The sequence below is a fragment of the Streptomyces sp. NPDC005374 genome (genome assembly GCF_042872225.1).
In the GTDB taxonomy this organism is placed as follows: domain Bacteria; phylum Actinomycetota; class Actinomycetes; order Streptomycetales; family Streptomycetaceae; genus Streptomyces.
In genome coordinates, this window is sequence record NZ_JBIAKA010000003.1 from 390243 (window position 1) to 447913 (window position 57671).

The window sequence follows — 57671 nt, forward strand, 5'->3', positions numbered from 1 at the left end:
TGATCCGGCGCCGTTCGCTCGCCCTGCACCTCACCGTGGTCGCCGCCGTCGCCGTCACCGCGATGCTCGCGGGCACCCTCGCGGTCGCCCAGGCCATGTTCCTGTCGGGGCACGACCTGAGCGTCGTCTGGACGGTCGTCCTGATGGCCGCCGTCGTCTCCCTCGTCACCGCCCTGCTGCTGGGCCGCTGGGTCGCCGCCCGCAGCCGGGCCCTCGCGCTCGCCGCCCGCTCCTTCGGCGACGGCGGCGACTTCACCTCGCCCGGCGGCGCCACGACCGCCGAACTCACCTACCTGAGCCGCGAGTTGGAGGCCACCAGCGCCAAGCTCGCCGAGTCCCGGGAGCGGGAGCGTGCCCTGGAGTCCTCCCGGCGCGAACTCGTCGCCTGGATCTCCCACGACCTGCGCACCCCGCTCGCCGGTCTGCGCGCGATGTCCGAGGCCTTGGAGGACGGCGTCGCCGCCGACCCCGCCCGCTACCTCCGTCAGATCCGCACCGAGGTCGAGCGGCTCAACGACATGGTCGGCGACCTCTTCGAACTCTCCCGCATCCACGCGGGGGCGCTGGCGCTCAGCCCGAGCCGGATCTCCCTGTACGACCTCGTCTCGGACGCGCTCGCGGGCGTCGACCCGCTGGCGCGCGAGTACGGCGTACGGCTGGTCGGCGACCGGGTGGCGGCCGTACCGGTCGAGGTGGACGGCAAGGAGATGAGCCGGGTCCTCGGCAACCTGCTCGTCAACGCGATCCGCCGCACACCGGCCGACGGCACGGTCGCGATCGCCGCCGAGCACCGCGCCGAGGGGGTCGTCCTGTCCGTCACGGACGGCTGCGGAGGCATCCCAGAGGAGGACCTGCCCCGCGTCTTCGACACCGGCTGGCGCGGCACGCACGCCCGGACCCCGCCCGCCGGAGCGGGCCTCGGCCTCGCCATCGTCCGGGGCATCGTCGAGGCCCACGAGGGCCGGGCCACCGTACGCAACGTGCCGGGCGGCTGCCGCTTCGAGGTATTGCTCCCGGCGACGGTTTCCTGAGCCGGCGGCGCGTTGTTTTCGGCTGACGGCCGGTGGGGGCTGGTCGCGCCCGCGCGGCGGAGCCGCATATCGACACAGCCCCGCGCCCCTGGGTTGGACCAGTCGCCCGGAAATCAAGCGGTGGCCGCGAGTTGTGGCAACCGCCGGTGCCTGGGGTGGCGCATGGTTTTCGGCTGCCGGCCGGTGGGGGCTGGTCGCGCCCGCGCGGCGGAGCCGCATATCAACACAGCCCCGCGCCCCTAGGTCGGTCCAGCTGCCCGGAACCAGGCAGTGGTCGCTGTCTGAGCCGTGGCTACTGCGGGCTCTCGGGACGACGCTCGGGTGTCCGGGGCCCCCGGTCAGAGGTGATGCCGCCCGCGGCCGCTTTCTTTCACGGGCGGCACCACCGGTCCACCGCGGGCTACGCGTCCCTCATCCCCGCGCCCGCGAACTCCCGCATTCCCTCGGCGAAGCCGACCTCCGCCTTCCACCCCAGCTCCGCCCGCAGCCGCGCCGAGTCCGCCGTGATGTGCCGTACGTCCCCGAGGCGGTACTCCCCGGTGACCACGGGGGCGGGGCCGCCGTACGCGTCCGCCAGTGCCCGCGCCATCTCGCCGACCGTGTGCGGCTCGCCGCTGCCGGTGTTGTACGAGGTGAGCGCACCCGTGGGTGAACTCGCCTCCAGCGCCGCCACGTTGGCCGCGGCCACGTCCCGTACGTGCACGAAGTCCCGGCGCTGGCCGCCGTCCTCGAAGACGCGCGGGGCCTCGCCGCGGGCGAGTGCCGAGCGGAAGAAGGAGGCGACGCCGGCGTACGGGGTGTCGCGGGGCATGCCCGGGCCGTACACGTTGTGGTAGCGCAGCGCCACCGCCGAACCGCCCGTGGCCCGTGCCCAGGCCGCCGCCAGGTGCTCCTGGGCGAGCTTGGTCGTGGCGTAGACGTTCCGCGGATCGACCGGGGCGTCCTCGCCGACCAGGCTGGGGGAGAGGTCCGCGCCGCACGCCGGGCACGGCGGCTCGAAGCGCCCCGCGTCCAGGTCGGCGACGGCTCGCGGGCCCGGCCGTACGGTTTCGTGCCGGGCGCAGGTGTAGCGGCCCTCGCCGTACACCACCATCGACCCGGCCAGCACGAGCCGCCGTACTCCCGCCTCGGCCATCGCGGCGAGCAGGACCGCCGTACCGACGTCGTTGTGCGAGACGTACTGCGGGGCGTCGGCGAAGTCGACGCCCAGGCCGACCATCGCCGCCTGGTGGCACACCGCGTCCACGCCGGTCAGGGCGCGCCGCACGGCGTCGGGGTCCCGGACGTCGCACGCCGGGTCGGCCCGGACGTCGTACCCGACGGGTTCGTGGCCGTGGGCCGTGAGCGCCTCGACGATCGGGGACCCGATGAAACCGGCGCTGCCGGTGACCAGTACACGCATGTGCCCAAGCTAGGGCCCCGACCGGCCTGGAGAGCCGGTCCGCGCCGTCACGTCACGGCTTCGTAAGACTCAGCGGGAACGACACCGTGAACACCGTCGCGCCCGGCTCGCTGTCCAGCTCGATCGAGCCGCCGTGGGCCCGGACCAGCGAGACGGCCACCGCGAGGCCGAGGCCGCTGCCGCCCCGGTCCCGGCTGCGGGCCTTGTCGACGCGGTAGAAGCGGTCGAAGACCCGCTCCTGGTCGGCGGCCGGGATGCCGGGACCCGCGTCCGCGATCCGCACGCGCGCGTGACCGTCCCGTACCCGTACCCCGACCGACACCTCGGTGCCCGGCGGGGTGTGCATGGCCGCGTTGGTGAGGAGGTTGTCGAGGACCTGCCGGACGCGCTGCGGGTCGAGCCGCAGCTTCAGGGCCTGAGGGCCCGGCGTCACCGTCAGCGGATGGTGCGGGTGGCTCGCGCGCAAGGCGTCGGCCGCCTGCTCCACCAGCTCCACCAGGTCCACCTCGACGGGCCTGAGCGGCGTCTCGACCTCCGCCGCGTCCAGGCGGGCGAGCAGCAGCAGGTCGTCCAGGAGGAAGCCCATGCGGGCGGCCTCGGCACGCAGCCGGGCCAGGTGCTTGTCGCGCTCCTCGGGAGCGTTCGCGGCGGCGTACTGGAAGAGGTCCGCGTAGCCCCGTACGGACATCAGCGGCGTGCGCAGCTCGTGCGAGGCGTCCGCGACGAACCGGCGCAGCCGCTGCTCGGCCTCCGCGCGGACGGCGAGGGAGTCGTCGATGTGCTCCAGCATGGTGTTGAACGCGGTCCGCAGCTCCTCGACCTCCGGTCCGCCGCCCCGCTTGTCCGCGCGCAGCGGCAGCCGGGACGCCGTCTCGGTGAGGTCGTGCAGGGCGATGCCGTGCGCGGTGTGCGCCATGTCGCTCAGTGGCTTCAGCCCGCGCCGCAGCAGTTTGCGGCCGATCACCACGAGCACCAGCAGGGCCAGCCCGAAGGCGACGACCTGGACCGTGATCAGCCGCCGTACGGTCGCGTCGATGTCGTCCATGGGGGCAGCGCTGACCAGGACCACCCCGGGCTCGACCTCGCAGGCCCGCAGCCGGTAGTCGCCCTGGCCCTGGAGGTGCTCGGTGGCCAGCACCTCGGTGTGCGCGACCGTCTGCGCCTTCGCCACGGTGGTGAACTCGTCGACGTCCGTCGGCAGGTCGGTGGGATCCTCGGGCTTGCGCAGCTCGGGGACGCCGTCCTTGATGTCGTACACCGCGTAGTACCAGGCCCAGTACTTCTTGCCGGCGAGCGTGCCGGAGTCCGCGATGCTCTTCGACTGGGCGCCCTGCGCGAGCGACAGCTGGTCGTTGAGCTGCGCCGACAGGTAGTCCCGCATGTACGTCGTCAGGGCCGTGCCGACGACGCCGAACACCATCAGGGCCAGCACCCCGAGGCCCAGCGCGAGGCGGGTGCCCAGCCGCATCCGCCGGTAGGTGGAGCGCAGCCGGCCGAGGAGGGATCTCACCCGGCCGCCTGCCGGATCACGTACCCGAAGCCCCGCACGGTGTGGATCAGCGGCTCGCCCGTGTCCTCCAGCTTGCGGCGCAGCCGGCTGACGACGAGCTCGACGACGTTGGAGCGCCCGCCGAAGCCGTACTCCCACACATGGTCGAGGATCTGCGCCTTGGTCAGCACGGTCGGTGACTTGCGCATCAGGTACCTGAGCACCTCGTACTCGGTCGGGGTGAGCGTGAGCAGTTTGTCGCCGCGGCGCACCTCGCGGGTGTCCTCGTCCATCGTGAGGTCGGCGACCTGGAGCACCGAACGCTGGAAGCCCGGTCCGGAGCTGCGCCGCAGCACCGTCCGCAGCCGTGCCATCAGCTCCTCCACGGCGAACGGCTTGACGAGGTAGTCGTCGCCGCCCCGGGTCAGCCCGGCCACCCGGTCGGCGACCGCGTCGCGCGCGGTGAGGAACACCACGGGCACCATCGTCCCCGAGCGCCGCAGCCGGTCCAGGACGCCGAACCCGTCGATGTCGGGCAGCATGAGGTCGAGCACCACGATGTCGGGACGGAACTCCGCGGCGCGGCTCAGGGCCTCCTCGCCGGAGTTCGCGGTGACCGCCTCCCAGCCCTCGTAGCGGGCGACCGTCGCCACGAGATCGGCGATCGGCGGGTCGTCGTCCACGACGAGGAGTCGTACTTTTTCCACCTGCTCATAGTGCTTCACGGCGACCGGAAAACCAGAGCGGGGTGGCTCCCGGGAACACATCGATAAGCTCTTGAAAGTTGTACGACAGCGAATCGACAGCTCCCCCCGGAGAAGCTCGGTTACCCAGGCCCCCATCAAGGAGCTAGTCCGTGACGACCGTCCAATCGCCCCCTGCGCCCCCCACGGCGATAAAACGCCCCAGGGTGGTGGCCCGCACCGGCCTGTACGCCGTGCTGGCCGCCAACGCGGCGGTGGTCGCCTGGTTCTTCGCCCAGGCCGGCTTCGCCTCCAGCGCGCTCATCGTGCTCGGCCGCCTCACCGGCCTGTACGCCGCGCTCGTCATGGCCTTCCAGCTGGTCCTCGTGGCCCGTCTGCCCTGGCTCGACCACCGCATCGGCATGGACCGGCTCACCTCCTGGCACCGCTGGACCGGCTTCGCCCTCCTGTGGACGCTGCTCGCGCACGTCGTCTTCATCAGCTTCGGCTACGCCGACGGCACCGACGTGGGCCCGATCGGCGAGATCGTCGACCTCGCCGAGACCACCGAGGGCGTCTTCCGCGCGGTCGTCGCGTTCTTCCTGATCCTCGTGATCGGCGCGGTCTCCGCCCGCTACGCCCGGCGCCGCCTCGCCTACGAGACCTGGCACTTCATCCACCTGTACACGTACGTCGCCGTGGTCCTGGCCTTCACCCACCAGGTCTCCGTCGGTACGACCTTCACGTCCTCGTCCGTCGCCACCGCGTACTGGTACTGCGTCTGGGGCGTCGCCCTCGGCTCGATAGCTCTGGGCCGCGCGGTGCTGCCGCTGTGGCGGAACTGGCGCCACCAGTTCCGGGTCACCGCCGTCGTCCCCGAGAGCGACAACGTCGTCTCCGTCTACATCAGCGGCAAGGACCTCGACCAACTGCCCGCCCGCGCAGGCCAGTTCTTCCTCTGGCGCTTCCTGACCGCCGACCGCTGGTGGCAGGCCAACCCCTTCTCGCTGTCCGCCGCCCCCGACGGCAGGACACTGCGCCTGACCGCCAAGGCCGCAGGAGAGGGCAGCGCCGCCCTGCGGCACCTCAAGGTCGGCACCCGCGTCTTCGCCGAGGGCCCCTACGGCGCCTTCACCGCCCTGCACCGCACCCGCCCCGAGTCCGTCCTGATCGCCGGCGGCGTCGGCGTCACCCCCATCCGGGCCCTCCTCGAGGAACTGCACGGCCACGCCGTCGTCATCTACCGCGTCGGCTCCGACCGGGACGCCGTCCTCTACGACGAGCTGCGCGACCTCGCGCTCGCCAAGGGCGCCGAACTCCACCTGGTCACCGGGCCTCCGGTGCCCGACAAGCTGGCGGCGGGCGAGCTGGCACGGCTCGTGCCCGACATCGCGGAGCGGGACGTCTTCCTGTGCGGACCGCCCCCGATGATGAACGCCGTGCTGGGCAGCCTGCGGGAGCTGAACGTGCCCAAGGCGCAGACCCATTTCGAGCGCTTCAGCCTGGCTGGATGAGGAAGACACCGTGAAACGAGCCATACCTGTCGTCGTCCTGAGCATCGCGGGTCTGGTCCCCGTGTGGCTCTACCAGCCCTCGGCCGCCACCTCCACCGTCCAGACCACCACGCCGGCGCCCTCGACGTCCTCCTCCGGGACGTCCGGTACGAACGTGGTCACCACGACGACGATCGACACGGAGAAGGGCCCCGTCCAGCTCCAGGTGACCTTCGCCGGTACGAAGATCACCGCCGTGAAGATGCTCCAGCAGCCGGACCACCCGCAGACCACGGCCGCCGTGCCGCAGCTGGTGTCGGAGACCCTGGAGGCGCAGAGCGCGGACATCGACACCGTCTCCGGCGCCACGATCACCAGCGATGCCTACAAGGAGTCCCTCCAGGCCGCGATCGACAACAACGCGAAGACGGCGGCCAAGGCCTCGTCCTCCCCGTCCGCGTCGGCCACCGAGGAGTCGGCCAAGACTGTCGACGGCACCGCGGTCGACACGGAGAAGGGCACCGTCCAGGTCCAGGTGACCTTCGAGGGCGACAAGATCAGCGCCGTCACCATGCTCCAGCAGCCGAACCACCCGCAGACGACGGCCGCCGTGCCGCAGCTGGTGTCGGAGACCCTGGAGGCGCAGAGCGCGGACATCGACACCGTCTCCGGTGCGACCATCACCAGCGACGGCTACAAGGAGTCCCTCCAGGCCGCGATCGACGCGAAGGGTTGATCTCCGCGATGCACCGCGTCGAACACGTCATGAGCTTCCCCGTCTCGCTCCGGGTCGACGACGACAACGTCTCCGAATCGGCGGCGGACGCGGCCTTCGGGTGGCTGCGCGAGGCGGACGCCCGGTTCAGCCCGTTCAAGGAGGACAGCGAGGTGTCGCGGTACGACCGCGGCGAGCTGTCCTGCGAGGACCTCAGCGCGGACCTGCGCGAGATCCTCGCCCTGAGCGAGCACTACCGGCAGGCCACCGGCGGCGCCTTCGACGTACGGCCGCCCGGTCGCCGTCTCGACCCCTGCGCGGTGGTCAAGGGCTGGGCGGTGCAGCGGGCGGCGCGGCTGCTCACGACGGCCGGCGCGACGCGGTTCGTCCTCAACGCGGGCGGTGACGTGCTCGCCGGCGGCGGCCCCTGGCGCGTGGGCGTACGGCACCCCGAACACGCCGACAAGCTGTGCACGGTCCTGGAGCTGACCGACGGAGCGGTCGCCACCTCCGCCCGCTACGAACGCGGCGACCACATCCTGGACGCCCGCACCGGCCGCCCGGCGACGGGCCTGCTCAGCCTGACGATCGTGGCGGCGACGCTGACGGAGGCCGACTCCGTCGCCACGGCGGCCTTCGCCATGGGCCCCGAGGGAGTCGAGTGGGCCGCCTCCCTGCCCGGCTGCGAGGTGTTCGCGGTGGACGCCGGGCGACAGGTGCTGCGTACGCCGGGGTTCCCGGCAGCGGCCTGAGGAGACCCGTGACGAGGGCGGGCCGCCGGTGTGTTCACCGGCGGCCCGCCCGCTGTGCACCCGCGCGGGTTCGTCAGCCGACGTCGGAGGCGTCCAGGCGGTACAGGCCACTGTAAGCGGAGACCGCGGTGCCGTTCTTCTTGACCCAGGTGGAGATCTCGGAGTTCGAGGAGCCCTGGCCGGAGTCGCTCACCACGATGTAGTGCAGCTTGCCGGACTTCACGAGGCTCTTGAGCCCCGCGAGGGTCATCGCGTTGTCGGAGCCGGACCAGCCGCCCATGGAGATCACCGGCTCACCGGAGTCCAGGATGAGCGAGGAGGCGGTCTGGTCGGTGGCGACGGCGACCAGCCAGGTGGCGCCGTCCTGGTTCTTCTTCAGGTACGAGACCATCGCGGAGGAGACCTGGGTGTCGCCGCCCATGCCGCCACCGGCGGCCTTGGAGTCGGACGCGGCGGCGGACCCGCTGCCCGATGGCGGCTGAACCATCGACTGGCTGCCGGAGTTCGTGGAACCGCTCGGGCGCCGGCCTCCGCCGCCCATGCCCCCGCCCCCGCCCATGCCGCCGGTGCTGGGACCGGCCGTCGGGTTGGTGCCGTTGGTGGAGGAGGTGGCCGCCGACGCCGAGTAGGCGGCGGGACCGGCGAGCAGGGCGACGACCGCAGCGAGGGCCGCGATGCCCGTCAGCCGCTGCCGCTTGGTGAACCGGCCGAGCAGCAGCCCGGTCACCGCGACCGCGCCCGCCGCCCCGGCCACGATCTCGGCGACCGTGTACAGCGTCCCGGAGCCGGAGACCCGCTGGAGCAGGACGACCGACCACACCGTGCTGACCGCGATCGCCGCGGGCAGCACCCAGCTCCACTTCGCCGCCGAACGTTCCTGGAAGGCCTTGTAGAGCATCACGCCGCCGATACCGGCCAGGGCCGCGATGCCGGGCGCCATGGCGGTGACGTAGTACGGGTGGAAGGTGCCCTCGGCGAGGGCGAAGGTCAGGTAGTGGAAGACGAACCAGCCGCCCCACAGCATCAGCGCCGCCCGCTCGGCGTCCGTGCGGGGAGCCCGGCCGCGCAGCACCAGACCGCCGACCAGGGCGATCAGGGCGAAGGGGATCAGCCACGAGATCTGGCCGCCCACGATGCTGTTGAACAGCCGGTACAGGCCCGCCTCACCGCCGAAGCTCGCGCCGTTGCCCTGCGAGCCGACCGAGGAACTCGCGCCGAAGATCCGGCCGAAGCCGTTGTAGCCGATGACCAGGTCCCACACGGTGTTGTCGGTCGAACCGCCGATGTACGGCCGGGAGGAGGCGGGGACGAGGTCGACGACCACCATCCACCAGGCACTGGAGACGACCAGCGCGACGGTGCCGACGGCGAGGTTGCGGACACGGCGGCCGAGCGAGCCCTTGGCCGCCCACAGGTAGACCAGGAAGAACGCCGGCAGGACGACGTACGCCTGCATCATCTTCGTGTTGAACGCGAAGCCGATCGCGACACCGGACCACACCAGCGGCATCAGCCGCCCGGTGCGCACGGCCTTCATCAGCGCGGCCGCGCCGAGCAGCATCAGGAAGACCAGGACCGGGTCGGGGTTGGTGTCCCGGGTGATGGCGACGGTGATCGGCGTGAGCGTCAGCGCGAGCGCGGCGACCGTGCCCGCGACGGCTCCGAAGTCCCGCTTGACCATGCGGTACAGCAGGGCCACCGAGCCGGTGCCCACGGCCACCATCGGCAGCATCAGCTGCCAGGTGCCGTAGCCGAGGACCCGGGCCGACAGGCCCATCACCCACAGGGCGAACGGCGGCTTGTCGACGGTGATGAAGCTGCCGGAGTCGAGGGCGCCGAAGAAGAAGGCCTTCCAGCTCTTCGTGCCGGAGTACACGGCCGCGTCGTAGAAGGTGTTTCCGGTGATGGACGACAGGTTCCAGGCGTACAGCGCCGTGGCCAGCACCAGGACGGCCCAGAGGGCGGGGCGAGCCCAGCGGGGATCCTCCGGGGCACCGGTGAACAGTCTGCGGAGCCGGCTGCTCGCGGCGGGCGGCACGGCCCGGTGCCTGCCGTCCTGGGCGGTCGGCGCGGGCGGCGGGGCGAGGGTCGTCATGGCATGTACTCCAGGTCTCCGAGCGGTGGTTGTGACGACCGTCGGGTCCGGTGCTGGGTGATCCCTGTGCCTGCGCTGAACGAGGGATGAGAATCAGGGGATTCACAGGAGGCCCACAGCCCCGCTCTCTTCGTCGCCGTCGTGGCTGCTCGCGGGCCTGACGGGTGGACGGCCTCGGCGCGACGGCGTAACACAAGCCGTCTAGACTCTGGCGGACGACCCGCTGAGCTGGTCGAATGCGGACAATTTCTGCCAGACCCGAAGGGTATTCGGCGCTTTGATACGGATAGATTCAGTCACCAAGCGGTACCCGGACGGAACGGTGGCGGTCGACCGCCTCTCGTTGGACATTCCCGACCGCTCGATCACCGTCCTCGTCGGCCCCTCGGGCTGCGGCAAGACGACGACCCTGCGCATGATCAACCGGATGGTCGAACCCAGTGAGGGAACCATCCTGATCGACGGCAAGGACAGCAGGCAGCAGTCGGTCAACACGCTGCGCCGGTCCATGGGCTACGTCATCCAGAACGCCGGGCTCTTCCAGCACCGCACGATCATCGACAACATCGCCACCGTGCCCCGGATGCTCGGGTGGGGCAAGGACAAGGCGCGGGCGCGGGCACGGGAGCTGATGGAGCGGGTCGGTCTCGACGGCTCGCTCGCCAAGCGGTACCCCTACCAGCTGTCCGGCGGACAGCAGCAGCGCGTCGGTGTGGCCCGGGCGCTCGCCGCCGACCCGCCGGTGCTGCTGATGGACGAGCCCTTCTCGGCGGTCGACCCCATCGTGCGCAAGGGGCTCCAGGACGAACTCCTGCGCATCCAGGGCGAGTTGGGCAAGACCATCGTCTTCGTCACCCACGACATCGACGAGGCCGTCAAGCTCGGCACGATGGTCGCCGTACTGCGCACCGGCGGCAAGCTCGCCCAGTACGCGCCGCCCGCCGAACTGCTCTCCGACCCCGCCGACGCGTTCGTCGAGGACTTCCTCGGCAGCGACCGGGGCATCCGGCGGCTCTCCTTCTTCTCCTCCGCGGACCTCGCACTGCTCACCGGACCGGTCGTCGCGGTCGACGCCACCGCCGAGCAGATCGCCGCGCGCGGTGCGGCCGAGGCTCCCTATCTCCTCGTCACCGACGTGGAGGGCAGGCCCCTCGGGTGGAGCGAGCCGCGGGACCTGACCGCCGGGAGCGTCGACACCGGGCGGCTGCTGCCGTACGGGCGGCCCTTCGTGGCCGGTACGGACTCGCTGCGGGCCGCGCTGGACTGCGCGGTGCTCTCGCCCACCGGCTGGGCCGTCGGGGTCGACGCCGAGGGCCGGGTGGCCGGTGTGGTCTCCCAGCAGTCCATCGGCGAGGCGATCCGCGGAGCGCACGCGGAGGCGACCGTGAGCGACCAGGCCTCCAAGGCCGCCGGATGAACGGCTTCTTCGACATCCCCAGCGACCTCCAGCACAGCTGGCTCGGTCTGATCGGCCTGCACCTCAGGGAAGCGCTGCTGCCGGTGCTCGCCGGACTGGTGATCGCGCTGCCGCTGTCCCAGCTGTGCGTGCGCTTCCGGTGGCTGTACCCGCCGGTGCTGTGGGTGACGACCGTGCTGTACGCCATCCCCTCGCTGGCCTTCTTCGTGGTCCTCATCGACTACACCGGCCAGACCGAACTCACGGTGATGATCCCCCTCACCGTGTACACCCTCGTCATCCTGGTCCCGGCGATCGTCGACGGCGTCCGCTCGGTGCCCCAGGAGACCCTGGCCGCCGCGACGGCGATGGGCTTCGGGCCCGTACGCCGATACGTCCAGGTCCAGTTGCCGATCGCCGTGCCCGCCATCATCGCCGGGCTCAGGGTGGCCACCGTGTCGAGCATCAGCCTCGTCAGCGTCGGCGCCCTCATCGGCAACCAGGGCGCGCTCGGCAACCTGCTCAACGACGCCACCATCTACAACCGGCCCGAACTCGCCTGGAACGCCGTGCTCACCATGGCCGTCCTGGCGCTCCTCGTCGACGGCCTGCTGGTCGCCGTACGGCTGCTGCTGACGCCGTGGATGCCGCGGCGGGCGCACTCGACACCGAAGGCCGGCCGGCCCGACCCGGCCGCCCTCGCCCTGGAGGACACGGCCCGGTGAACATCCTCAACTTCATCAACAGCTTCTTCAGCGACAGCGCCCACTGGCACGGCTACGACGGCATCCCCACCCGGGTGTGGGAGCACGTCCAGTACACCCTGGAGGCGCTCGCCCTCGCCGCCGCGATCGGGCTGCCGGTCGGGCTGGTCACCGGGCACTACGGTCGGGGCGGCAACACGCTCTCCCTCATCGCCACCGCGGGACGGGCGCTGCCCACGTTCGGTCTGCTGGTGCTGATGACCCTGTCCCTGGGGTTCGGACTGATCAACGTGATGATCCCGCTGGTCGTCCTCGCCGTACCGCCGATCCTCGTCACCACCTACGAGGCGATGCGGTCCGTCGACCCGTCCCCGGTGGACGCCGCGCGGGGCATGGGGATGCACGAGGCGGAGATCCTGCTGCGGGTCGAACTGCCCGTCGCGCTCCCGCTGATCCTCGGCGGACTGCGCTCGGCGGCCATCCAGATCGTCTCCACCGCGACCATCGCGGCGTACGTCTCGCTCGGCGGGCTCGGCCGGTACATCGTGGACGGGCTGTACCAGCGCAACTACGAGAAGGTCGTGGGCGGCGCGACGCTGGTCGCGCTGATGGCGCTGGTGACCCTGGCGCTGTTCTGGGGGATCACCAGGCTCACCGTGTCGCGCGGTGTGCTCAGGAGCAACTGAGTGACGGGCCGGGGGAGTTCCCCCGGCCCTCCTCACGCCCGGGTGCGTGCCAGCGCCTGTTCCAGCACGACCAGCAGGGCGTCCCGCACCGAGCCGCGTTCCCTCGCGTCGAAGACGATCACCGGGATGCGCTCGTTGACGTCGAGGGCCCAGCGGACCTCGTCCAAGGTGTGCTCGACCCTGCCGTCGAAGGCGTTGACGGCGACCGCGAACGGTATCTGCTTGTGCTCGAAGTAGTCGACCGCCGCGTAGCAGTCGTCCAGGCGGCGGGTGTCGACGATGACGAGACCGCCGAGGGCCCCCTCGACGATGTCGTCCCACATGAAGCCGAAGCGCTCCTGCCCGGGCGTGCCGAACAGGTACAGCTTCAGGGTCGGGTCGACGGTGATGCAGCCGAAGTCCATCGCGACCGTGGTCGTGGTCTTGCGCGGGGTGTGGCTGAGGTCGTCCACGCCCGCGGCGACCTCGGTGATGGCGGCCTCGGTGGTCAGCGGCTCGATCTCGGAGATCGAGCCGACCGCGGTCGTCTTGCCCACCCCGAAGCCGCCCGCGATCACCATCTTGACCGGCAGCGGCGGTCGTACGGCGGCGGCGGGCGCGGCCGAGGGCCGGGTGGCCGGTTCAGTCGGTGTCACGGAGTACCCCTCGGGAGTCGGGGATGGCACGCAGGCCGTCGATGAGCCTGCGCAGGACGGAGGCGTCGTGGGTGATGTCGGTGTCGGGCACGTGCACCGTCAGCTGCCCCGCCGTGCGCAGGTCCTCGGCGAGGATCCTGACCACGTTCAGGTGCAGCCGCAGCCGGGCCGCGATCTCCGCGATGGACTGCGGGATCCGGCACGCGGCGACGATGTCGTGCTGTTCGAAGGAGAGTCGGTCGAGCACGGCGAGCCCCTCGGCGGTGGCCACCACCTGGGTCTCCACCGGCATCGTCCGTCCGGAAGGAGCGGGTGCCACCCGGCCGGCGGTCACCAGGAACGGCCGTACGGCGGCGACGGGGCCGACCACCGGGTCCGGGCCCGGTGGTCGGCCGCCGTCCTCGCCTGCACCGCTCTCAGTGCGGCCGTCCGACATGGCTGTGTGTCTTCCTCTCCGGCCGGGCGGTGCCCGGTCAGCGCTTCGACGCGACGCCGACGCTGTTCTTCAGTTCGAGTACGAGCTGGGGGTTGAGCGCGCTGCCCGCCCGGTTGGCGAACAGCGTCATCTCGTACGCGATGTTGCCCAGCTTGGCCTCCTTGTCGGTCACGACGCCGAGCACGGCGCCGCTGCCGATCGCGGAGACCAGGACATGGCCGCCCTCCAGGTCGATGATGACCTTGTTGAGGCCGCCGAGGCCGTAGTTGCCGGAGGCGCCGGCGGCCAGGCTCGTGATGCCGGAGACGATCGCGGCGAGGCGTTCGGAGTCCGCGTGTTCACGCAGTTCCGACACGGCGATGAGCAGCCCGTCCGAGGACACGGCGATGGCGTCGACGACACCCGCCGTCTCCGTCGCGAAACGGTTCAGCAGCCATGTGAAGTCGGCTGCGGCGGCCTGCAGGTCGGCGGGCGTGGTGCCTTCCGTAGGCGTGTCACCTGGGGACGTGCTCACTGCTCCGCTCCTTCCGGGGAGTGGTTCTGGTCGTGCGGGGGGTCGGATGCGGTCCGGTGGGTTTCCATGTCGGCCTTTTCGGCCCTGTCGGCGTTGAACACCGGTCTTGGGTGGCTGCCGGTCTCGGTGTCCCGGTGCGCGCGCTCGACGGCCGCCTCGAACTCGTCGAGGGCGTCGCGTACGGCTTCCGCGTCGGCGGGCCGGGACGGGGCCGTCCTCGGGACGACGTCCGCACCGACGGTGGTGCGCAGTGTGGCACCACGGACCCGGCGGCGCAGCGGACGGGCGTCGGAGGGATCGCCCTCGGCCGGAGCGGACACCCCCACCTCGCCGGCGCGGGCCTTGGGGATGAACGGGGCGGTGGCGGGGCCGGGTTCGTCGCCGGCCGGGGCCGCCTGGTCGCGCGGGGGGACCCGGCGGGGGAGCGGAGTGGAGTCCTCGGCGGTGGACGCCACGGGGCCGGTCCCGGCACCGTTCGAGAGCACGGCAGCCTGGTGGCCGGACTCGCCCGGCGCGGCGGGCGCCGTGTCCGCGGCCACGGCCCAGGACGGTCCGGAGCTCGTCCGCGTGCGTGCGGCGCCCGCTGCCGAGTCGGCCGCCGGAGCCGCGGCCACCGCCACCGGGCTCATCGTCAGCAGCAGGGACGCCGGGATCGTCACCTCGGCCGTCACACCGCCGCCGGGGGTGCGGGACAGGGCCACGCTCACCTCCCAGCGGCGCGCCAGCGTGCCGACGACGAAGAGGCCGAGGACCTTCGTCGGTACGAGGTCGAGGCGCTCGCGGCGGATGAGGCGGGCGTTCTCCTCCTCCAGGCGCTCGGCGCTCATGCCGAGACCATGGTCGGAGATGACGACCAGCGCGCCCTCGTGGCTGTCCTTGACGATCACCTCGACGGGGCTGCCCGCGGGCGAGAAGGACACGGCGTTCTCGACGAGTTCGGCCACCATCAGCGTGAGGTCGCCGATGATGTCGGGCTCGACCATGGCCTCCGTGCCGGCCTGGAGGGAGACCCGCTGGAAGCCCTCGATCTGCCCGAGCGCGGCCCGGACGACGTTGGTGAGCGCGAGCGGCCCGGAGTCGAGGACCGTCTCGCGGATACCGGCGAGCAGCATCAGACTGTCGGCGTTGCGGCGCAGACGTACGGCGATGTGGTCGATGCTGTAGAGGCGTTCCAGGAGCGCGGGGTCCGTCTCGCCGCGCTCCACCGCGTCGATCAGCGCCAGCTGTCGCGTGGTCAGGTTGCTGACCCGGCGGCCCACGTTGCCGAACATCTCGGCGACGTTGCGGCGGCTGAGGACCTGTCGTTCGAGGAGGGCGAGCGCGGTGGTCTGCACCTGGTTGAACACGTCCGCGAGGTCGCCGATCTCGTCCTTCGCGGTGACCGGCATCTCCTGGAGCCGCGGCGTCCCGGTGTCCTCGGTGTCGTCGTCGGCGACGCGCGCCAGCTCACGGCCGGCCACGTCCGCGACCTGCTTGGCGGCACCGGTCAGGGCCTGCACCGGACGGATCACGGAACGTCGTACGGCGACGGAGAAGGCGAGCCAGAGCACGAAGCCCAGCAGGGCGGCCCCGAGCAGCCAGGCCGCGTTCGACCGGGCGCTGCGGGAGGCGGCGTCGGCGCGGTCGGCGATCTGGGCGATGAGCGAGGTGGTGGTCTTCAGCCGGGTCCGGGCCTGCGCGCGGTAGTCGGGGTAGGAGTCGAGCGCCGTCTGGAACGCCTTCTTGATCTCGGCGTTCGAACCGGCCTGGAGCGCGCTGGGGTCGATCTGCAGCTCGGCGTACTGCCGGGAGATCGCCGCCTGGGCGCTGTTGTGCTCGATGTCGCCGAGCTCCTGAGCCTGCTCCTCGGTGGCGAACCGGCCGAAGCGGTCGACCTGGTGGGTGTACTCGTCGTAGGAGCCGATCGCGCCGATCAGCTCGATGAGGGCGTTGGAGTCGCCGGTCGTCGCGGAGAAGACACCGGTCTCGAAGGATCCGTGCGCGGCGTCGGCGCGCAGCAGCGAGTCGAGCAGGTTGCCCGTGAAGGTGGCCGCGAGGGAGGGGTTGCGGTCGAGTCCGAGGCCGTCGATGAGGCCCTGGGAGGCGTCGCTGTAGGCCGGGTCGATGTTGTCGGCGGGCAGGTACGCCTTCTCGATGGTGCCGCGCAGGTCCTGCAGGCCGTCGACCTCGCGCAGGGCCTGGGCCTCCTCGTACGGGAGCCGGTCGCCGAAGGTCACCCGGACCTTCTCGACCTGGTCGTCCACGGCTGTCTGGGCCGCGCGGTAGGCGGTCTGCGAGGGGGTGTGGCCGTCCCAGGTGGACTGGTGGCGCACGGAGAGCAGGACGGCCTGCTGGTGCTCGGCCTCCAACTGCCCCACGAGCTTGGCCACCTGGGCGCTGTCCCGCACCAGCTGGGCCGCGTCCGACGCGTCGTTGGACTGGCCGACCTGGTCGGTGAAGAGGTACGCCAGCAGCACGGCGACCACCGCGAGCGGCACACCCACCAGGATGTTCAGCTTGCGCCGGAAGGGCCAGCGCTCGGCGAAGTCCCGGATGCCCCGTATTCGACTGCCACGGGTGCCGCCCCGGGCCGGCGACGGTGCCGACCGGGTGGACGCGCCCACCTCGTTCGCGGACACCAGCCCTCCTTCATGGGGTGTCTCGGGCGGCGCACAAGAACGCACATCACCGAATCTGATCGCTGCGGGACGGTGCACAGAGACACCTGAGTGGCTCCCGCACGCCTGTGTGACCGGCGCCAACTTCGGCGAGACTACAGCCTCTTCGGACAGCGCTTCCTGCCACCCCGAGTCAAGAATCCGTTACAACCCGGACGACACCCGGCGCGCCGGTTTCGCGCTTCCTTCACAACGGACTACGGATAGGCGTCAATTGTGACCAGGCCGGTCTTGACTGACCGAGAACCGGCTGGATTGGATCAGTGCAAGGGCTTCCCCCCTAGAACGCCCTTGAACCCCCTTGCATCCCCAGAGTTCCGGAACGGGAATCGTGACTTCTACCGCCGCACACCGCAGGTCCCTCAGGAAGAACCCCGGCGTGGCCGCCCTCGCGCTCGCCGCCACCACGGTCCTGCTGGCGGGATGCGGGTCCTCCGACAAGGGCTCCGACCCGCTCTCCGAGGACACCGCGGGCGCCGGCAGCGGCGACACCGTCGTCGTCGGCTCCAACAACTTCGCCGAGAGCATCCTGCTCGCCGACATCTACGGCGAGGCTCTGAAGGCCAAGGGCGTCAAGGTCACGTACAAGCCCAACATCGGCAGCCGCGAGACCACCTACGGCCTGCTGAAGAACGGCTCGATCACCGTCCTGCCCGAGTACAACGGCTCCCTGCTGGCCTACCTGGACAAGGACGCCAAGCAGGAGTCGGTCGAGGGCGTGAACGCCGCGGCCAAGTCCAAGCTCGACTCCAAGCTGACGCTGCTCGACTCGGCGCCGGCGGAGGACAAGGACTCGGTCACCCTCAACGCCGAAACCGCGAAGAAGTACAGCCTGACCGGCGAATCCACCCTCGCCGACCTCAAGGCCGTCGCCGGCGACCTGGTCATCGGCGGCTCGCCGGAGTTCCAGACCCGCCAGCAGGGTCTGCTCGGCCTGGAGTCCGAGTACGGCCTGAAGTTCAAGTCCTTCAAGGCGCTCGACGCGGGCGGTCCGCTGACCCAGGCGGCACTGAAGAAGAACACCGTGCAGGCCGCGGACCTCTTCACGACCGACCCGACCATCATCAAGGAGAAGTTCGTCGTCCTCCAGGACCCCAAGAACCTCTTCGGCTTCGCGAACGTGACCCCGCTGGTCTACAAGTCGGGTGTCTCCGCGGACGGCGTGGCCGCGCTCAACGCGGTCTCCGCCAAGCTGGACACCAAGGCGCTCCTCGAGATGGACAACCAGGTCCAGCTGGAGAACAAGGACCCGCTGGACGTGGCGAAGGCCTGGCTGAAGACGAACGGTCTCGGCTGACCCACGCGAGGCGCACGGAACGGCTGAGGAACGGCGCGGGCACCTGCCTCCACGGGGGAGTCCCGCGCCGTTCCCGCGAGGTCACCCGCGGGTCACGTGCCGAGTTCCGCCCGCACCCGCGCCGCCGCCCCCACCGCCACCGCGTCGCCGCCGAGCAGCGCGGGCAACACCCGTACCGGATGCCCGCTGACCGGTGGTTCGGCGGTGAGGGCGCGCCGGACCGCCGGTGCCAGCAGCTGCCAGGAGCGGCTGACGCCCCCGCCGATCACGACGGTGGTGACGTCCAGCAGGCCCGCCGTGACGAGGAGCGCGCGGGCGACGGCGGCACCCGCGTCCTCGTACACGCCGAGCGCGACCGGGTCGGAGGACTCCGCCACCTCGCGCGCGCTCACCTCCCGCCCGGTGCGCTCCCCGTACCGGGCCGCGATCGCCCGTCCCGAGGCCAGCGTCTCCAGATGGCCGCGCCCCCCGCACGTGCAGGGCAGCTCACCGAAGCCCGGGACGTGCCCGATCTCGCCCGCAGCGCCGTGCGGCCCGTCGTACAGCGCGCCGTCCAGCCACAGTGCCCCGCCGACCCCGGTCCCGAGGGTCATCCCGAGCACGTGCGGCTCACCCGCGACCGCACCGGCCGTCGCCTCGCCGCGCAGGAACGCGTTGACGTCGTTGTCCAGGAACGCCGGCACCCCCAGCGCCTCCTCGAACGCCGCCGTCACCGCGAACCCGGCCCAGCCCCGGAAGGAGTCACTGGCGACCAGGACCCGCCCGGCCCGCGCGTCCACCACACCCGCCGCCCCGACCCCGACCCCGAGCAGCCGTGCGCCCGTACGGCCGAGCAGCAGGCGTACGGCGTCCAGTGCCGCGCCCACCATCGCGGCCCCGCCCGCCGACGCGGGGGTGCGCACCTCCAGCCGGTCCACGACGGTCAGGTCCTGCGCGCACAGGGCCACTTGGGTGGTCGTACCGCCGATGTCGACACCGACGACCGCCTTCACGCGGTGACCTCCGTCTGCCGCTGCGCACGGCGCTGCCGCTGCACCACCGGATCCGGCACCGGTACGGCCGCGATGAGCCGCCGGGTGTACGCGGTCTCCGGGTGCAGCAGCGTGGACATGGTCGGCCCCTGCTCCTGGACCCGTCCGTCCCGCATGACGACGACCCGCTGGGCGAACTCCTGCACGACGGCCAGGTCGTGGGAGACGAAGAGACAGGCGAACCCCAGCTCGCGCTGCAACTCGGCGATCACCTCCAGCACCGTGCGCTGCACGCTCACGTCCAGCGCGCTGGTCGGCTCGTCCGCGACCAGCAGCCGGGGTTCGAGCACCAGCGCCCGGGCGAGACTCACCCGCTGCCGCTGACCACCGGACAGTTCACGCGGGCCCCGTGCCGCCAACTCCCTCGGCAGCCGCACGAGTTCGAGCACCTCCGCGACCCGGTCCCGGCGCTCCGCCCCCGACATGCCCCTGCGGTGCATTCTGAGCGGCTCGGCCACGCACTCCGCCACACTCATCCGCGCGTCCAGCGAGGCCACCGGATCCTGGAGCACCACGCCCACACCGGCGAGCAGCGCCCGCCGCCTCCGGCCCCGGACCCGGGCCAGGTCGGTGCCGAACAGCGACACCGAACCGGAGGCGGGCGCGATGAGCCCGAGCGCGACCCTGGCCGCCGTCGACTTGCCCGACCCGGACTCGCCGACGAGCCCCACGGTGTCACCGGGACGGACGTCGAGGGAGACACCGTCGAGTGCCCGGACCCGCCCGAACCGCACGGACACGTCCCGGAGTCGCACCACGGGAGCTTCCGTGCGCGAGGCAGGGGGAGGGTCCTGCGCGGGAGTCGCGGCGTCGCTGAACCTCAGTCGCGGCACCGCCGACAGCAGCGCCCGCGTGTACGCGTGCTCCGGCCGCAACAGCACGTCCTCCACCGGCCCGGTCTCCACCACCTCGCCCCGCAGCATCACGGCGACCCGGTCCGCGAAGTCGGCGACTACGCCCATGTTGTGCGTGACCAGCAGGACGCCGGTGCCCGAGTCGGCCGCGAGCCGCCGCAGCAGATCGAGGATCTCGGCCTGCACGGTGACATCGAGCGCGGTGGTCGGCTCGTCCGCGATCAGCAGAGCCGGCGAGTTGGCGATCGCCATGGCGATGACGACCCGCTGCCGCTGCCCGCCCGACAACTGGAAGGGGAATGCCGAAGCCCGCCGCTCCGGCTCGGGAATCCCCACGCGGCGCAGGAGTTCGACCGCCTCGCGCGCGGCGTCCGACCGGGAGGCGTCCCGGTGATTGCGTACGACTTCGGCGATCTGGGCGCCGACCCGGGTCAGCGGGTCGAGGGCGGTGGCCGGTTCCTGGAAGACCATGGAGGCCGTACGTCCGCGCAGTCCGGCGAGCGAGGCCTCCGGCGCCCCGACGACTTCCGTGCCGTCGACCGTCACCCGCCCCGCCACCCGCGCACTGCCCGGCAGCAACCCCATCGCGGCCAGCGCCACCGTCGACTTCCCGGACCCCGACTCGCCGACCAGTGCGAGCGTCTCACCGGGGCGGACCTCCAGCGACACCCCGCGCACGGCGGGCACGTCACCCGTCTCCGTGGAGAACGCCACTCCGAGGTCCTCGATGGTCAGGATGTTCACGCGCGTCCCCTCACGTCGAAGGCGTCCCGCAGCCCGTCGCCGATCGCGTTGAACGCGCACACGACGAGGATGATCGCGAGGCCCGGCGGCACGATCAGCCACCAGCGTCCCGAGTACGCGGCCGTCAGCCCGGCCGACAGCATGCCGCCCCAGTCGGTCTTCGGCGGCTGGACGCCGAGGCCCAGATACGACACATAGGCGATGAGCAGGATCGCGTCGGCGACCTGGAAGGTGCCCGCGACGACGATCGTGGACACCGAGTTCGGCAGGATGTGCCGGCGGATCGCCCGCCCGTGGGTGCCCCCGGTCGCCCGCAGGGTCAGCACATAGTCCCGGTTCTTGAGCGTGAGCGTCTCGGCCCGCACCAGCCGGGAGGGCACCAGCCAGGACACCAGCCCGAGGACGAGAATCAGTCCTCCCGTGCCGGGACTGGTGATGGCGGACACGACCAGCAGGATGAACAGCGCGGGGATGGCGATGCCGGCGTCGACGACCCGCATCATCACGGCGTCGACCCACTCGCCTGCATACCCCGCGACGGCACCCCACAGGGTCCCGATGACGGTGGCGAGCACCCCGGCCGCCAGCCCCACCAGAAGGGACACCTGCCCGCCGTACATGAGCCGCCCGAGCTGATCATGCCCGACGGCGTCGGTACCCAGCCAATGGCCCGAGCCGGGCGGGAGGTTGACCTGGGTGAGATCGGTGTGGGTCTGATCGGTGGAGTAGAGAAGGGGCCCGAGGAAGCAGAAACCTATGAAGAGGATGACAACCACGAGCCCGGCAACGGCAAGCTTGTTGCGCGCGAAGCGCGCCTTCAGGGGCGCGGGGAACTGCGCGATCAGCCCCCACCGGCCCGCGGTTTGCACACTCACGCCCGCCCCTCCTTCACCCGAGGATCAACAACGCGCTGCACCACATCCGCAAGCAACGTCCCCACCACCGTCGCGACGGAGATGACGAGCACACACCCCAACAGCACCGGATAGTCCGACGACTGGGCCGCGGACCAGAACAGCAGCCCCATCCCCGGGTAGTTGAACAACTGCTCCACCACCAGCGCACCCCCGAACAGCACCGGCACGTAGTACCCGAGCATCGCGATCACCGGCGTCAGCGAGTTCCGGAAGACGTGCCGGAAGAGCACCGCGTACTGCGAAGCCCCACCCGCCCGAGCGGTCCGGACATAGTCCTCGGACAGGTTCTCCAGCGTCGCGCCCCGCATGTACCGGCTGAACACGGCCACCATCGACGCGGCCCCGGTCACCACGGGCAGCACCAGTGCCGCAGGGTCCGCCAGCACCTGGGCCAGCGTGTCCCCTTGGGGTGCCTGCGAGGGGAACCACCGCAGGGTCTGGGTGAACAGCAGGATCAGCAGCAGGCCCAGGAAGTACACCGGTGTCGAGTACGCCACGAAGCTCAGCGTGGTGATGACGTAGTCGGCCGGCTTGTTCCTCCGCACAGCCTGCCACATCCCCAGCGGCACAGCGAGCAACAGCCCCACCACCGCTGACAGCACGGTCAACACCAGTGTCTTCGGCAGTCGTTGCTCGATCAGCCGGGACACCGCCTCGTTCAGCGTGTACGACGTCCCGAGATCACCTTGCGCCAACTCGCGCAGGTAGTAGGCGTACTGCACGGGCAGGGACCGGTCGAGCCCCTGCTCGTGGTTGAACGCGGCGATCTGCCCGGCCGTCGCCTGCGGTCCGAGGATCCCGCGCGCGGGACCCCCGGGAAGCGCGTGCAGCAGGCAGAAGACCACGATCGTGACGATCAGGATCACGGCGAGGGCCTGTGACAGCCGCCGTACGAGATAGAGGACCGTCTCCACTACTTGGTCCACTTCCACTGCGCCGGGTGGAAGTTGGCCAGCGAGTCCTGGGAGAAGCCGCCGAGTCCGTTCTTGACGACCGAGATCTGGTAGTCCGGTTCCGGCAGCCAGACCACCGGCAGGTCCTTGGCGAGGGCCGCGCTGTAGTCCTGGACCGCCTGGTTCGAACTCGACGTGGTGGTCGCCGAGATGAGCTTGTCGACATCCGTGTCGGAGTAGTTGCCGAAGTTGGAGCCGCCGCCGGTCTGGAACAGCGAGTCACCGGTCGGGAAGGCGTTGAAGTACCAGCTGCCGGCCGTCCCGAAGAAGCTCAGCTGCCACTTGCAGATCGACTGCCCCGGCGTGCACTGCGGGGTCTGGGAGAGCACCGAGTTGACCGGTGCCGTCTTGATGGAGAACTTGATGCCGGTCTTGGCGAGCGAGGACTGGATCGCGCTCATCATGTTGTCGGTGACCGCGGAGCCGGACTGCGAAAGCACCTGCATCTGGAACTTCGTGCCCTTGGCGACGCCCGCACCGCACTTCGCGGGCTCGGAGCAGGTCATGACCCCGCCCTGCTCGGTCCAACCATGGCTCGTCAGCAGCGACTTGGCGGTATCGTTCGAGAACGGATACGGGTTGTCCTTCTGCACCGGCGACAGGAAGTCCGAGGCCTGTCCCTGCGGGATCGGCCCGTAGCCGGGCACCGCCGTGCCGTTGAAGACGACCTTCGCGAGGCTCGCCTGGTCGATCGAGTGCTGGACGGCCTGACGGGCGTACAGCTGCTTGAACACGGCGCCCATGGCAGGGTTGTTGAAGTTGTACGGCATGTAGGTGATCGCCCAGCCCGACCACGGCTGAACCTTGTAGCCCTGCGCGGTGAAACTGTCCTTCTGGTCGAGGTCGGTCGCCTCGATGTAGCCGTAGTCGACACTGCCGGAGCGCAGGGCGTTCTTCTCGGCGTCGGTGGTGGTGAACGGGAGCAGGTTCACCGTGGGGATGCTCGCCTTCTCGCCGCCGTCGTACTTCTTGTTGGCGGTCAGGACGACCTTGCCGGCGGTGGAGAAGAACTTGACGGCGTAGGGGCCGCTGATGGTCTTCCACAGCGGGTCGGAGGCATAGCCGGAGATGTTCTTCGCCGCGTTGTTGAGGTACGTCCATGCCTGCTTGGCGTCCCGGCCCCCGGCCCAGACGTGCTGGGGCAGCGGGGTGATGGAGTTCAGCTCGTTGGCGAGCATCCACTGCGGGTTGTAGGCCTTGTCGAAGGTGATCGTGAAGTGGGTGTCGTCGACCGTCCTGAAAGACGTCCAGTTGTCGGGGGCCTTGCCCGGGTTGTAGCCCGCCCACGCGGACTTGTTCGCCTTGATGAGGTCGAACCAGAACTTCACGTCCGCCGAGGTGATCGGCTTCCCGTCGCTCCAGTGCCGGTCGCCCAGGGTGATCGTCACGCTCTTGTCGTCGGCGGCGAACTTGGCGTCGGTGGCGACCGAACCGGCCTTGTTCCAGCCGATCTTGCCGGTCGAGCCGTCGTAGGCGATGAGCGGCTCCCACAGAGTGTTCGCGATGGAGATGTTGTTGGTGTTGAGGTGGGCCGCGGTACCGATCGGCAGGATCCAGTTCGGGGTGAAGTTCGCGGGCAGCGCGTAGTTGACGGCGTCGTGCGAGGACGACGTCGTGTCGCTGGACCCGGAACACGCGGTCAGCAGCAGGGTGCCCGCGCTGAGGGCGGCGGCACCGGCGAGGAGTCTCGGGCGGGCAGGGGACATGGCGTGCTCCTGGGACCAGGGAAGGGGAAGCGGGGGTGGGGCCAGTGAACGCCCCCTCTGTTGGAAGAAACAGGCGTGCCGTTGTAAAAAGCCTGTTTCTGCTGTTCTGGAAAAAGGACAGAGAGGCTTCACGGGCTTACGCTCGACGCCCCGGCCGCCGAATTCGGGAGTAACTTCTTCCATGCTTGAAAAAAGCCCCCCGCACCATCGGAGAAACGGCAACGGCTTCTCCTCGCTCGCCGAGGGCGTCCTCGAACTCCTCGCCTCCGGCCAGGCGACGACCCGCACCGAACTCGCCGCACTGCTCGGCGCCGCGCCCTCGACGGTGTCCTTCGCGGTCGGACAGCTCCTGGCCCGCGGCCTGGTCGCCGAGGAGGGCACCCGGTCCTCCACGGGCGGGCGGCCCCGCAAGGTGCTGCGGCTCGGCGGCAGCGACGGCTACGCCCTCGCGGCCGACATCGGCGGAAAGCACGCGCATGTCGGGGTCGTGCACCCCGGTGGCGACCTCACCGACGTGTCGACCGTCCCGTTCGCCACGGCCGACGGTCCCGAGACCGCGCTGCCCGGTCTCGCGGAGACACTCCAGACGCTGATCGACCGGCACGGCAGACAGCGGCTGCGGGGCGTGGGCCTGTGCCTGCCGGGCCCGGTCGACGTCGAACCGGGCCTGGTCACGCTGCCCGCGCGCATGCCCGGCTGGAACCGGTTCCCCGTACGGGACTGGTTCGAGGAGCGCTTCACCGTCCCGGTGGCCGTCGAGAACGACGCCAACTGCATGGCCGTGGGCGAGCACAGCGTCCGGCCCGTCGAGCACCGGCAGTCGATCATGGTGAAGGTGGGCTCCGGAATCGGCGCGGGCGTGATCGTGGACGGACGGCTGTACCGGGGCGCGACCGGCGGGGCGGGGGAGATCACCCACGTCCGCGTCGAGGCCGCCCAGGACACCCCGTGCTCCTGCGGCAACACCGGCTGCCTGGAGACGGTCGCCTCCGGGGCGGCACTGGTGCGGATCCTGCGGGAGCGTGGCCTCGACGTGGCGAGCACCGAGGACGTCGTACGACGCGCCATCGACGCCGACCCCGAGGCCACCCGCGCGGTCCGGCAGGCGGGCCGCTATCTGGGCCAGGTCCTCGCGGCCAACGTCAACTTCTTCAACCCCGACGCGGTGTACCTCGGCGGCATCCTCTCCACGCTGGAGCCCTTCGTCGCGGCCGTCCGCAGCCAGCTCTACGAGGGCTGCCATCCGCTGGTCACCCAGCACCTGGTGATCGAACGCACGTCACTGGGCGCGGACGCGGGGCTGGCGGGAGCGGGTCAGTTCGCGTTGCAGGGGGCACTGGCGCAGGCGATGCAGACGGTCACGGGAGCCTTTTAGGGGCGCGGGACCGTGTCCATGTGCGGCTCCGCCGCGCGGGCGCGACAAGCCACGACGAACCCGCAGCCAACAGACGACCTGGAGTACCCGTGTCCCCTTCACGCCCAGTCATTGCCATCGCCGGCCTCGGTATCGAATCCTCGACCTTCTCCCCGGCCCGCACCGAAGCCCCCGCCTTCCACCCCCGACGAGGACAGGACGTCCTTACCCGCTACCCCTTCCTCGCCCCGGGCCAACCCTTGCGCGAGGCCGCCGACTGGCGGGGCGCCCTCGTGGGCAAGGCGCTGCCGGGAGGCACGGTCACGGCCGCCGCCTACGCCGAGCTGACCGGTGAACTCCTCACCCGGCTTGCCGAGATGGGCCCGGTCGACGGCCTCTGGTACGACATCCATGGCGCGACGACCGTCGAGGGCCTCGATGACGCCGAGGCCGAACTCCTGTACCGCATAAGGGAGATCACCGGCCCCGACGCGATCATCTCCACCTCGATGGACCTGCACGGCAACGTCTCCCGCGACCTCGTCCACCGCACCGATCTGATCACCTGTTACCGCATGGCCCCGCACGAGGACGAGATGGAGACCAAGGAGCGGGCCGCGCGCAACCTCGTGGACCATCTGACGAGCGGCGCGCCCCGCCCGCTCAAGGCATGGATCCCGGTCCCCGTGCTGCTGGCCGGCGAGCAGACCTCCACCCGGATCGAACCGGCGAAGAGCGTCTACGCCGCCGTGGCGGAGGTGGAGGCGGCGGACGGTGTGACGGACGCGGCGATCTGGGTCGGCTACGCCTGGGCCGACGAACCCCGCAACCGGGCCGCGGTCGTCGTCACGGGCTCTTCCGCGGACGCCGTGACCAGCGGCGCGGAACGGCTCGCCCGCGCCTTCTGGAAGGCCCGGCACGACTTCGAGTTCGTGGCCCCGACCGGCACCCTGGAGGAGTGCCTGGACGCGGCCCTGGCCTCCGAGCGCCGCCCGTACTTCATCAGCGACACCGGCGACAACCCGACCGCGGGCGGCGCGGGTGACGTCACATGGGGGCTCCAACAGGTCCTGGCTCGCCCTGAGTTCGAGGACCCGACCGGCCCGACGGTCATCTACGCCTCGCTCCCGGGCCCGGCAGCCGTCGATACGGCCGTGGCGGCGGGCGTCGGGGCCACGGTCACCGTCACCGCGGGTGCCGAGGTCGACGACCGGCACGCGGGACCGCTCACCCTGACCGGCGTGGTTCAGGCGATCCGCCAAGGCGACCAGCACGCGGTGACCGAGGTGGTGCTGCGGGTGGGGAGCGTGTACGTGGTCCTGACGCGGCTGAGGAAGCCGTACCACCATGAACACGACTTCACCGACCTGGAGTTGGAGCCGCGGAAGGCGGACGTCGTCCTCGTCAAGATCGGCTACCTGGAGCCCGAGCTGTTCGCCATGGCCGCCGACTGGAAGATGGCCCTCACCCCGGGCGGCGTCGACCAGGACCTGCCGCGCCTCGGTCACCACCGCATCCGCCGCCCGATGTTCCCCTTCGACCGCGACATGCCCGACCCGGACCTCGTGGCCCGCGTGATCCCGCCCTCGGACAGGGAGTTGACCGGCCCCGACGAGTGAGGTCAGTCGTCCACAGCGGAGGCGATCAGCAGGTCCAGAAGGGTGATCAGCACGTCCCGGGACGACTCGCGCCGTCGGGCGTCGCACAGCACCACCGGGACGTCCCGCGGCAGTGCGAGGGACTCCCTGATGTCCTCGGCCGGGTACGGGTGCCGTCCGTCGAAGCCGTTGACGGCGACGACGAAGGGGATGCGGCGGCGCTCGAAGAAGTCCACGGCGGCGAAACTGGACTCCGGGCGGCGTACGTCGATGAGGACGACCGCGCCCAGGGCGCCGACGGCGAGGTCGTTCCACATGAACCAGAACCGCTGCTGGCCCGGCGTACCGAAGAGGTAGAGCACCAGTTCGTCGCTGATGGTGATCCGGCCGAAGTCCATGGCCACGGTGGTGGCCCGCTTCTGCTCGATCCCGGCGAGATCGTCGACGCCCAGGCCCGCGATGGTGAGGGGTTCCTCCGTGCGCAGCGGGGTGATCTCGCTGACCGACCCGACCATGGTGGTCTTGCCGACACCGAAGCCGCCCGCGATCAGGATCTTGACGGTGTCCGGTGCGGCGGGAGTCCCAGCAGTCCCGACAGCGAGCGTCTCAGAGCCGGCCAAGGCCATCCCTCACTTTCTGCAACAGGTCCAGATCCGTGGTGCGGGGCGAGACGGGGCGCGGCGGGTGGGCGGTGATCAGGCCCGCCTCCAGGAGGTCGCACAGCATGATCACGACCACGCTGACCGGGAGGTCCAGCAACGCGGCCAGCTCCGCCACGGCGACCGGACGGGCACACCGGCGCAGGATGCGGGTCTGCTCGGGCTGCGGCCGGCGGGCCCGCTCCGGGGGCGGGTCCACCGCGGTGACCGTCGTGATGAGGGTGAAGTCGGCGCGGCTGGGCCGGGTTCGCCCGCCGGTCAGGGCGAACGGCCGTACCAGCCGGCCCGCCGCCGCGTCGCTGTCGGTCACCTCATCCGCCGGTCGGGCCGATGCCGGCCCGTGGTGCCGCGCTGAGGTGCTCGCCGATCTTCTTCACCAGCATGTTCATCTGGTACGCCACGACACCCACGTCGGCGTTCGGTCCGGTGAGGACGACCAGATGGGCGCCGGGGCCCGCCGACGTCAGGATCAGGAAGCTGTTGGCCATCTCGATGAGCGCCTGGCGCACCGGGCCGCCCCGGAAGTCCATGCTGACGCCCTTGCTCAGACTCATCAGCCCGGACGCGGTCGCCGCCAGCCGTTCGGCGTCGTCGCGCAGGAACCCGGTCGACTTGCTGACGACCAGCCCGTCCTCGGAGAGCACGACAGCCTGCGTCACGTCGGCGACCCGCTCCACGAGTCCGGTGAGCAACTGGTCCAGCTGGGTGTGCGTGGCGGGGGTGGGGCGTGTCATGGCGTGTCCTTCATGAGCGATCGTGGTGGGGAGCGTGGACGGCGACGGCCGGGTCGTGCGGAACACCGAGCGGACCGGGCTCGGCGGCGGCCGCTTCCTTGAGGGCGCCGAGGGGGTCGTCGTCGGCGGGAGTCACTTCCTCTGGGATGTCGAACGGGTCGGTCCCCTGGCCGGTCGCGGACTTCGGGGCGCCGTGGGGGCCGGTGCGCGTGGCCGGGTCGTCCGGGCCGTCGAGGAGGTCGTCCTCGTCGCGGGCGCGGAGCGTGCCGCGTTGGAAGCCGGAGAGCGAGGAGGCCGCGTGGTCGGCGGTGAACGCGTCGGCGTCCGCCTCCTCGGTGACGGCCGTGGCCTCCTCGCGCAGTTCGACGGCGAGACTGGTCTGGGGCACTCGCCGGGGGAGAGCGACGAGACCGTCAGGGCGGGTGACGGCGGTGGCGGCGGCGCGTGCCGGGGACGCTGCCCTGGAATCCTCCCGAGCTGCGGCCGACCCGATCGCGGCCGACTCGACCGTGGCCGGCGAGACCTGGACATCCGCCGAGCCCGCGGTGTCCGTCCCGGCGTCCGCCGTGTCCGGGATCGCCCCGCCCTGGCTCCGGGCATCGGCGTCCTCCCGTACGACGATCTCGTGCGGGATCAGCACGATCGCCGTGGTCCCCCCGTACGGCGAGGACCGCAGCGTCACCTGGATGCCGTGGAGATCGGCGAGGCGGGCGATGACGAACATGCCGAGGCGGAGGTCGTCGGCGAGGGCGACCACGTCGAACTTGGGGGCCTCGGCCAAGTGGGCGTTGAAGGAGGCGTACTCGTCCTCGGACATGCCGAGACCCCGGTCCTCGACCTCGACGGCCAGGCCCTTGGCGACCAGTGCGGCCCGTACGCCGACGGGACTCGGCGCGGGGGAGTACAGCGTGGCGTTCTCGATCAGTTCGGCCAGGAGATGGATCACGTCCGCGACCGCGGGCGGCGCCAGGCACACCTCCTCCTCGGTGTGCACCTCCACCCGCTGGTACTCCGCGACCTCACCCACGGCACTGCGCAGGATGTCGACCAGCGCGACCGGCTCGGTCCAGCTGCGCCGCGGCCGCCCGCCGCTGATGATGACCAGGTTCTCCTCGTAGCGCCGCAACTGGCTTGCCGTGGAGTCCAGTTCGTACAGCCCCTCCAGCACGTCGGGGTCCTGGTGCCGGCGCTCCAGGGTGTCCAGCCGGCTGAGCTGGAGGTTGACGAGGTTCTGGCTCTCGCGGGCGATGCCGAGGATCACCTTCTGGAAACCGCGCCGGGTGTCGGCGAGTTCCACCGCCGTCTCCACGGCCGTCCGCTGCGCGGCGTTGAACGCCTTGGCCACCTGCCCGAGTTCGTCCGAGCCGTAGTCCAGCTCCGGCGCGGCCCTGTCCACGTCGACCTTGTCCCCCCGCTCCAGCCGGGCGACCACGTCGGGCAGCCGCTCCTGGGCCAGACTCAGCGTGGCCTCCCGGAGACCGCGCAGCCGCCGGGACAGGGAGCGCGTGATGCGCCAGGACATGACGAGACAGACCAGCAGCGCGACCAGTCCGCCGGCGCTGAGGGCCGCGGCCGTCAGCAGCTGCTCGCGCGCCTTGTCCGCGCTGCGGGTCAGCAGCCCGGAGGTCTGCTGCCGGATCAGGGCGGTGTAGCGGACGGAGACCCGCTGCATCGCGGCCGACCACCGCTTCTGCGCGTCGGGCAGCGCCACCCGGCCCGTCCCGCCGGGCCGGGCGGCGAGCACCTGGTCCTCGACGGCCGTCAGGGTCTGCCAGTCCGCGCTCGCCAGGATCCGCTCGGTCTGCTTCTTCGCGTCGCCGCTCAGCGCGGGCACGATCTGGTCCTCGACGAGCCACCGGCGCGTGTTCACCAGCTGCACGAACTGCGTCCACGCCTTCTCGTCGAGACGGCCGGACGGCCAGGCCAGGGTGAGCTGTACATCCTCCTGGGAGGTCAGCTCCGCCGCGTGTTCGAGAGCGACGAGCGGCCCGGCCTGCGAGGTGAGGTCTCCGTCGTCGACCTGCGAGAGCTGCTGGAAGGCGTGGATCTGGTCGTCGATGATCGACGTGTACTGGTCCAGCGCCTGCGCGGCGTTGATGTCGGTGGGGTGGTCCACCTGACCGCGGTAGTACTCCAGACTGTCCACCGAACCGAGGACCGAGTACAGCCGGTCGGCGATCCGCCCCGGTGCCTGCTGGATCTCCTCGGACCGCCCGACGAGCTTGGCGACCGCGGCGTCCGTCTGTGCGCGTTTCACCGCCAGCGCGGCCCGGGAGCCCGGCACGCCGGCCAGCCAGGCGGCGGACGCCGCGCGTTCCCCCTGCAGCGCGAGCGTGGCCTCGGTGCCCATCGCGCCGGTCGACCTGCTCAGCTCCGTCTGCGAGCGCAGCCGTAGGCCCTCCGAGAACAACTGGGTGGTCGTCAGACCCCACATGGCGGTGAGGGTGACGCTGGGCACCAGCGCCAGCAGGATGAGCGAGAGACGTATGGAGCCGAGGCGGCGCCGGGCACCTTTCCGGTCGGGCATGGTCGTCCTTGGGCGGTCAGGGGGCGGGGGTCTTCCGAGGGAGGGTCAGCGGGTCCCGGCGGCGGCGAACCTCGAGACCGCGGCCACGTTCGACCGGGTCACCAACGCGGGCCCGGTGAGCACGGGGGCCACGCCGCCCCCGCTGATGTTGCCGTTGGTCTCGTACAGCCACAGCGAGTCCACCGCGAGGTAGCCCTGGAGATACGGCTGCTGGTCCACCGCGAACTGTACGGTCGCGGCGCGGATCGCCTTGACCAGGTCGTTGTTGAGATCGAAGGTGGCGACATGGGCCTTGCTGCCCGCCGCCTTCACCGACTTCACGGCGTCCAGCGCGAACTGCGCGCCGAGGGTGACGACTTCGTCGATGCCGGGGTCCTGCCGCAGCCTTGCCGTGAGTGCGGCGTCCACGGCGTCGGGGTCGGTTCCCTCCACGTACAGGTTCTCGGTCTCGCCGCCGAACGTCTTCTTCACACCGGCGCAGCGCGCCTCCAGGGCGACGTTGCCCCGCTCGTGGATGACGCACAGCGTGTGCTTGGCCTTGAGCTCGTTCAGCTTGTTCCCGACGGCCGCGCCGGCGACGCTCTCGTCCTGGCCGAAGTACTCCAGCAGTCCCTGCGACTTCCAGGCGTCGATACCGGAGTTGAGGCCCACCACCGGGATGCCCGCCGCGCGGGCCGCGGCGATCGGTGCCTTCATCGCGGCGGGCTTGGCCAGGGTGACCGCGATGCCGTCGACCCGGTCGCCGATCGCCTCGCGCACCAACCGGGCCTGACCCGTCGGGTCGTTGTCGTTCGCGTACGTCAGGTCGACACCGTCCTTCGCGGCGGCGGCCTCGGCGCCCTTCTGCACGCGCTCCCAGAAGGCGTCACCCTCGCCGCCGTGGGTGATGAAGGCGACCTTCAGGCGGGCGGCGCCCGCGCCCTGAGCCGCGCCCGTGCCCGAGTCGAGCCGGGAGACACCGGCACCGGAGCAGCCGGCGAGCAGCAGAAGGGCGACGGAGGCAAGGGCGGTCACACGCACGGATCTTGAGGAAGCCTGAGGTGGAGGAGGAGTGTTCATGGGTGCGGCACCTCGCTGTGCGGCCGAGCAGGCGGAACGCGAAACGCGGCCGGATCGCGGGCGCGTCGGCCGGTTGAACTTTCACTGGCCAGGAGCCAACCGCGTGTGACCGCCGGTAGTCAAGTGATCAGCCCCTTGTAGTGACTTCTCGGTTCCGCATCGTAATGATCTTCACGTCAGCGGGCAGCGGGAGGGGGCGGTAGCGGGGTTGTGTTCATGGCGCGGGGCACGGCCCCGGGGCACGGCTCTGCGCCGCGGACACGGCTTGCGGCCCACCATCTTGGTATCCGAGGCGTCCCGCTGCCCTTGGACGATGCCCGGGTCCACGAGCTCCAGCCCCGTGAAACCCAGCGGCCTCGGCGAGTGTACGCAGCCGCCTCGGCATGTCCCGCGCGGCGTGCTCCCGGGCCACCCGTCGGCCTTGTCCGGCGTGGACTCCGCAGTGCCGACAGCGCCACCGGCCGCGCCGGAGCGAGCGTGGCCCGGGGCTTGGCAGCCGAAGGACCCCCGCCCGGTCCCGCATGGCGGGGCGACGGCGTGGGCCCGTCCACCTCGGCACCGCGCTCGTCGAGACGGTCAGCGAGATCCCCCGAAAGGCCACGGCGAGGTCGCCCGCGTCGTCACCCGCGACGACGGCAGGCCGTCCGGGAACGCATCGGACCGCGCAGGCCGCCCGTCGTGTGACGGGCGGTGCCTGCGCGGTCCTGGCGCCAGGGGCGCGGGGGCGTGAGCGGCCCGCGCACCCCCACTACTGCGCGGCCTGGGGCGTGCCGGTGACCATCCCGGCCTGCGCCGCGTCGGTCCCCGTCCCGGGCCGGTCCGTCCCGGTGGCCGAGCCGTCCTGTGCGGCCTCCTGAGCGAGCCTGTGCCGGTCCTTGCGGCTCACACGCGGGCCCTGGTCGGGCAGCCAGGCGAAGGTCAGGACGCTTCCCGCGACCCCCAGGAGGAGGCCGACCATGAAGCCGCCCATGTTCGAGGTGACCCAGGTGCCCAGGGAGACCAGCACGCCGGTGATCGAGTAGAACAGGCGTTGCTCGGGGCTGAAGAGGATCAGCAGTCCCAGCAGCACCATCAGGATCGGCAGGAGGTAGCCCGCCAGCCCCTGCATCCCGACGTGCAGGACCACCTTCAGCGAGACCTTCATGGTGAGCAGGATCAATGCCCCGCCGAGGGTCAGCCACAGCCCGCCGAAGAAGGGACGTCCGTACACCCAGCGGGTGAATGCGTCCTGACCGCCCTCGGGCTCCTGGGTCTCCATCAGCAGCCCGTGCCGCTGAAGCTCATCTTGAGGCCGGGGAGCTTGAACACGGCCGCCGTGGTGGCGTAGTTGGTCTGGCGCAGGTTGGCGATGTGCACGGTGTCGGCCTGCTGGCTGAAGACGCCGAGGGGGCCCTTCACACCCGCCTTGTCGAGGGTGCTGGCGTCGTTGCCGATCTCGATGTTGCTGAAGGACGCGTCACCGGACAGATCGGTCGAGTCCAGGGTCAGGTCGGTCGCCTCGACCTTCTTGTCACCGGCGCCCGCCTTGATGAGCAGGTTGGTGCCGCCCAGGTCGACGCTCTGGCACAGCTTGGTGATCGTCGCGCTCTTGATGGCGGAGGTCATGACCAGGACCTGGCCGCCGGTGTCGCCGGCGTTCGGGCTGTTGTCCGCCATGTTGTCGAGCCCGCCGAACTGCTCGAACCCGGTGCCGTCCATCTGCGTCGCGGTGACCGTGAACGGCATGCCCGAGATGGCGAACTGGACCCCCAGCGCACCCTGGGCGGTCATGATCGCGAGACCGGCGGTGATCGCGACGGCCGGCACGGCCATGATCGCGGCCCGGCGACCCGACAGCCGCCCGCGTCTTGAGCCGTCGGAGGATTCGGGGGCGGAACCGCTTTCGGGGGTCTCGGAGGTGGTACCGACGGACGAGGCCATGTGCTGCTCCCAGGGGCATAGTCAACGCAAGTGGGGCTCACGTGCGGTTGTTTGCGGCTTCGGTGGCTGATTTGTCCTGGCGCGGACAGCAGCTGCGGCGCACGCCTCCTCGCAAACTCCCGGAGAGTGCAAGGCCTTTCTCGTACTCCGCAGTAACGCCGAGGAAGTTACCGGCGGTTACGACCATGGGTCAAGCAAGTTGTGAGTAAAGGGTGTTGATTATGTGCCACGCGTGATCAACAACGTCCGACCGGCCGAGAAAAGCCGTCATTCGATGATCAACTCCCTTTCTGCATCTTGACGTTGACGGATGATCAGGTCTACAACTCTCGTGGCTTCCCCGGATCCGTGGCGCCGGATCCTGCCGTCGGGCGGCACCCTGGTTCGTATTCCCGGACCATCTGTCCATCACGGGTTCTTCACCGCCCGAGTTCGATCCTCCATGGCACCCGAGACGGTCGCTTCCCCCCTGGCCGTACCGGGTTCGCCATCTCCCGCCCGGCCCGGCCGGTGCCCTCCCCCAGTGGGCCTTCGGCCGGTCTCCGGCCGGCTGCCGTTGCCGGTTCGTCACGTACGGAGAAGGCGTGACGGACCGGTGACGGCGGACGCCGACGTGCGTCCGCGCTCCCCCCGCACCAACCCTCACCTCACGAAAGAGGCAATCCCGCATGCGTATTCGTTCCCTGCTCACCCTCACCGCCGCTGCCGCCGCCTTCGCTCTGCCCGTGGCCGCGGCCGCCCCTGCCGCGGCGGCCGACGTCGCGGTCCTGACCACCGGCGGTCTCGGCGGCACCGCCGTCGCCGACGGCGCGACCATCAACGCCTCCCTGGCCAGCGGCACCACCGCCACCCTCTACTCCACCGCGACCGGGACCAGCGGGATCACCTGTGCGGCCTCGACGTTCGGCGCCACGGTCGCCACCGGCGGCAACCCCACCGCGCCGGGCACCGCGACCGAGTCGCTCGACACGCAGACCTTCGGCAGCTGCACCTCGAACGTGGTCGGCGTCCTCGGCGTCACCAGCATCACGGTCAACAACCTGGGCTACACCACCACCGTGTCCTCCGACGGTGCCGTCGCCGTGACCCCGGCCAGCGGTTCCGCCATCCAGACGACCGTCGTGCTGCGCACCCTGCTCGGCAGCGTCAGCTGTGTCTACCAGGCTGCGGGCGGCCTCGCCGGCACCGCCTCCAACGACGACAACAGCATCGCCTTCAGCAACCAGCAGTTCACCCGGACGTCCGGCTCCTCGCTGTGCCCGGCGAGCGGCTTCTGGACCGCGAAGTACAGCCCGGTGACCACCGGCGGCGAAGCGGTCTACGTCAACTGAACTGCCTGAAGCGGTAGTTCAGCGTCGGCGCAGACGAAGCGCCAGGGCGGCGCCCCCGGTGAGCACCAGCACCGCGGCGGCGCCGCCCGCCATCATGGGCGCGGACGGTCCGGAGCCGGAGTCGGCGTCGGCGGCCACCGGAGTGGAGTCGGGGGCGGCGGCGTCCGCCGAACGGGCCACAGAAGGAACCGGCGTGGGGGTGGCGGCGGGAGCGGACGGCGCCGGACTCTTCACGGGCTCCTTCTTCGCGGCCTTCGACGGGGTCGGCGACACGGCGGTGCCCGCGTCCGTCCCGCCCTGGTCGGCCTTGCCGGCCGCCGCAGGGAACACCACGTCCGAGCACGAGTAGTACGTGTCCGCGGTACTGCTGTTCTGCCAGATCGTGTACAGGATCTGGCGTCCCGTCCGGTCCTTCGGCAGCGTCATCCTGATCCGGTACGCGCCGTCCGTCAGCGACGGGTCCTTCACCTGCGCGAACGGCTGCTCCGGCAGATCGGACCACTTCAGCGGCTTCGAGGGGTCGTAGCCGGGCTTGGTGAGGTACATCCGGAACGTGCCCGTGTGCGGGATCGTCGAGGCATACTTCATGGTCAGCGTCGTGCCGGGGGACAGGCGTGTCGACGGCCAGTCGGAGCGGGCCAGGTCGAGTCCACGGTAGGCGGGCAGTCCGCCGCTGCACAGCTTCCCGTCGGGGATGGTCTGCCGGTCCCGCCCGTTCACGTTCGCGACGCGCAGGTTGTCCCACGCGGTGAAGGGCGAACCATTGGCCGCGATGCCCGCCCGGCACGCGGCGGTGCCCGACGAACCGCCGTCGGGTGAGCAGGCGAAGACCCGGCTGACCGGGTCCGTGGGAGCCCCGTGCGCCTGTGCGGGCGTCGCCGCGAACAGGGTCAGCAGGAACGGGGTCGTGACGGCGACCGCAGCGGTCGTGCGGCGGGCGGTTGTCCAGGGCATCCGGGCCATCCGGTAACGCCTCCTCGGGCGGCGCGGGCAAAGACGGGCTTCCGTGCAGTACGGGACGGAAGCCCCGCGCGTTCACCGGCGCGGGACGGCATCCGCCTCCGCATCCGCCTCCGCCTCCGCGCAGACGCGGGCAAAGCGGCCACCCCCGGTCAAGAGGCCGCCGACGAGGGTGGGTTCCCGGCCGGGTCAAGGGTTTCCCCTGTATCCGCATGACCATCTCTTTGCCTATCGTTCGGTCACAGCTGACCCACAGGCAACCCCGAACGGGCCACGCACCCCACGTCTGGCCGCCCGTCGTGCCCTCTGGCTTCACCCCCTCTTTCTGGCTTCACCCCCCTCGTCGCTTCATCGCCGAAGCGATTCGACTGCCGCTCCGCGCTGCCCGGAGCGCGGCCACGAAAGGCAAGCCCTTGCGCACCTCCCCCTCCCTGAGGCGGAAGCTGATATCCGCCGCCGCCGTCTCCGCGGCCCTGCTCTCCGTCGGCACCGCCTCTGTCGCCGTCGCCCAGGACACCCCCGCTCGGGAAACCGCCGTGCCGGCCGCTTCGACCGAGGCGGCCCCCGGCACCCCGGCCGAGCGCCTCATCGTCGGCTACAAGTCCGGTGCCGCCGAGGCCACGTCGAACAAGGCCGCCGAGGCCGACGCCGCCGCCAAGGACGCCGACTTCCAGCGCCGGCTCGGCACCGGTGCCGCCCTCGTGGACCTGGGCGCCGACCCCAGCACGGCCGAAGTCGCCGACGCCGTCGCCGAGTTCAGGGCCGACCCGCAGGTCGCCTACGTCGTACCGGACCGTCTGAACACGCCGCAGGCCGACCCGAACGACACGGAGTACGCCAAGCAGTGGGACCTGTACGAGGCAGCCGCGGGCATGAACGTGCCGGGTGCCTGGACCACGTCCACCGGCACCGGCGTGACCGTCGCCGTCATCGACACCGGCTACGTCGCCCACAGCGACCTCGCCGCGAACATCGTCGGCGGCTACGACTTCATCTCCGACACCGCGGTCTCCGTCGACGGCGACGGCCGCGACAGCAACCCCGCCGACCCGGGCGACTACTACGCGGCCAACGAGTGCGGCTCGGGCATCCCGGCCTCCAGCTCCTCCTGGCACGGCACACACGTCGCCGGCACCATCGCCGCGGTCACGAACAACAACAAGGGCGTCGCGGGCATCGCGTACGGCGCGAAGATCTCCCCGGTGCGCGTGCTCGGCAAGTGCGGCGGCTACGACTCCGACATCATCGACGCCATCACCTGGGCGTCCGGCGGCGCCGTCTCCGGTGTGCCCGCCAACACCAATGTCGCCAAGGTCATCAACATGAGCCTCGGTGGCGACGGCGCCTGCACCTCGGCGACCCAGACCGCCATCAACAACGCCGTCAGCCGCGGCACGACCATCGCCGTGGCCGCAGGCAACGACAACGAGAACGTCTCCGGCCACTCGCCCGGCAACTGCAGCAACATCATCTCGGTCGCCGCCACCAACCGCACCGGCGCCAAGGCCTCGTACTCCAACTACGGCACCCTGGTGGACATCTCGGCGCCCGGCGGCCAGACCAGCACCGGCACCGCCAACGGCATCCTGTCCACGCTCAACTCCGGCGCCTCGACGGCCTCCACGGAGTCGTACGCCTACTACCAGGGCACCAGCATGGCCACCCCGCACATCGCGGGCCTGGTCGCCCTGGTGAAGTCGGCGGCCCCTTCGCTGACCCCGGCACAGATCGAGACCGCCATCAAGAACAACGCCCGACCGCTGCCCGGCGCCTGCTCCGGCGGCTGCGGTGCGGGCCTGGCCGACGCGGCCAAGACGGTCGCGGCCGTGAGCGGCGGCGGTACGACGACGGGGACGACCTTCTCCAGCACGACCGCTGTCGCCGTCCCCGACAACGGCTCGGCGATCGAGTCCTCCATCGCCGTCACCGGGCGCACCGGCAACGCCCCCTCGACCCTCCAGGTCGGGGTCGACATCACCCACACCTACCGCGGTGACCTGGTGATCGGCCTCGTCGCCCCGGACGGCACCGTGTACAGCCTGAAGGCGGCGAGCTCCTCGGACTCCGCGGACAACGTCACCACCACCTACACCGTGGACGCCTCCTCCGAGACCGCCAACGGCACCTGGAAGCTCCGCGTCCAGGACACGGCGGCGCAGGACACGGGCACGCTCAACAGCTGGAAGCTGACCTTCTGAGCGACGTCGTCCCAACGGGTGGGCCGGTCGGTGCCGATGGGGCACCGGCCGGCCCACTCCGCGTGGTGCGCGTGAGAGACCGGACACCCGCTCCGGCCGCGCCCGCACGGCGAATCACGCCTCGACGCCCATCAGTTGACCGCTCTCCAAGGACGCCAGCACACGGACCCCGCGGTCGGGCCGGCTGTCGAGGCCGATCAACAGCCCCGGCACCGCGATGCCCGGCAGCACATGGGCCCACAGAACGGAGATCCGGTGCCCGAGGTCCTCCCGCCCGCTGAGCGCCCGTGACATCACCTGAATTCCGGCGAACGCGCCGACCAGCAGATCCGCCGTGTCCTGCGGGTCCACCATCGGCAGCAACTCGCCCTGTTCCCGGGCCGCCTGCAGCATCGTCACCAGACGCCGGCTCCACTGCCGGAACGGCCCCGTGTGATCGACCCCGGGCGGCGCGCACTGGTCCATGGTCAGCCGCACACTCCCCTTCAGCAGCGCGTTGGTCCGCAGCCGCTGCCCGAAGACGAACGTCATGTCGACGATCTCCTGGAGCTTGCACGGATGCGGCGGCACGGCGCCCAGCGACAACTGCTCGTCGAGGACGGCCTGGGCCAGGGACTCCTTGGAGGAGAAGTGAAAGTACAGGGCGCCTTTGGTGACGTCGGCCCGCTCCAGCACCATCGCGATGGTGCTTGCGGCGTACCCGTGTTCGTCGAAGACGGCCCCTGCCGCCTCCACGATTGTCCTGCGTGTCCTGATGGCGCGCTCCTGTCTCGCCATAAGAACCCCTCCCATGCACCAAGTCGGGTCTCGTCCGGTCTCGATCGGATCACATTGAAAACAGACCGGAATCCCTCGTACTCTATCGCTCACGGGCATCGGCGCCTCGCCGTCCGTCATCGCTTCGGAGGAACGAGGGGGAAGCATGCCGGAGTTGCGGCAGTTCACGGAGTCCCGGACCGGGCCCGTACCCCTGACGTCGACCGTCCCCCGGGAGCTCGTGCACCGGGTGGCCGTCGCGGAGACCCTCCTCACCGGCTGGACCAGGACGGACGTCGACCGGTTCACCCTGACCGCCCAGTGGCCGCGCGCTCATCAGTTACACGTGTCCGCGGACCGCTCGGCCTATGAACCGCTCCTGATTGCAGAAACGGTCCGCCAGTGCGGAGCGCTTCTCGCCCACGCCGCGTACGAGGTGCCGATCAGCCATCGGTTCGTCCTCCAGGAACTGCGTGTCGACACCCGCCCCGAGCACCTGGCCGTCGGCGCCGTCCCCGCCGAACCCGTCGTCGACGTCACCGTCGACGAGATCCGCCGCCGCGCCGGCCGCCCGAGCGCACTGCGCTACGGCGCTGTCGTACACCTGGGCGGGGAGCGCGTCGCGACCGGCCGTATCGCCGTGACCTGGACGAACGAGTCCGTCTACCGTCGGCTTCGCGGGGGTCGTACCGCCGACGTGGGTGCCCTGCGGCTGCCTCAGCCGCCGCCCCCGCCGCTGCCGGCCGACGTGGTGGGACGGGCTCTGCGGGCCGATGTGCTCCTGTCGCCCACCGCTCGCTCCGACCGCTGGCGGCTGAAGGTCGATACCGCACATCCTGTTTTCTTCGACCACCCGCTGGACCACATCCCCGGCATGCTCCTCCTGGAGGCCGCCCGCCAGGCCGCACGGGCGCGCATGGGCGGGGACGGTCGGGTACCCGCGTCCTTCCATGCCGCGTTTCACCAGTACGCCGAGCTCGACAGGCCCGTCTGGATGGAAGTGAGCGAAGCGGGCGGCGACGACGTACAAGTCGTCGCACTGCAAGGGGATGTGGTGGCCTTCGAGTGCCGAGTGGGCGCCGTCAAAGGGTGAGTTATCGTGTACAGCCAGAAAAAAACAAACGGCATGCCCCGTTCTTTTCCGTCACAGGAGTGTGCAGTCGATGCCGAGGCAGTTACGCGCTGAACAGACCCGGGCGACGATCATCACCGCCGCCGCCGATCTGTTCGACCGTCGCGGCTACGAGTCGACGAGTCTGAGCGACATCGTCGAGCACGCCCGAGTCACCAAAGGCGCGCTGTACTTCCACTTCGCGGCCAAGGACGATCTCGCCCACGCCATCATGGAGATCCAGTCGCGCACATCGCGTCAGGTGGCGGGGGACGTGGACGCCCGCGGCTACACCTCGCTCGAGGCGCTGGTCCGGATCACCTTCGGGATAGCGCGACTGTCGGTCGAGGGGCCCGTTCTGAGGGCCGGTCTCCGGCTTGCCACAGGGGGAGTGGAGGTACGGCCGCCGCTTCGGCATCCCTTCACGGAGTGGATGGATCTGGCCACCGGCAAGCTGTCCGGGGCGGCCAAGGAGTCCGACCTTCATCCCGACACCGATGTGCACGCGGTGGCCCACTCGCTGGTGTGCTTCTTCGTCGGCACACGGGTGGTGGGCCGCCATGTCGAGCCGGTGGGGCGGCAGCCGCGGCGGCTCGCGGAGATGTGGCACGTGATGATCCGGGGGCTGGTGCCGGTCCCCCGGCGGGCGCGTTACCTGGCGCTGGTCAGTCAGCTGGAGCAGGAGTCGCGGGGCGGCTGAGCCCCGTACCGGGCGGTGGCGGGCGCGGACGCGGGTTCGTCGTGGCTGGTCGCGGTCCACGGCAAAGCCGCATATCGGAACAGCCCCGCGGCCCCGGGGTGGTTACAGTCGGCGCATGTCTCTCCGCGCGGATGTCATCCTCGGCAACGAACCCGGTTCCTTCCCGTACAGCGTGCTCGCCGATCGGCATCCCGCGATCATCCGGCAGGTGCGGGAGGCGTTTCCCTACGGCCCCGAGCAGCACCGCGCGCTCGACGCGCTGCTCGACAGCTGTACCAAGGGCGTGATCGAGCCGCTTCCGGGCGGGGCGTGGGCCGAGTGGGGCATCGACGCCTGCGTCGGCCGGTCCTGGTTCGACGTGCCGTGGCTGTGGTCCGAGAGCTACTTCTACCGGCGGCTTCTCGACGCCGTCGGATACTTCGGGGACGGGCCCTGGCGCGGGATCGACCCGTTCAGGCCCGCCAAGCTCGCCGAGCTCGAATCCGCCGAGACGGACCAGGAGTTGGAGGCGCTGGACGCGCTCGCCTCCCGGCCTGCCGAGGAGCGGGAGGCGGCCCTGCTGCACGGGTCGCTGTGGGGCAACCGGGCCGACCTCGGGTTCCGGCTGTCCGACGGGGGCGCCGAGGAACGAGCGGCCGTCGCGGACCTGGTCGCCGACGACAGCGACCGGCTGCGCTCCCTGCTCGACGGCGCCGGCACGCTCTGCCTGATCGCCGACAACGCCGGCCGGGAGCTGATTCCCGACCTGCTGCTCCTCGCCCACCTCCTCGAACAGGGCCGTGTCGAGCGGGCCGTTCTGCAGGTGAAGCCGTACCCGTACTACGTCTCCGACGCGACCACCACCGACGTGGTCGACGCGCTTCGCCGGCTCGTGCGGGCGCCGGGGGAGGCCTCGGTGTACGGACGCCGGTTGTGGGATGCCATGGCCGACGGGCGGCTCGACGTCCGGGCGCACGACTTCTCCTGTGCTCCGCTGCCGTACGCGGACATGCCCGACGACCTCCGTGCGGAGATCGGCGGGGCCGCGCTGACCGTCCTGAAGGGGGACCTCAACTACCGCCGTCTGGTGGGGGACCGGTGGTGGGCGCCGACCACGTCCTTCGCCGACGTAACCGCGTACTTCCCGGGTCCGGTCGCCGCCCTGCGCACACTGAAGTCCGATGTGATCACCGGGCTCGACGAGCGTACGGAGGCCGCGCTGGTCGCCGCGGAGGGGCAGCGCTGGCGGACCGGCGGGACCCGTGCGCTCATCCAGGTCCGGCCCTGAGGGGAGTTATGCTGCCGACTTGTACCGGTGGGCTGCCATACGTCCCGCCGACGGGCAGCGAAAGAGGACGTCATTGACCCCGCGGTACCTGAGCAACCCTGGGGAGCCCGTCTACGACGTGGACGCTCGGCGCTATCTCGACGTGACGGACGCCCGTGACGAGGCCGCCCTGCACGACGTGTTCACGGACATCTACCGCACCAACCGCTGGGGCTCCGACGAGACCCGGTCGGGACCGGGCTCCGAGCTTCAGCGGATGAAGCGGGTGATCACCCAACTCGGCATCCTCATCGAGGACCTGGGCATCCGGTCGGTGCTGGACGCGCCCTGTGGTGACTTCAACTGGATGCGGTACGTCGAACTGCACGGCGCCTCCTACCTCGGCGGCGACGTCGTCGCGGAACTCGTCGAGGCCAACCGCGCCCACCACGCCGGCCCCGGGCGGGAGTTCCAGCTGCTCGACTTCACGGCCCAGCCCGTGCCGCGCGTCGACCTCATCGTCTGCCGGGACGCCCTGGTGCACTTCTCCTACCAGCATGTGGTGGAGGCGCTGACCCGCTTCCGGGAGAGCGGTTCGCGCTATCTGCTCACCACCAGCTTCTCCCGGACGTCCGCCAACACCGACATCGTCACCGGCTGGTGGCGGCCCATCAACCTCCGGCTCGCTCCCTTCGGCCTGCCCGCACCGCTCCACGTCATCGGCGACGACGAGTCCGACGACTTCTACGACGACAAGGCGCTCGCGCTGTGGGACCTCGAGCAGATCCCGGCCCGCTTCCCGGGCTACGAACCGGCCGCCGCCGAGTCGGGATCGCTGGGCGGCTGATCCTGGGAGCGCAGGTGGGCGAGAGCCTGCTGAGCGGCCAGTGTCCTCGGGTGACGTAGGCCGAGAACCTCCTCACAGGCCTCCCGTACCTCCACGAACTCCGCCTCAGCCGCCGTGAGTTCACCCTTCAGGCACAACAGGTCGGCCAGGTTGTGGCGTACCGCGAGGGTTCCGGGGTGCCGTGGCCCCAGCGTCTCCACGCAGTCCGCGAGCACCGTGCGGTACTCCTCCTCCGCCTGCTCGACGCGCCCGCGCAGATGCAGGACGTGGGCGGCACCGTGCCGTACGGAGAGCGTGAGCAGGTGCTGTTCGCCCAGCACGGTACGGCGGGCCTCGTACACCTCCCTGAACTCCTGCTCCGCCGCCGCCAGTCGGCCCTGGTCCTTGAGGAGGTCGGCGAGGTTGTGGCGGACCGCGAGGGTGCCGGGGTGGCGGGGGCCGAGGGTGTCGACACAGTCCGCCAGGACCGTGCGGTACTCGGTCTCGGCCCGGTCGGTGCGGCCCCGCAGGTGCAGGACGTGGGCGGCGCCGTGCCGAACGGACAGGGTGAGCAGGTGCTGTTCGCCGAGCACTTCACGGCGCGCCGCGTACACCTCCCTGAACTCCGTCTCGGCAGCCTCCAGTTGGCCCCGCTCCATCAGCAGGTCGGCCAGGTTGTGCCGGACCGCCAGGGTGTGCGGGTGCATGTCGCCGAGCAGTCTGCGGCGGACCTCGAAGACCTCCCGGAACTCGGTCTCCGCGTCGCCCGGCCAGCCCCGGTCGCGCAGCACCGTGGCCAGACCGTGCCGGGCGGCCACGGTCTCCGGATGGTCCTCACCGGAGGTGTCGGCGCGCAGCGCGAGCACCGTACGGAACTCGTGCTCGGCCTCGGCCAGGAGGCCGCGGTCACGCAGGACGTCCGCGAGGTCATGGCGCACGGCGAGCGTGTTCGGGTGGCGCTCGCCCAGCACCTCGGCGCACTCCCGGTGCGTTTCCCGCAACTCCTGCTCCGCCTGCCGGAACATGCCGCGCTCGTGCAGCACCTGGGCCATCTCGTGGCGGGTGACCAGGGTGTCGGGGTGGCTCGCGCCGAGTGTCTCGCGGTAGGCGTCCAGGACGAGGCGGTAGTCCTCCTCGGCCTCCGCGAGCAGCCCCCGGTAGCGGGCCATCCAGGCCACGCCCTTGCGGGCCGCGAGGGTCTGGGGGTCGCGCTCGCCCAGCAGGACGCGGCGCGTGGCGTGGACCGCGCGGTACTCGGTCTCCGCCTCGACCGGACGCCCCCGGTCGCAGAGCAGGTTCGCCAGCGCGTACCGGGCGTCGGCGGTCTCGCCGGCCTCGTCACCGAACAGCGCCCGGGTGTCCTCGAGGACGGTACGCAGGAGCGACTCGGCCGCCGGGAGCCGCCCGCGCTGCTGGAGCAGGTGGGCGGCGGCGGACCGTACTTCGAGCGCGTCCGGGTCACGCGGTCCGCAGGCCAGCACGACCGGCTCGCACGCCTCCAGCACCTCCTCCGCCCGGTCCAGCCAGCCCCGCCGGAACAGGTGCCGGGCCCCGGCGGCCGCTGCCCTGAGCGCCTTCGAGACGAGCTCGTCGTCCGCCTCGTAGGGGTCGCCGATCAGGGCCAGCGGGGCGTCGCAGTGCGGCAGCAGCAGCCGCCAGCGCGGCCAGTCGCGCGGGTCGTCCTCGCTCAGCTCGGCGGTGGCGCAGACCACCAGGTCGGCGACGACGGCCGCGTACTCCCGCATGTGCTCGGCCAGGTCCCGCTGGAGCCGGCCCGCGTCCCGGACGAGCGGGTGCATCAGCAGGGTGCGCGTGTGGTCGTCGCCGCCGTGGGGGGTGTGCAGTTCGATCAACCCGAAGTCGGCCAGCGAGGTGAGCGCGGTGAACAGCTCCTGGGGCGTGACGCCGGGCAGCAGCGAGGAGGCCGCCAGCCGGTCGGGGCGCAACAGGCCGACGAGCGGGACGGGCGCCTCGCCCAGACAGCACAGCAACCGCATCAGCGGACGGGCCTGGGCGATGCCCCGCCGCTCCAGGAGGTCAAGGGACAGTTCCCAGGTACCGGTCACCGGGACGGAGTAGTCGCTGCCCGGCCGCCCGGGCGGGTTCTCGTCGAGGAGCGCGGTGAAGCGCACGTCGAGGGCCGCGCGATAGTCAGCGTACGTCCGCACGGTCGTCGTGCCCGGCCAGGCGGGGAAGGCCGAGGCAGCCGCGAGATGCGAGCCCGCGATCCGCAGGGCCAGCGGCAGCCCGCCGAGCCGCCGGGCCAGGTCCTGCGCGTCCTCGCGCGAACCGGCCCGCTCCCCGGCGAGATCCCACAGCACCTCGGCCGCGTCGGTCTCCTCCAGCGCGTCCACGGCGTGCAGGGTGGCCCACGGCCCCCAGGTGGCCGGGCTGCTGTCCCTGCTGGTGATCAGCACCAGACCGGGCAGCTCCGCGGCCGGCCGTACCCAGCCGGTGCCCTCCGCCAACCGGCCGTACGGGGCCAGGTGTTCGGGCTCGTCGGCGTTGTCCACCACCAGGAGCCACGGGCTCGCGGTGTCGCACAGCCGCCGCCACAGCAGATCCGTCGCGCTCGAACGCCCTGACCAGGCACGGTCGATGAGATCCGCGGGCGTGCCCAGCGCGGCCACCACCTCACGCATCCCGGCGCTCAGCGCGGCCGGGTTCTTCGCGGTCACCCACCACACGTCGACGTTCAGCGCGGCGGCGTACGCGGCGATCTCCAGGGCGACCGTCGTCTTGCCGCCACCGCCCATGCCGTGCAGCACCCGCACACCCGAAGTCGGCTTGCCCACCAGCTGTTTGAGCGTGTCCAGCAGTGACTCGCGGCCCCGCACCCGCCGGTCCAGGCGCCCCAGCGGAGGAGCGACGGTCAGCGCGCCGGGGGTGCGGGTCTCCAGGGCGGCCGGTTGCTGCTGGATCTGGATGAAGACCGGGCGGGCCACGCCGGAGAACTCCTGCACGAACTCGGTCAGCAGGTCGGACAACGCGGGGTCACGGGCCAGCAGACCGCGCAGGGTCGCGTCCCACTCGTCCCGCTGCTCCCGCAGGATGACCTGCTGCCGGGCCGCCGGAGCCGCCGTCAGCGCCGCCCGCGCCTCGTCCAGCCGCGCCACGTCCTCCCGCCGCAGGATCCGCGAGATCCGGTGCCGGGCCACCTGCCAGGCGTCCGTGGTCATCAGTCCGACCATCGTGCCCGCTGCGGCGGCAGCGGTCTGGGTGAACAACTCTGCCCCGAACATCGAGGACCCCCCTGTCGGCACACACCTCGACGGTTACGTCCGAACCCCTCTCCCGTCTTCAGGTTCTCATGTCACGCGGGAGGAAGGGGACTTGATCCCGAGGGATCCCGACGGAAGGGCGGCCAGGGATGACGGGCAGCCGTCGTCGTGTTGCCCCACATGCACCACCCCTGTCATCTCAACACCGAGGGGGACCCGCTGGTCCTGCTGTCCGCCGTGGCCGGAGCGACCACCCGGATCGGGCTGGTGACCAGCGTCCTGGTCCTGCCCCTGTACGACCCGGTCGTCGTCGCCCACCAGACCGCCACGCTCGACCGGCTCTCCCGCGGCCGGTTCACCCTCGGCGTGGGCACCGGCTGGGACGAGGCGGAGTTCGCTGCCGTCGGGACGCCGTTCGCCGGGCGGGGCCGCCGTACCGACGAACAGCTGGACGCCGTACGGACCTTGTGGCGCGGTCAGCAGTCGCGTGGCGGGGCCGAGGTGCGACTCGGGGTGCGGCCGCGCACGCCCGGTGGACCACCCGTGTGGGTCGGCGGCCACAGCGACGCGGCCCTGCGCCGGGCGCTGCGGTACGGCGACGCATGGCACGGTTCCGGTCTCGACGCGGCCGGACTCGCCCAGGTGCGGGGCCGGTTGGCCGAGTTCGGGAAGGAGGCAGGGCGGGATCCGGCCACCCCGCTGGAGCTGACGTCGGGCCAACTGCTCGTACCCCCGGGTTTCGAGGCCGCCGTACGACTGTCCGGGCGGCGCCTGTTGGGCGGAGCCGAACCGACCGCCGAGCGGGTGCGGCAGGAGCTCCGGCAGCTGGCCGACGGCGGGCTCGCCGCCTGCTCGCTGTGGCTGCCGGTCGCCGGCGAGGCACTGCCCGACGCGCTCGCCCGGGTCGCGGAGGAGGTTCTTTCGCGACTGTCCGGCGAGTGACGATTCGGCTGACCTTGATGTAGTGATCATGTCAATCAGTGGGTCATCATGCCCGGATGGCGGCGTTACGAGGGACGTTACAAGGGACCGTACGAGGGGTGCTTCGCGTCGGGTCACGGGCGTGGCCACGAACGGCATCACGGCCTAGGCGTTCGGGAAGCGGAAAGGCGGCCGCCGGTACGGCCGCCCTCGTGCTGGTGCTCACGGCCTGCGGTGGCGACGGGGGCTCCGCCTCCACCGACGGCGGGCGGGCGACGGTCAGGGTGGCCGCGCTTCCCCTGAGCGACTGCGCCATGCTCTACATCGCCCAGGAGCGCGGACTGTTCGAGAAGGAAGGCCTCGATGTCCGCGTCCAGCAGATCCAGCAGAGCCTCCAGGCGCTGCCCGCTCTGTCCAAGGGGCAGATCGACATGATCGCGAGTGCCAACTACGTCACCTACTTCCAGGCCCAGGACCAGGGCACCCTCGACATCCGTATCGTCGCCGAGGCGATCAGGGCCGCGCCGCGCATGATGGACGTCCTGGTGCCGAAGGACTCCGACATCAAGACCCTCGCCGACCTCGCGGGCAGGAAGGTCGCCGTCAACGTCCTCAACAACGTCCAGTCGTTGACCTTCAACGAGATCCTGGCGAAGCGGGGTGTCGGCGCGCCCGTCTACCGGCAGATCCCGTTCCCGCAGATGGGGGCCGCCCTGGACAAGGGGCAGGTCGACGCCGTACACGCGGTCGAGCCCTACGACAGCTCCATCCAGGACGAGTCGGGGGCCAGGGTGCTGGTGGACGCGGCGTCCGCGCCGGTCGCGTCGATCCCGCTCAGCGGTTACATCACGACGGAGAAGTACGCCGGGAAGAACGCCGACGCGCTCGCGCGGTTCCAACGGGCCCTCAAGGCCGCCGTGAAGCTCGCCGACGCGGACCCGTCCCTGGTGCGCGAGGTCCTGCCGACGTACACCAAGGTCACCAAAGAGCAGGCGCAGCAGATCGACCTGCCGGTGTATCCGGCGACCATGGACGGCACGCAGATCGCCCGGATCACCGGGCTCATGGAGAAACAGCACATGCTGAAGAAGCCGATAGATCCGACGACGTTGCTGGTGAAGTGAGGTTCGCTCCTCGTGGGTTGGCAGGTCGGGGCTTGAAAGGGCCGTGCCGGTGCGGTGGTTGAGGGGGCGTCAAGACCTGGGGCTCGGGCTCCTCGGGGTGTTGCTCGCCTTCGGTCTGTGTGAGGCGGTGAGCAGGGCGGGCCTGGTTCGCCGCAGTTATCTGCCGCCGGCCTCCGAAGTCCTCGCCCGCGCCGTCGCGTTGGCGGGCGACCCGGTCTTCCTCGACGGGATCGCAGTCACCCTGCGCGCCTGGGCACTGGGACTCGCCCTCGCTGTCGCCGTCGCCGTACCGTTCGGACTGCTGCTGGGCAGCGTGCCGCTCGTCGACGAGGCAGCCAGGGCGATCGTCGAACTGCTGCGACCGCTGCCGTCCGTCGCCCTCATCCCACTGGTCTCGCTGCTGCTCGGCTCCGGCACCGAGACCGAGGTCGCACTGATCACCTACGCCTCGGTGTGGCCGATCCTCTTCAACACCGTCTACGGCCTGGGTGAGACCGACCCCCTCGCCAAGGACACCCTGCGCGCCTTCGGCTTCGGACGCCTCACGGTCCTCCTGCGCGCCGAACTCCCCGCCACGGCCCCCTTCATCGCCGCCGGCATCCGTATCTCCGCCGCCGTCGCCCTCATCCTCGCCGTCGCCACGGAGATCCTCTCCGGCTTCGGGGAGGGCCTCGGCATCTTCATCGCCCAGGCGGGCCTCGCGACGGACGGTACGAAGGATGTTCTGGCGGGCGTGGTCTGGGCGGGGATGCTGGGGCTCGTCATCAACGGCGCACTGGTGTGGGGTGAGCGGCGCCTGTTCCCGTGGACGCCGGAGCACCGGGAGACCGCGAGGCAGGGGACGGGCCGATGAGCGGGACGACACCGCCCGGGGGAGACGGCCCCCAGGACGGGACGTCACCGGGATCGGGGCCGCTTCCGGGCCGGCCGGTGGAGCCGGGGACGCCTGAGCCGTACACGGGCCGGCCGGTGGAGCCGGGGACGCCTGAGCCGTACACGGGCCGGCCGGTGGAGCCGGGGACGCCTGAGCCGTGCACGGGCCGGCCGGTGGAGCCGGGGACGCCTGAGCCGTACACGGGCCGGCCGGTGGAGCCGGGGACGCCTGAGCCGTACACGGGCCGGCCGGTGGAGCCGGGGATGTCGAGGGTGTCCGGGTCGCTTCCGGACCGCTCGGGGGCGTCCGGGCCGCACCCGAAGCGGCCGTTGGAGCAGGTCGCACGTGTGCCGCATCCGAACCTCCCGCCGTCCGCCCCGTCGCCCGCGCCCCGCTCCCCGGCGGTCACCCACCCCGCCCTGCTCCGTTGGCCGGTCCTCGTCCTCGCCGTGGGCGTCTGGGAGTCGGCCGCCCGTGCCCACGGCAGCGTCTACTTCCCGCCCCCCGACCGCATCGCCCGCCACATCCACGACCTGTGGTTCGACGGGCCCGTCCGGCACCTCTTCCTCAGCGCGGCCGCCGTGGACGACATCCTGCCCAGCCTCGGCCGGATGACCGCGGGGTTCGCCCTCGCCGCCGTCGCCGGGGTGGTGCTCGGCGTCGCGGTCGGCCGCTCGCGGCGGGTGTACGCACTGTGCAACCCCGTCCTCCAGTTCGCCCGGGCCGTCCCGCCCCCCGCTCTGGTCCCGGTGTTCGTCGTGGTCTTCGCCTTCGGTACGCCCATGCAGATCGCGTCGATCGCCTTCAGCGCAGTGTGGCCCGTACTCATCAACACCGCGGCCGGCGTCCGCAACACCGACCCCCTGCGCCTCGACGTCGCCGAGGTGCTGCGCCTCAACACCGCCGAACGCCTGTGGTTCCTCGTCCTGCCCTCGGCCCTGCCCCGTATCTTCGCCGGACTGCGCCTGAGTCTTTCGCTCTCCCTGATCCTCATGGTGTTCTCGGAACTGCTGCCGGGCACCGCGAACGGCATCGGCTTCACGCTCACCGAGGCCCAGACCCGCTCCGACCTGCTCACCGTATGGGCGGCGCTGGTCCTGCTCGGCGTCCTCGGCCATCTGCTCAACACCGGTCTGCTGGCGGTCGAGAAACGGCTGACCGGCAAGGGGAGAGCCGTATGAGTCACACCACCCGACCCCTGGCAGAAGGGGAACAGGGGACCGACCGCGTCCTCCGGCTCTCCGCGGTCGGCCAGCACTACGGCGACCACCACGTCCTGCACGACATCACCCTCACCGTCCCCGCGGGCCAACTCCTGTGTGTCGTGGGCCCGTCCGGCTGCGGCAAGTCCACCCTGCTGCGCACCATCGCCGGCCTCCTCCCCGCACACGAGGGCACGGTCACCATCGGCGACGACCCGGTCGACGGTGTCCCCGACAGCCTGGCCGTCGTCTTCCAGGACTACGGCCGTTCCCTCTTCCCCTGGCTCACGGTCCGCGACAACGTCGCCCTGCCACTGCGCCGGCGCGGCCTCGCCCGGGCCGAACGGCGTGCCGAGGCCGACCGCATCCTCGACCGCGTCGGCCTGTCCGGCGCCGCCCGCCGCCACCCCTGGCAGCTGTCCGGCGGCATGCAGCAGCGCGTGGCCATCGCCCGCGCCCTCGTCTGCCGCCCCACCCTCCTGCTCATGGACGAACCCTTCGGTTCCCTCGACGCCCAGACCCGGGAGGACCTGGAGGACCTCCTCCTGGAAGTCCACCGCACCGACGGTACGACCATCGTGTTCGTCACCCACGACATCGACGAGAGCGTCTATGTCGGCGACCGTGTCGTCGTCCTCTCCCCGGGCCCCGGCTCGCGCATCGTCCTGGACCTGCCGGTCCGGCTTTCCGGGCGGCGGGACCAGATCGCCACCCGCGGACTGCCGGAGTTCGTCGGGCTGCGGGCGGAGGTGGGGCGGGCGGTCCGCGGTCAGGGCGGTCAGGAGATCTGAACGCCCTGCCACACCATCCGGTGGCCCGAGGCCTGCACCCGTCGTGCCGTTGCCCGCGAGGCGGTCCAGCGGGCCGTCGGGGGCCGGGCGCCCGCCGGAGGTTGCCGCTCCGCCCCCGGTATCAGCGCCTTGGACGGCAGGACGCGGGCCACACCGCGGACGGCCGGGAGCCGTGCCCGGTCCACGCCGAGGACGGCCGGGAGCCGCGCCTCTGAAGTCCGAGGTGTCGTATGCCGGATGCCCGGGGCGTGGGACCTCGGCGCAGGCAGGGGCCCGCGCCACCCCCAGCGTCACAAGTCCCCTCCGCAGTGCCCGGTTTCGGCCCTGATTCACGCGATGGTGTGATCATGTCCCGGGCTGTGGATGCCACTCGGGAGGCCTGGGTAGGGCCCGGCTCATGACGCAGCAGCCCTTCGAACTCCCGCACTTCTACATGCCGTATCCAGCGCGGCTGAACCCGCACGTCGACGAGGCCCGCGCCCACTCGACCGTGTGGGCGCGCGAGATGGGCATGCTGGAGGGGTCCGGGATCTGGGAGCAGTCCGATCTCGACGCGCACGACTACGGCCTGCTCTGCGCCTACACGCACCCCGACTGCGACGGCCCCGCGCTGTCGCTGATCACCGACTGGTACGTGTGGGTGTTCTTCTTCGACGACCACTTCCTGGAGACCTTCAAGCGCACCCAGGACCGCGCCGGCGGCAAGGCCTACCTCGACCGCCTGCCCCTGTTCATGCCGATGGACCTGTCGACGCCGATGCCCGAGCCGGAGAACCCGGTCGAGGCGGGCCTCGCCGACCTGTGGACGCGCACCGTGCCGTCGATGTCCGGCGACTGGCGCCGCCGCTTCGCCGTCGCCACCGAGCACCTGCTCAACGAGTCCCTGTGGGAGCTGTCCAACATCAACGAGGGGCGGATCGCCAATCCCGTCGAGTACATCGAGATGCGCCGCAAGGTCGGCGGCGCCCCCTGGTCCGCCGGTCTCGTGGAGTACGCGACCGCCGAGGTCCCCGCCTCCGTCGCCGGATCGAGGCCGCTGAGGGTCCTGATGGAGACGTTCTCCGACGCCGTGCACCTGCGCAACGACCTGTTCTCCTACCAGCGCGAGGTCGAGGACGAGGGCGAGCTCAGCAACGGCGTGCTCGTCCTGGAGACGTTCTTCGGCTGCACCACCCAGGAGGCCGCCGACACCGTCAACGACGTCCTCACCTCCCGTCTCCACCAGTTCGAGCACACCGCCCTCACCGAGGTCCCCGCGGTCGCCCTGGAGGCGGGTCTCTCGCCGACCGAGGCGGTCGCCGTCGCCAAGTACACGCAAGGACTCCAGGACTGGCAGTCCGGCGGCCACGAATGGCACATGCGCTCCAGCCGGTACATGAACGCCCGCGCGCAGACGGCCAAGCCGTGGCACGGGCTGACCGGCGCGGGTACCTCCGCCGCCGACGTGGGCGCCCTGCTCGCCGCGGCCGGCGCCGAGCGGCTGCGCGCCTACACGCACGTGCCCTTCCAGAAGGTCGGCCCGTCCCTGCTGCCCGACTTCTCCATGCCGTTCGCGGTGGAACACAGCCCCCACCTGCCCGGCGCCCGGCCCCGCCTCCTCGAGTGGGCATACCGCATGGGCATGCTCCAGGAGGGCGTCTGGGACGAGGACAAGCTCGCCGCGGCCGACCTCCCTCTGTGCTCCGCGGGCATCGACCCGGACGCGAGCCCCGAGGCCCTCGACCTCAGCTCGCACTGGCTCGCTTGGGGAACCTACGGCGACGACTACTACCCCCTGGTCTACGGCGGCCGCCGCGACCTGGCCGCCGCCCGCCTCACCACCCAGCGACTGTCGGACTGCATGCCGCTCGACGGCGAACAGAGCCTGGTCCCCGTCAACGCCATGGAACGCGGCCTGATCGACCTCTGGGCCGACACCACCGCGGAGATGACCCCCGAGCAGCGACGCACCCTCAAGGACTCCGTGAACGTGATGACCGAGAGCTGGGTGTGGGAGGTGAGCAACCAGCTCCAGAACCGCATCCCGGACCCCGTCGACTACCTCGAGATGCGCCGCGCCACCTTCGGCTCCGACCTCACCATGAGCATGTGCCGGATGGGTCACGGGCCCTCTGTCCCGCCGGAGGTCTACCGCAGCGGGCCGGTGCGGTCGCTGGAGAACGCCGCCGTCGACTACGCGTGCCTGCTCAACGACGTCTTCTCGTACCAGAAGGAGATCGAGTACGAGGGCGAGATCCACAACGCCATCCTCGTCGTGCAGAACTTCTTCGGCATCGACTACCCGACCGGCCTCCGTGTCGTCCACGACCTGATGACCCAGCGCATGCAGCAGTTCGAACATGTCGCCGCACACGAACTGCCCGTCGTGTACGACGACTTCGGGCTCTCGGAGGAGGCACGCGAGGTGATGCGCGGCTACGTCCAGGACCTCCAGCACTGGATGGCGGGCATCCTGCACTGGCACCGCACGGTCGACCGCTACAAGTCCGAACACCTGGCCGCCCGCACCCACGGCTTCCTCCCGGACCGCCCACCGGCCCTCCCCGTGGCGGGCTGACGCCGAACCCTCCTCACGCCGGGCCGAGCCCGGGAGAGCACGTCACAGAACGTAGCGGCGCCCGTCGGTAACGGGACGGCGTTGTTCCGTATGCGGTTTCCCAACCTTCTCGTCCGGAATGGGGCATTCAGGGAACTTCGGTGGGGTCTCAGGAGTCTGACGAGGTACGGGAAACAGTCAGCAGAACACACGGGGGTGTTCAGACCTTGACCGAGATCATCGACAGGATCACCGAGAGCGACCAGGGCCGACCGGAAGCGGAGCCGGCGGCGCCGGGCGAGCTGACGCCGTACGTCGCGCCGCTGCCCGTCCCGCCCGTCCTGCGTCCCGCCTCGGGTGACGTGCTGCGCGAGACGGAGATCGCCCTGCGCCCGACCTGGGTGCGCCTGCACCCGCAACTGCCGCCGACCCTGATGTGGGGGTACGACGGCCAGGTGCCGGGCCCCACCATCGAGGTGCGGCGCGGAGAGCGCGTCCGCATCGCCTGGACCAACCGCATCCCGAAGGGCAGCGAGTACCCGGTCACCTCGGTCGAGGTGCTGCCGCCTGCCTCGCCGACCCTGCCGGGCCGCGAGGGCGCCGAGCCCAACAAGGACGTCGCCGCCCTGCCCGCCTGGTCGGTGACCCACCTGCACGGCGCGCAGACGGGCGGCGGCAACGACGGCTGGGCGGACAACGCGGTCGGCTTCGGCGACGCCCAGCTCTCCGAGTACCCGAACGACCACCAGGCGGTGCAGTGGTGGTACCACGACCACGCCATGAACATCACCCGGTGGAACGTGATGGCGGGCCTGTACGGCACCTACCTCGTCCGCGACGACGAGGAGGACGCGCTCCACCTGCCGTGCGGCGAGCGGGAGATCCCGCTGCTGCTCGCCGACCGCAACCTCGACACCGACGAGGACGGCCGGCTCAACGGACGCCTGCTGCACAAGACGCTCATCGTCCAGCAGCAGAACCCGGAGACGGGCAAGCCGGTCACCATCCCCTTCGCCGGGCCGTACACCACGGTCAACGGCCGTATCTGGCCGTACGCGGAGGTGGAGGCCGGCTGGTACCGCTTCCGGCTGGTCAACGCGTCGAACGCGCGCATCTACGACCTCGTCCTGCTCGACGAGGACGACAACCCGGTGCCCGGGACCGTCCACCAGATCGGCAGCGACGGCGGGCTGCTGCCGCGTCCGGTGCCGATCGACTTCGCCGGGGCGCTGCCCACGCTGACCGCGGCACCCGCCGAGCGCTTCGACCTGCTCGTCGACTTCCGCGCCTTCGCCGGCCGTACGCTCCGCCTGGTCAACAAGGGGCCGAACCAGCCCGCGGGTGTGCCCGACCCGGCGGGCGGCGTCCGCTATCCGGCGGTCATGGAGTTCCGGGTCCAGGAGACCTGCGGGACCGACACCTTCGAGCTGCCCGAGGTGCTCTCCGGCTCCTTCCGCCGGTACACGCACGACATCCCGCACGGCCACCGCCTGATCGTGCTCACCCCGCCCGGCACCAAGGGCTCGGGCGGGCACCCCGAGATCTGGGAGATGACGGAGATCGAGGACGCGGGCGGCATCCAGTTCCCGGCCGACGGCGTCATCCAGGTCACCGGTGCCGACGGCACTACCAAGACGTACCGGCGCACGGCACGCACGTTCAACGACGGCCTGGGCTTCACCATCGCCGAGGGCAGCCACGAACAGTGGAGCTTCCTCAACCTCGCGCCGATCCCGCACCCGATGCACATCCACCTGGCCGACTTCCAGGCTCTCAGCCGGGATCCGTACGTGGTGACGGGCTTCGACGCGACGGTGGGCGGCACCCGCACCCCGCTCACCTTCGACCCGTCCAGGACGATCCCGCTGGCGCCCAACGAGCTGGGCTACAAGGACGTCTACCGGGTTCCGGGGAGTCAGATGCTCCGCATCATGGGGAAGTTCGACGGGGCGTACGGCCGCTTCATGTACCACTGCCACTTCCTGGAGCACGAGGACATGGGCATGATGCGCCCCTTCGTCGTCATGCCCCCGGAGGCGCTGAAGTTCGACCACGGCGGGGCCCACGGCGGCCACGGCGAGGGGCACACGGGCTGAGGCCCGCCGCGCGCGGCGCGGGTCACACGGACTGACGCGCCCTGCGCCGGGCGTGCTCCACCGCGGCTCGTGCCAGCGCCCGGACGACCGGGTGCGGGCGCGAGCCGTCGCCGGACAGCTCCGGCTGGAACAGCGTGGCCAGGAAGAAGGGGTGGCCCGGAAGTTCGACGATCCGGACATGGCCGTCCTCGTCGTGCCCGGAGAAGCGCAGACCGTGGGCGCGCAGGATGTCCAGATGGCGGGAGGGGCCGTAGGCACAGAAATAGCGCTCCACGGTCCGCTCGGAGCCGATCACCGACCGGGCCAGTGAGCCGGGTTCGACGTTCACCACGCCCTCGTGGCCGGCGAGGGAACAGGTCAGCGGCTCGATGAGGAGGTCGTCGGCGTCCGGGTCGTTCTCGGCGTGTGCGACCCGGGTCAGCCCGCAGACGTCACGGGCGTACTCCAGCAGCGCGTGCTGGAACCCGCCGCACGTGCCGAGGAAGGGAATGCCCGCCTCGCGCGCCGTGCGGATCGCCGCGAGGGCTCCTGCCTCGCTGCGGTAGGGGCTGCCGGGCACCACCCACACCGCGTCGAACCCGCGCATGGAGTCGGCGTCCCCGGCGTCCGTGGACGGGATCCAGTACGCGTCGAGCACAAGGCGCTCACCCTCGACGAGGGCGGCCAGCAGGCCGGGGATGCGGGTGTGTGACACCACGTTGGGGGAGCGGTCGCCGACCAGGGCGATCCGGGCGGTCCGTGCCGTGTTCGTCGTCATGCCGTCATCCTGGAGGCCGCTCGAGGATCGCGTCCAACGATGATTACTGCACGCTCGATAAGCAGTTCTGATGTGATGCTGAGTGCATGGATCCGCACCTTCTGCGCACCTACGTCACCGTCGCCCGCCTCGCCTCCTTCTCGGCGGCCGCCCGCGAGCTCGGCTACACCCAGTCGGCGGTGTCCCAGCACATCGCGGCGCTCGAACAGGACCTCGGCGCGCCGCTGCTCATGCGCCGCCCCGTCGCTCCCACGGCGGCCGGTGCCCGGCTTCTCGAACACGCCCAACCGCTGCTGCTGCGCCTGGACGCGGCCCGCGCGGACGTCGCCAGGCTGGCGGCCGCGCCCGCACACGGACTGACCCTCGCAGTGGCTCCCACCGCGCTCGGACCGAGGACCCTCGCCGCCCTCCCGGCAGCGGGCGTGACCCTGCGGGTGACGGCCCGCGACGAGGTCCCCGCCGCCGTGGCCACCGGTACGGCCGACATCGGGCTGACCGATGGCCTGGCCGCCCCCAGCGACCCGCTGAGGCTCCCCGACGTGGCCCCGCTCACCACGCACGGCATCGGGGAGGAGCCCGTGTGCGTCCTGCTGCCGGACGCCCATCCGCTGGCCGGGCGCACCGGGCTGGACCTCGGAGACCTGGCCGACGCCCGCTGGATCGACGCCGCTGACACGGCCCTGCCGTTGTCCCAGCTCCGCGCCGCGAACGGCGGTCACGGTTTCCGGGCCGCCCTGCGCTACGAGGGCACCGATGTGAGCGTCCTGACCGCCCTCGCCGCCGCGGGGCACGGTCTGGCCCTGCTGCCCAGGTCCGCGACGGCCGGGGTGCCGGGCACCGTCGCCGTGCCCGTCACCCGTCCGAGGGTCGTGCACCGGACGGAACTGGTGTACGCGGGCTCACCGGACGGGGCGGCGGCGGACTTCGTCGACCTGCTGGTTCCGGACGCTTCCCGTTCCTGACCGGACGTCAGTCTCACT

Annotated in this window: 49 protein-coding genes (1 of these 49 only partly in view); 24 read left to right on the forward strand and 25 right to left on the reverse strand. The window is 71.2% G+C overall.

Annotated features, from left to right (window positions below):
* Positions 1-1031, forward strand: partial view of a sensor histidine kinase gene (locus tag ACFYRX_RS10090; RefSeq protein ID WP_389097873.1) — the 3' portion only. It extends 82 nt beyond the left edge of the window; 1031 of the gene's 1113 nt are visible here — the last part of the coding sequence; its start codon lies off the left edge, out of view; it ends in the stop codon at positions 1029-1031.
* Positions 1032-1431: 400 nt separating this feature from the next.
* Here ACFYRX_RS10090 and ACFYRX_RS10095 read toward each other — a convergent pair whose 3' ends face one another.
* Genes ACFYRX_RS10095 through ACFYRX_RS10105 form a run of 3 tightly spaced genes read right to left on the reverse strand, consistent with a single transcriptional unit; the run spans position 1432 to position 4629 of the window.
* Entirely contained in the window at positions 1432-2433 is a 1002-nt protein-coding gene (locus ACFYRX_RS10095) for an NAD-dependent epimerase/dehydratase family protein (RefSeq protein ID WP_389097874.1), read from the reverse strand.
* Positions 2434-2485: 52 nt separating this feature from the next.
* Positions 2486-3901 (reverse strand): sensor histidine kinase, encoded by a 1416-nt coding sequence (locus ACFYRX_RS10100; RefSeq protein ID WP_389098218.1) that lies wholly within the window; start codon positions 3899-3901, stop codon positions 2486-2488.
* Positions 3902-3939: 38 nt separating this feature from the next.
* Positions 3940-4629 (reverse strand): response regulator transcription factor, encoded by a 690-nt coding sequence (locus ACFYRX_RS10105; RefSeq protein WP_389097875.1) that lies wholly within the window; start codon positions 4627-4629, stop codon positions 3940-3942.
* Positions 4630-4778: 149 nt separating this feature from the next.
* Between ACFYRX_RS10105 and ACFYRX_RS10110 the strand changes: the two genes are divergently transcribed.
* Genes ACFYRX_RS10110 through ACFYRX_RS10120 form a run of 3 tightly spaced genes read left to right on the forward strand, consistent with a single transcriptional unit; the run spans position 4779 to position 7565 of the window.
* Complete coding sequence (locus tag ACFYRX_RS10110) at positions 4779-6119, forward strand: ferric reductase-like transmembrane domain-containing protein (RefSeq protein ID WP_389097876.1); 1341 nt, start codon at positions 4779-4781, stop codon at positions 6117-6119.
* Positions 6120-6129: 10 nt separating this feature from the next.
* A complete protein-coding gene (locus ACFYRX_RS10115; protein ID WP_389097877.1) occupies positions 6130-6834 on the forward strand; it encodes an FMN-binding protein in 705 nt (234 codons plus the stop codon).
* Positions 6835-6842: 8 nt separating this feature from the next.
* Positions 6843-7565, forward strand: coding sequence for an FAD:protein FMN transferase (locus tag ACFYRX_RS10120; protein ID WP_389097878.1), 723 nt, complete (start codon positions 6843-6845; stop codon positions 7563-7565).
* 73 nt (positions 7566-7638) lie between these two features.
* Here the strand turns inward: ACFYRX_RS10120 and ACFYRX_RS10125 are convergent, their stop codons facing one another.
* A complete protein-coding gene (locus tag ACFYRX_RS10125) occupies positions 7639-9660 on the reverse strand; it encodes an ArnT family glycosyltransferase (protein ID WP_389097879.1) in 2022 nt (673 codons plus the stop codon).
* A 277-nt stretch (positions 9661-9937) separates the two neighbouring features.
* On the opposite strand from ACFYRX_RS10125, the gene ACFYRX_RS10130 reads away from it, so the two are divergent.
* The 3 genes from ACFYRX_RS10130 to ACFYRX_RS10140 are packed head-to-tail and all read left to right on the forward strand — an operon-like array spanning position 9938 to position 12446.
* A complete protein-coding gene (locus tag ACFYRX_RS10130; protein ID WP_389097880.1) occupies positions 9938-11077 on the forward strand; it encodes an ABC transporter ATP-binding protein in 1140 nt (379 codons plus the stop codon).
* Positions 11074-11781: an ABC transporter permease gene (locus tag ACFYRX_RS10135; protein WP_389097881.1), complete on the forward strand. Its 708-nt coding sequence runs from the start codon at positions 11074-11076 to the stop codon at positions 11779-11781. The genes ACFYRX_RS10130 and ACFYRX_RS10135 overlap by 4 nt, the downstream gene beginning before the upstream one ends.
* A complete protein-coding gene (locus ACFYRX_RS10140) occupies positions 11778-12446 on the forward strand; it encodes an ABC transporter permease (protein ID WP_389097882.1) in 669 nt (222 codons plus the stop codon). Before ACFYRX_RS10135 ends, ACFYRX_RS10140 begins: the two co-directional genes overlap by 4 nt.
* A 32-nt stretch (positions 12447-12478) precedes the next feature.
* Here ACFYRX_RS10140 and ACFYRX_RS10145 read toward each other — a convergent pair whose 3' ends face one another.
* Genes ACFYRX_RS10145 through ACFYRX_RS10160 form a run of 4 tightly spaced genes read right to left on the reverse strand, consistent with a single transcriptional unit; the run spans position 12479 to position 16649 of the window.
* Positions 12479-13081 (reverse strand): ATP/GTP-binding protein, encoded by a 603-nt coding sequence (locus tag ACFYRX_RS10145; RefSeq protein WP_389097883.1) that lies wholly within the window; start codon positions 13079-13081, stop codon positions 12479-12481.
* Entirely contained in the window at positions 13068-13517 is a 450-nt protein-coding gene (locus ACFYRX_RS10150) for a DUF742 domain-containing protein (protein ID WP_389097884.1), read from the reverse strand. Before ACFYRX_RS10150 ends, ACFYRX_RS10145 begins: the two co-directional genes overlap by 14 nt.
* Positions 13518-13554: 37 nt before the next feature.
* On the reverse strand, positions 13555-14031 hold the full coding sequence (locus ACFYRX_RS10155) for a roadblock/LC7 domain-containing protein (RefSeq protein WP_389097885.1): 477 nt from the start codon (positions 14029-14031) through the stop codon (positions 13555-13557).
* Complete coding sequence (locus ACFYRX_RS10160) at positions 14028-16649, reverse strand: ATP-binding protein (protein WP_389097886.1); 2622 nt, start codon at positions 16647-16649, stop codon at positions 14028-14030. Before ACFYRX_RS10160 ends, ACFYRX_RS10155 begins: the two co-directional genes overlap by 4 nt.
* A 370-nt stretch (positions 16650-17019) precedes the next feature.
* Between ACFYRX_RS10160 and ACFYRX_RS10165 the strand changes: the two genes are divergently transcribed.
* Positions 17020-17985, forward strand: coding sequence for an ABC transporter substrate-binding protein (locus ACFYRX_RS10165; RefSeq protein WP_389097887.1), 966 nt, complete (start codon positions 17020-17022; stop codon positions 17983-17985).
* Positions 17986-18077: 92 nt separating this feature from the next.
* Here the strand turns inward: ACFYRX_RS10165 and ACFYRX_RS10170 are convergent, their stop codons facing one another.
* Genes ACFYRX_RS10170 through ACFYRX_RS10190 form a run of 5 tightly spaced genes read right to left on the reverse strand, consistent with a single transcriptional unit; the run spans position 18078 to position 24190 of the window.
* Positions 18078-18977, reverse strand: a complete 900-nt coding sequence (locus ACFYRX_RS10170) for an ROK family protein (RefSeq protein WP_389097888.1) — start codon at positions 18975-18977, stop codon at positions 18078-18080.
* Positions 18974-20614, reverse strand: coding sequence for a dipeptide ABC transporter ATP-binding protein (locus tag ACFYRX_RS10175; RefSeq protein ID WP_389097889.1), 1641 nt, complete (start codon positions 20612-20614; stop codon positions 18974-18976). The genes ACFYRX_RS10170 and ACFYRX_RS10175 overlap by 4 nt, the downstream gene beginning before the upstream one ends.
* Positions 20611-21483: an ABC transporter permease gene (locus ACFYRX_RS10180; protein ID WP_389098220.1), complete on the reverse strand. Its 873-nt coding sequence runs from the start codon at positions 21481-21483 to the stop codon at positions 20611-20613. The genes ACFYRX_RS10175 and ACFYRX_RS10180 overlap by 4 nt, the downstream gene beginning before the upstream one ends.
* 2 nt (positions 21484-21485) lie before the next feature.
* Positions 21486-22445: an ABC transporter permease gene (locus ACFYRX_RS10185; RefSeq protein WP_389098222.1), complete on the reverse strand. Its 960-nt coding sequence runs from the start codon at positions 22443-22445 to the stop codon at positions 21486-21488.
* Entirely contained in the window at positions 22445-24190 is a 1746-nt protein-coding gene (locus tag ACFYRX_RS10190; RefSeq protein WP_389097890.1) for a peptide ABC transporter substrate-binding protein, read from the reverse strand. The genes ACFYRX_RS10185 and ACFYRX_RS10190 overlap by 1 nt, the downstream gene beginning before the upstream one ends.
* 181 nt (positions 24191-24371) lie before the next feature.
* Between ACFYRX_RS10190 and ACFYRX_RS10195 the strand changes: the two genes are divergently transcribed.
* Positions 24372-25565, forward strand: coding sequence for an ROK family protein (locus tag ACFYRX_RS10195; RefSeq protein WP_389097891.1), 1194 nt, complete (start codon positions 24372-24374; stop codon positions 25563-25565).
* Between the two features lie 89 nt (positions 25566-25654).
* A complete protein-coding gene (locus ACFYRX_RS10200) occupies positions 25655-27163 on the forward strand; it encodes a M81 family metallopeptidase (protein ID WP_389097892.1) in 1509 nt (502 codons plus the stop codon).
* Between the two features lie 2 nt (positions 27164-27165).
* On the opposite strand, the gene ACFYRX_RS10205 is transcribed toward ACFYRX_RS10200, so the two are convergent.
* The 7 genes from ACFYRX_RS10205 to ACFYRX_RS10235 all read right to left on the reverse strand — a co-directional run bounded on the left by ACFYRX_RS10205 (position 27166) and on the right by ACFYRX_RS10235 (position 34041).
* The gene (locus ACFYRX_RS10205) at positions 27166-27762 is read right to left on the reverse strand and encodes an ATP/GTP-binding protein (RefSeq protein ID WP_389097893.1); all 597 of its coding nucleotides are present in this window, start codon (positions 27760-27762) and stop codon (positions 27166-27168) included.
* Complete coding sequence (locus tag ACFYRX_RS10210) at positions 27749-28111, reverse strand: DUF742 domain-containing protein (protein WP_389097894.1); 363 nt, start codon at positions 28109-28111, stop codon at positions 27749-27751. The genes ACFYRX_RS10205 and ACFYRX_RS10210 overlap by 14 nt, the downstream gene beginning before the upstream one ends.
* 1 nt (position 28112) lies before the next feature.
* Positions 28113-28535 (reverse strand): roadblock/LC7 domain-containing protein, encoded by a 423-nt coding sequence (locus ACFYRX_RS10215; protein WP_030313681.1) that lies wholly within the window; start codon positions 28533-28535, stop codon positions 28113-28115.
* 10 nt (positions 28536-28545) lie between these two features.
* Complete coding sequence (locus ACFYRX_RS10220; RefSeq protein WP_389097895.1) at positions 28546-31062, reverse strand: nitrate- and nitrite sensing domain-containing protein; 2517 nt, start codon at positions 31060-31062, stop codon at positions 28546-28548.
* Between the two features lie 45 nt (positions 31063-31107).
* Positions 31108-32121, reverse strand: coding sequence for a substrate-binding domain-containing protein (locus ACFYRX_RS10225; RefSeq protein WP_389097896.1), 1014 nt, complete (start codon positions 32119-32121; stop codon positions 31108-31110).
* Positions 32122-32869: 748 nt separating this feature from the next.
* Positions 32870-33379: a DUF6114 domain-containing protein gene (locus ACFYRX_RS10230; RefSeq protein WP_389097897.1), complete on the reverse strand. Its 510-nt coding sequence runs from the start codon at positions 33377-33379 to the stop codon at positions 32870-32872.
* A complete protein-coding gene (locus ACFYRX_RS10235) occupies positions 33379-34041 on the reverse strand; it encodes a DUF6230 family protein (RefSeq protein WP_389097898.1) in 663 nt (220 codons plus the stop codon). The genes ACFYRX_RS10230 and ACFYRX_RS10235 overlap by 1 nt, the downstream gene beginning before the upstream one ends.
* 668 nt (positions 34042-34709) lie before the next feature.
* On the opposite strand from ACFYRX_RS10235, the gene ACFYRX_RS10240 reads away from it, so the two are divergent.
* A complete protein-coding gene (locus tag ACFYRX_RS10240) occupies positions 34710-35372 on the forward strand; it encodes a Tat pathway signal sequence domain protein (RefSeq protein WP_389097899.1) in 663 nt (220 codons plus the stop codon).
* Positions 35373-35390: 18 nt separating this feature from the next.
* On the opposite strand, the gene ACFYRX_RS10245 is transcribed toward ACFYRX_RS10240, so the two are convergent.
* Entirely contained in the window at positions 35391-36335 is a 945-nt protein-coding gene (locus ACFYRX_RS10245; RefSeq protein WP_389097900.1) for a lytic polysaccharide monooxygenase, read from the reverse strand.
* Between the two features lie 410 nt (positions 36336-36745).
* On the opposite strand from ACFYRX_RS10245, the gene ACFYRX_RS10250 reads away from it, so the two are divergent.
* Entirely contained in the window at positions 36746-38530 is a 1785-nt protein-coding gene (locus ACFYRX_RS10250) for a S8 family serine peptidase (RefSeq protein WP_389097901.1), read from the forward strand.
* 114 nt (positions 38531-38644) lie between these two features.
* Here ACFYRX_RS10250 and ACFYRX_RS10255 read toward each other — a convergent pair whose 3' ends face one another.
* Positions 38645-39307: a ScbR family autoregulator-binding transcription factor gene (locus tag ACFYRX_RS10255; protein WP_389097902.1), complete on the reverse strand. Its 663-nt coding sequence runs from the start codon at positions 39305-39307 to the stop codon at positions 38645-38647.
* 145 nt (positions 39308-39452) lie between these two features.
* Between ACFYRX_RS10255 and ACFYRX_RS10260 the strand changes: the two genes are divergently transcribed.
* The 4 genes from ACFYRX_RS10260 (at position 39453) to ACFYRX_RS10275 (ending at position 43190) form a co-directional block, all read left to right on the forward strand.
* Positions 39453-40379 carry a ScbA/BarX family gamma-butyrolactone biosynthesis protein gene (locus ACFYRX_RS10260; protein WP_389097903.1) on the forward strand — a complete coding sequence of 309 codons (927 nt, stop codon included), beginning with the start codon at positions 39453-39455 and terminating at the stop codon, positions 40377-40379.
* 70 nt (positions 40380-40449) lie between these two features.
* Entirely contained in the window at positions 40450-41097 is a 648-nt protein-coding gene (locus tag ACFYRX_RS10265) for a ScbR family autoregulator-binding transcription factor (protein WP_389097904.1), read from the forward strand.
* 115 nt (positions 41098-41212) lie between these two features.
* Positions 41213-42364, forward strand: coding sequence for a damage-control phosphatase ARMT1 family protein (locus tag ACFYRX_RS10270; protein ID WP_389097905.1), 1152 nt, complete (start codon positions 41213-41215; stop codon positions 42362-42364).
* Positions 42365-42437: 73 nt separating this feature from the next.
* Positions 42438-43190, forward strand: a complete 753-nt coding sequence (locus ACFYRX_RS10275; protein ID WP_389097906.1) for a class I SAM-dependent methyltransferase — start codon at positions 42438-42440, stop codon at positions 43188-43190.
* On the opposite strand, the gene fxsT is transcribed toward ACFYRX_RS10275, so the two are convergent.
* On the reverse strand, positions 43148-46411 hold the full coding sequence (gene fxsT / locus ACFYRX_RS10280) for an FxSxx-COOH system tetratricopeptide repeat protein (protein WP_389097907.1): 3264 nt from the start codon (positions 46409-46411) through the stop codon (positions 43148-43150). The genes ACFYRX_RS10275 and fxsT overlap by 43 nt on opposite strands.
* A 159-nt stretch (positions 46412-46570) precedes the next feature.
* Here fxsT and ACFYRX_RS10285 point away from each other — a divergent pair, with 159 nt between their 5' ends.
* The 5 genes from ACFYRX_RS10285 to ACFYRX_RS10305 all read left to right on the forward strand — a co-directional run bounded on the left by ACFYRX_RS10285 (position 46571) and on the right by ACFYRX_RS10305 (position 51302).
* Positions 46571-47332, forward strand: coding sequence for a TIGR03619 family F420-dependent LLM class oxidoreductase (locus tag ACFYRX_RS10285; RefSeq protein WP_389097908.1), 762 nt, complete (start codon positions 46571-46573; stop codon positions 47330-47332).
* Positions 47333-47523: 191 nt separating this feature from the next.
* The gene (locus ACFYRX_RS10290; protein WP_389097909.1) at positions 47524-48435 is read left to right on the forward strand and encodes an ABC transporter substrate-binding protein; all 912 of its coding nucleotides are present in this window, start codon (positions 47524-47526) and stop codon (positions 48433-48435) included.
* A 58-nt stretch (positions 48436-48493) separates the two neighbouring features.
* Positions 48494-49288: an ABC transporter permease gene (locus ACFYRX_RS10295; RefSeq protein WP_389097910.1), complete on the forward strand. Its 795-nt coding sequence runs from the start codon at positions 48494-48496 to the stop codon at positions 49286-49288.
* A gap of 284 nt (positions 49289-49572) precedes the next feature.
* Positions 49573-50490, forward strand: coding sequence for an ABC transporter permease (locus tag ACFYRX_RS10300; protein ID WP_389097911.1), 918 nt, complete (start codon positions 49573-49575; stop codon positions 50488-50490).
* Positions 50487-51302, forward strand: a complete 816-nt coding sequence (locus tag ACFYRX_RS10305; protein WP_389097912.1) for an ABC transporter ATP-binding protein — start codon at positions 50487-50489, stop codon at positions 51300-51302. The genes ACFYRX_RS10300 and ACFYRX_RS10305 overlap by 4 nt, the downstream gene beginning before the upstream one ends.
* On the opposite strand, the gene ACFYRX_RS10310 is transcribed toward ACFYRX_RS10305, so the two are convergent.
* Positions 51290-51487 carry a hypothetical protein gene (locus tag ACFYRX_RS10310; protein WP_389097913.1) on the reverse strand — a complete coding sequence of 66 codons (198 nt, stop codon included), beginning with the start codon at positions 51485-51487 and terminating at the stop codon, positions 51290-51292. The two genes, ACFYRX_RS10305 and ACFYRX_RS10310, sit on opposite strands and share 13 nt — an antisense overlap.
* Positions 51488-51699: 212 nt before the next feature.
* Between ACFYRX_RS10310 and cyc2 the strand changes: the two genes are divergently transcribed.
* Together cyc2 and phsA are read left to right on the forward strand one after the other, a co-directional pair.
* Positions 51700-53859 (forward strand): germacradienol/geosmin synthase Cyc2, encoded by a 2160-nt coding sequence (gene cyc2 / locus ACFYRX_RS10315; protein ID WP_389097914.1) that lies wholly within the window; start codon positions 51700-51702, stop codon positions 53857-53859.
* A 206-nt stretch (positions 53860-54065) separates the two neighbouring features.
* On the forward strand, positions 54066-55934 hold the full coding sequence (phsA, locus tag ACFYRX_RS10320; RefSeq protein WP_389097915.1) for an O-aminophenol oxidase PhsA: 1869 nt from the start codon (positions 54066-54068) through the stop codon (positions 55932-55934).
* A gap of 22 nt (positions 55935-55956) precedes the next feature.
* On the opposite strand, the gene ACFYRX_RS10325 is transcribed toward phsA, so the two are convergent.
* Complete coding sequence (locus tag ACFYRX_RS10325; RefSeq protein ID WP_389097916.1) at positions 55957-56691, reverse strand: hypothetical protein; 735 nt, start codon at positions 56689-56691, stop codon at positions 55957-55959.
* A gap of 86 nt (positions 56692-56777) precedes the next feature.
* Between ACFYRX_RS10325 and ACFYRX_RS10330 the strand changes: the two genes are divergently transcribed.
* Positions 56778-57653, forward strand: coding sequence for a LysR family transcriptional regulator (locus tag ACFYRX_RS10330; RefSeq protein ID WP_389097917.1), 876 nt, complete (start codon positions 56778-56780; stop codon positions 57651-57653).
* The last annotated feature ends 18 nt before the right edge of the window (positions 57654-57671 follow it).

Excerpts from the sequence above, each read along its gene's own strand:
- ACFYRX_RS10095 (WP_389097874.1), bottom strand. The coding sequence starts at position 2,433 with ATGCGTGTACTGGTCACCGGCAGCGCCGGTTTCATCGGGTCCCCGATC.
- ACFYRX_RS10100 (WP_389098218.1), bottom strand. The coding sequence starts at position 3,901 with ATGCGGCTGGGCACCCGCCTCGCGCTGGGCCTCGGGGTGCTGGCCCTG.
- ACFYRX_RS10120 (WP_389097878.1), top strand. The coding sequence starts at position 6,843 with ATGCACCGCGTCGAACACGTCATGAGCTTCCCCGTCTCGCTCCGGGTC.
- ACFYRX_RS10125 (WP_389097879.1), bottom strand. The coding sequence starts at position 9,660 with ATGACGACCCTCGCCCCGCCGCCCGCGCCGACCGCCCAGGACGGCAGG.
- ACFYRX_RS10135 (WP_389097881.1), top strand. The coding sequence starts at position 11,074 with ATGAACGGCTTCTTCGACATCCCCAGCGACCTCCAGCACAGCTGGCTC.
- ACFYRX_RS10150 (WP_389097884.1), bottom strand. The coding sequence starts at position 13,517 with ATGTCGGACGGCCGCACTGAGAGCGGTGCAGGCGAGGACGGCGGCCGA.
- ACFYRX_RS10190 (WP_389097890.1), bottom strand. The coding sequence starts at position 24,190 with ATGTCCCCTGCCCGCCCGAGACTCCTCGCCGGTGCCGCCGCCCTCAGC.
- ACFYRX_RS10195 (WP_389097891.1), top strand. The coding sequence starts at position 24,372 with ATGCTTGAAAAAAGCCCCCCGCACCATCGGAGAAACGGCAACGGCTTC.
- ACFYRX_RS10215 (WP_030313681.1), bottom strand. The coding sequence starts at position 28,535 with ATGACACGCCCCACCCCCGCCACGCACACCCAGCTGGACCAGTTGCTC.
- ACFYRX_RS10220 (WP_389097895.1), bottom strand. The coding sequence starts at position 31,062 with ATGCCCGACCGGAAAGGTGCCCGGCGCCGCCTCGGCTCCATACGTCTC.
- ACFYRX_RS10225 (WP_389097896.1), bottom strand. The coding sequence starts at position 32,121 with ATGAACACTCCTCCTCCACCTCAGGCTTCCTCAAGATCCGTGCGTGTG.
- ACFYRX_RS10230 (WP_389097897.1), bottom strand. The coding sequence starts at position 33,379 with ATGGAGACCCAGGAGCCCGAGGGCGGTCAGGACGCATTCACCCGCTGG.
- ACFYRX_RS10235 (WP_389097898.1), bottom strand. The coding sequence starts at position 34,041 with ATGGCCTCGTCCGTCGGTACCACCTCCGAGACCCCCGAAAGCGGTTCC.
- ACFYRX_RS10240 (WP_389097899.1), top strand. The coding sequence starts at position 34,710 with ATGCGTATTCGTTCCCTGCTCACCCTCACCGCCGCTGCCGCCGCCTTC.
- ACFYRX_RS10245 (WP_389097900.1), bottom strand. The coding sequence starts at position 36,335 with ATGGCCCGGATGCCCTGGACAACCGCCCGCCGCACGACCGCTGCGGTC.
- ACFYRX_RS10255 (WP_389097902.1), bottom strand. The coding sequence starts at position 39,307 with ATGGCGAGACAGGAGCGCGCCATCAGGACACGCAGGACAATCGTGGAG.
- ACFYRX_RS10260 (WP_389097903.1), top strand. The coding sequence starts at position 39,453 with ATGCCGGAGTTGCGGCAGTTCACGGAGTCCCGGACCGGGCCCGTACCC.
- ACFYRX_RS10265 (WP_389097904.1), top strand. The coding sequence starts at position 40,450 with ATGCCGAGGCAGTTACGCGCTGAACAGACCCGGGCGACGATCATCACC.
- ACFYRX_RS10270 (WP_389097905.1), top strand. The coding sequence starts at position 41,213 with ATGTCTCTCCGCGCGGATGTCATCCTCGGCAACGAACCCGGTTCCTTC.
- fxsT (WP_389097907.1), bottom strand. The coding sequence starts at position 46,411 with ATGTTCGGGGCAGAGTTGTTCACCCAGACCGCTGCCGCCGCAGCGGGC.
- ACFYRX_RS10285 (WP_389097908.1), top strand. The coding sequence starts at position 46,571 with ATGCACCACCCCTGTCATCTCAACACCGAGGGGGACCCGCTGGTCCTG.
- ACFYRX_RS10300 (WP_389097911.1), top strand. The coding sequence starts at position 49,573 with ATGTCGAGGGTGTCCGGGTCGCTTCCGGACCGCTCGGGGGCGTCCGGG.
- ACFYRX_RS10305 (WP_389097912.1), top strand. The coding sequence starts at position 50,487 with ATGAGTCACACCACCCGACCCCTGGCAGAAGGGGAACAGGGGACCGAC.
- cyc2 (WP_389097914.1), top strand. The coding sequence starts at position 51,700 with ATGACGCAGCAGCCCTTCGAACTCCCGCACTTCTACATGCCGTATCCA.
- ACFYRX_RS10325 (WP_389097916.1), bottom strand. The coding sequence starts at position 56,691 with ATGACGACGAACACGGCACGGACCGCCCGGATCGCCCTGGTCGGCGAC.
- ACFYRX_RS10330 (WP_389097917.1), top strand. The coding sequence starts at position 56,778 with ATGGATCCGCACCTTCTGCGCACCTACGTCACCGTCGCCCGCCTCGCC.